Source organism: Novosphingobium sp. (assembly GCF_039595395.1).
Classification (GTDB): Bacteria; Pseudomonadota; Alphaproteobacteria; order Sphingomonadales; family Sphingomonadaceae; genus Novosphingobium.
This window is the reverse complement of sequence record NZ_JBCNLP010000006.1, coordinates 293,357-351,027: the sequence shown is the minus strand read 5'-3', so window position 1 is coordinate 351,027 and position 57,671 is coordinate 293,357. Positions and strand designations below refer to the sequence as shown.

Annotated in this window: 40 protein-coding genes and 1 pseudogene (2 of these 41 running past the window's edge); 21 read left to right on the top strand and 20 right to left on the bottom strand. The window is 65.3% G+C overall.

All coding sequences use genetic code 11. From position 1 onward, the window contains the following. The 4 genes from ABDW49_RS21730 to poxB all read left to right on the top strand — a co-directional run. Positions 1 to 706, top strand: partial view of an XdhC family protein gene (locus ABDW49_RS21730; protein WP_343615175.1) — the 3' portion only. 317 nt of this gene lie to the left of the window's left edge; only the last 706 of its 1,023 coding nucleotides appear in the window; the start codon falls outside the window, past its left edge; the stop codon is at positions 704 to 706. Then, positions 703 to 1,311, top strand: coding sequence for a nucleotidyltransferase family protein (locus ABDW49_RS21725; RefSeq protein ID WP_343615173.1), 609 nt, complete (start codon positions 703 to 705; stop codon positions 1,309 to 1,311). The genes ABDW49_RS21730 and ABDW49_RS21725 overlap by 4 nt, the downstream gene beginning before the upstream one ends. A 119-nt stretch (positions 1,312 to 1,430) precedes the next feature. After that, positions 1,431 to 2,192: a creatininase family protein gene (locus ABDW49_RS21720; protein WP_343615171.1), complete on the top strand. Its 762-nt coding sequence runs from the start codon at positions 1,431 to 1,433 to the stop codon at positions 2,190 to 2,192. Between the two features lie 171 nt (positions 2,193 to 2,363). Further along, positions 2,364 to 4,088, top strand: a complete 1,725-nt coding sequence (gene poxB / locus ABDW49_RS21715; RefSeq protein WP_343617351.1) for a ubiquinone-dependent pyruvate dehydrogenase — start codon at positions 2,364 to 2,366, stop codon at positions 4,086 to 4,088. 6 nt (positions 4,089 to 4,094) lie between these two features. On the opposite strand, the gene ABDW49_RS21710 is transcribed toward poxB, so the two are convergent. Together ABDW49_RS21710 and ABDW49_RS21705 are read right to left on the bottom strand one after the other, a co-directional pair. After that, the gene (locus ABDW49_RS21710; RefSeq protein WP_343615169.1) at positions 4,095 to 5,081 is read right to left on the bottom strand and encodes an esterase-like activity of phytase family protein; all 987 of its coding nucleotides are present in this window, start codon (positions 5,079 to 5,081) and stop codon (positions 4,095 to 4,097) included. 92 nt (positions 5,082 to 5,173) lie between these two features. After that, entirely contained in the window at positions 5,174 to 6,178 is a 1,005-nt protein-coding gene (locus tag ABDW49_RS21705; RefSeq protein WP_343615167.1) for a LacI family DNA-binding transcriptional regulator, read from the bottom strand. Between the two features lie 102 nt (positions 6,179 to 6,280). Here ABDW49_RS21705 and ABDW49_RS21700 point away from each other — a divergent pair, with 102 nt between their 5' ends. After that, complete coding sequence (locus ABDW49_RS21700; protein WP_343615166.1) at positions 6,281 to 7,486, top strand: MFS transporter; 1,206 nt, start codon at positions 6,281 to 6,283, stop codon at positions 7,484 to 7,486. Here the strand turns inward: ABDW49_RS21700 and ABDW49_RS21695 are convergent. After that, a complete protein-coding gene (locus ABDW49_RS21695) occupies positions 7,408 to 8,565 on the bottom strand; it encodes a nucleoside hydrolase (protein WP_343615165.1) in 1,158 nt (385 codons plus the stop codon). The two genes, ABDW49_RS21700 and ABDW49_RS21695, sit on opposite strands and share 79 nt — an antisense overlap. A gap of 399 nt (positions 8,566 to 8,964) precedes the next feature. Here ABDW49_RS21695 and ABDW49_RS21690 point away from each other — a divergent pair, with 399 nt between their 5' ends. From ABDW49_RS21690 to ABDW49_RS21680, 3 genes are all read left to right on the top strand, one after another. Further along, positions 8,965 to 11,904 (top strand): TonB-dependent receptor, encoded by a 2,940-nt coding sequence (locus tag ABDW49_RS21690; RefSeq protein WP_343615164.1) that lies wholly within the window; start codon positions 8,965 to 8,967, stop codon positions 11,902 to 11,904. A gap of 155 nt (positions 11,905 to 12,059) precedes the next feature. After that, positions 12,060 to 13,292 carry an MFS transporter gene (locus ABDW49_RS21685; RefSeq protein WP_343615163.1) on the top strand — a complete coding sequence of 411 codons (1,233 nt, stop codon included), beginning with the start codon at positions 12,060 to 12,062 and terminating at the stop codon, positions 13,290 to 13,292. A 186-nt stretch (positions 13,293 to 13,478) separates the two neighbouring features. Next, entirely contained in the window at positions 13,479 to 16,352 is a 2,874-nt protein-coding gene (locus ABDW49_RS21680) for a winged helix-turn-helix domain-containing protein (protein ID WP_343615162.1), read from the top strand. Between the two features lie 9 nt (positions 16,353 to 16,361). On the opposite strand, the gene ABDW49_RS21675 is transcribed toward ABDW49_RS21680, so the two are convergent. Both ABDW49_RS21675 and ABDW49_RS21670 read right to left on the bottom strand, forming a co-directional pair. Beyond that, positions 16,362 to 16,808 (bottom strand): DUF1348 family protein, encoded by a 447-nt coding sequence (locus ABDW49_RS21675; protein ID WP_343615161.1) that lies wholly within the window; start codon positions 16,806 to 16,808, stop codon positions 16,362 to 16,364. Positions 16,809 to 16,956: 148 nt separating this feature from the next. Then, entirely contained in the window at positions 16,957 to 17,394 is a 438-nt protein-coding gene (locus ABDW49_RS21670) for a nuclear transport factor 2 family protein (RefSeq protein WP_343615159.1), read from the bottom strand. Between the two features lie 226 nt (positions 17,395 to 17,620). Between ABDW49_RS21670 and ABDW49_RS21665 the strand changes: the two genes are divergently transcribed. The 4 genes from ABDW49_RS21665 (at position 17,621) to ABDW49_RS21650 (ending at position 21,346) form a co-directional block, all read left to right on the top strand. Further along, positions 17,621 to 18,421 carry an SDR family NAD(P)-dependent oxidoreductase gene (locus ABDW49_RS21665; protein WP_343615156.1) on the top strand — a complete coding sequence of 267 codons (801 nt, stop codon included), beginning with the start codon at positions 17,621 to 17,623 and terminating at the stop codon, positions 18,419 to 18,421. 23 nt (positions 18,422 to 18,444) lie between these two features. Further along, the gene (locus ABDW49_RS21660; RefSeq protein ID WP_343615154.1) at positions 18,445 to 19,317 is read left to right on the top strand and encodes an alpha/beta hydrolase; all 873 of its coding nucleotides are present in this window, start codon (positions 18,445 to 18,447) and stop codon (positions 19,315 to 19,317) included. 107 nt (positions 19,318 to 19,424) lie between these two features. Further along, positions 19,425 to 20,846, top strand: a complete 1,422-nt coding sequence (locus ABDW49_RS21655; RefSeq protein WP_343615152.1) for an aldehyde dehydrogenase family protein — start codon at positions 19,425 to 19,427, stop codon at positions 20,844 to 20,846. A 32-nt stretch (positions 20,847 to 20,878) separates the two neighbouring features. Further along, positions 20,879 to 21,346: a RidA family protein gene (locus ABDW49_RS21650; RefSeq protein ID WP_343615150.1), complete on the top strand. Its 468-nt coding sequence runs from the start codon at positions 20,879 to 20,881 to the stop codon at positions 21,344 to 21,346. Positions 21,347 to 21,383: 37 nt separating this feature from the next. On the opposite strand, the gene ABDW49_RS21645 is transcribed toward ABDW49_RS21650, so the two are convergent. The 4 genes from ABDW49_RS21645 to ABDW49_RS21630 all read right to left on the bottom strand — a co-directional run bounded on the left by ABDW49_RS21645 (position 21,384) and on the right by ABDW49_RS21630 (position 26,526). Then, complete coding sequence (locus ABDW49_RS21645) at positions 21,384 to 21,911, bottom strand: 2'-5' RNA ligase family protein (RefSeq protein ID WP_343615149.1); 528 nt, start codon at positions 21,909 to 21,911, stop codon at positions 21,384 to 21,386. Between the two features lie 51 nt (positions 21,912 to 21,962). Next, on the bottom strand, positions 21,963 to 23,555 hold the full coding sequence (locus ABDW49_RS21640) for a cisplatin damage response ATP-dependent DNA ligase (protein WP_343615148.1): 1,593 nt from the start codon (positions 23,553 to 23,555) through the stop codon (positions 21,963 to 21,965). 2 nt (positions 23,556 to 23,557) lie between these two features. Further along, positions 23,558 to 24,565 (bottom strand): ligase-associated DNA damage response exonuclease, encoded by a 1,008-nt coding sequence (locus tag ABDW49_RS21635; protein ID WP_343615146.1) that lies wholly within the window; start codon positions 24,563 to 24,565, stop codon positions 23,558 to 23,560. A 101-nt stretch (positions 24,566 to 24,666) separates the two neighbouring features. Continuing rightward, positions 24,667 to 26,526, bottom strand: a complete 1,860-nt coding sequence (locus ABDW49_RS21630; protein WP_343615144.1) for an Svx/AvrXca family virulence/avirulence protein — start codon at positions 26,524 to 26,526, stop codon at positions 24,667 to 24,669. 19 nt (positions 26,527 to 26,545) lie between these two features. Here ABDW49_RS21630 and ABDW49_RS21625 point away from each other — a divergent pair, with 19 nt between their 5' ends. Both ABDW49_RS21625 and ABDW49_RS21620 read left to right on the top strand, forming a co-directional pair. Next, a complete protein-coding gene (locus ABDW49_RS21625) occupies positions 26,546 to 27,829 on the top strand; it encodes an FAD-binding oxidoreductase (RefSeq protein ID WP_343615143.1) in 1,284 nt (427 codons plus the stop codon). Continuing rightward, complete coding sequence (locus ABDW49_RS21620; RefSeq protein WP_343615142.1) at positions 27,826 to 29,028, top strand: Xaa-Pro peptidase family protein; 1,203 nt, start codon at positions 27,826 to 27,828, stop codon at positions 29,026 to 29,028. Before ABDW49_RS21625 ends, ABDW49_RS21620 begins: the two co-directional genes overlap by 4 nt. Positions 29,029 to 29,070: 42 nt before the next feature. Here the strand turns inward: ABDW49_RS21620 and ABDW49_RS21615 are convergent, their stop codons facing one another. Beyond that, positions 29,071 to 30,672 (bottom strand): family 43 glycosylhydrolase, encoded by a 1,602-nt coding sequence (locus tag ABDW49_RS21615; RefSeq protein WP_343615140.1) that lies wholly within the window; start codon positions 30,670 to 30,672, stop codon positions 29,071 to 29,073. 184 nt (positions 30,673 to 30,856) lie between these two features. Between ABDW49_RS21615 and ABDW49_RS21610 the strand changes: the two genes are divergently transcribed. The 4 genes and pseudogenes from ABDW49_RS21610 to ABDW49_RS21595 all read left to right on the top strand — a co-directional run bounded on the left by ABDW49_RS21610 (position 30,857) and on the right by ABDW49_RS21595 (position 34,877). After that, positions 30,857 to 32,254 (top strand): peptide MFS transporter, encoded by a 1,398-nt coding sequence (locus ABDW49_RS21610; protein ID WP_343615139.1) that lies wholly within the window; start codon positions 30,857 to 30,859, stop codon positions 32,252 to 32,254. A gap of 17 nt (positions 32,255 to 32,271) precedes the next feature. Next, positions 32,272 to 33,102, top strand: a pseudogene (locus tag ABDW49_RS21605) (DUF885 family protein); the annotation flags it as partial. After that, entirely contained in the window at positions 33,068 to 34,072 is a 1,005-nt protein-coding gene (locus ABDW49_RS21600; RefSeq protein ID WP_343615137.1) for a DUF885 family protein, read from the top strand. The pseudogene ABDW49_RS21605 and the gene ABDW49_RS21600, both read left to right, overlap by 35 nt. Positions 34,073 to 34,229: 157 nt before the next feature. Beyond that, a complete protein-coding gene (locus tag ABDW49_RS21595; protein ID WP_343615135.1) occupies positions 34,230 to 34,877 on the top strand; it encodes a GntR family transcriptional regulator in 648 nt (215 codons plus the stop codon). 43 nt (positions 34,878 to 34,920) lie between these two features. Here ABDW49_RS21595 and ABDW49_RS21590 read toward each other — a convergent pair whose 3' ends face one another. From ABDW49_RS21590 to ABDW49_RS21565, 6 genes are all read right to left on the bottom strand, one after another. After that, on the bottom strand, positions 34,921 to 36,354 hold the full coding sequence (locus ABDW49_RS21590; protein WP_343615133.1) for an amino acid permease: 1,434 nt from the start codon (positions 36,352 to 36,354) through the stop codon (positions 34,921 to 34,923). 23 nt (positions 36,355 to 36,377) lie between these two features. Continuing rightward, positions 36,378 to 37,376 (bottom strand): 4-hydroxyproline epimerase, encoded by a 999-nt coding sequence (locus ABDW49_RS21585; protein WP_343615131.1) that lies wholly within the window; start codon positions 37,374 to 37,376, stop codon positions 36,378 to 36,380. Positions 37,377 to 37,387: 11 nt separating this feature from the next. Then, on the bottom strand, positions 37,388 to 38,311 hold the full coding sequence (locus ABDW49_RS21580; RefSeq protein ID WP_343615130.1) for a dihydrodipicolinate synthase family protein: 924 nt from the start codon (positions 38,309 to 38,311) through the stop codon (positions 37,388 to 37,390). Between the two features lie 108 nt (positions 38,312 to 38,419). Next, on the bottom strand, positions 38,420 to 41,110 hold the full coding sequence (locus tag ABDW49_RS21575; RefSeq protein ID WP_343615129.1) for a TonB-dependent receptor: 2,691 nt from the start codon (positions 41,108 to 41,110) through the stop codon (positions 38,420 to 38,422). 167 nt (positions 41,111 to 41,277) lie between these two features. Then, positions 41,278 to 42,807, bottom strand: coding sequence for a glycoside hydrolase family 27 protein (locus ABDW49_RS21570; protein WP_343615127.1), 1,530 nt, complete (start codon positions 42,805 to 42,807; stop codon positions 41,278 to 41,280). Positions 42,808 to 42,836: 29 nt separating this feature from the next. Then, complete coding sequence (locus tag ABDW49_RS21565; protein WP_343615126.1) at positions 42,837 to 45,197, bottom strand: glycoside hydrolase family 127 protein; 2,361 nt, start codon at positions 45,195 to 45,197, stop codon at positions 42,837 to 42,839. A 213-nt stretch (positions 45,198 to 45,410) separates the two neighbouring features. Between ABDW49_RS21565 and ABDW49_RS21560 the strand changes: the two genes are divergently transcribed. From ABDW49_RS21560 to ABDW49_RS21550, 3 genes are all read left to right on the top strand, one after another. Next, positions 45,411 to 47,813: a prolyl oligopeptidase family serine peptidase gene (locus tag ABDW49_RS21560; RefSeq protein WP_343615125.1), complete on the top strand. Its 2,403-nt coding sequence runs from the start codon at positions 45,411 to 45,413 to the stop codon at positions 47,811 to 47,813. Then, positions 47,810 to 50,545: a DUF5695 domain-containing protein gene (locus tag ABDW49_RS21555; RefSeq protein WP_343615124.1), complete on the top strand. Its 2,736-nt coding sequence runs from the start codon at positions 47,810 to 47,812 to the stop codon at positions 50,543 to 50,545. Before ABDW49_RS21560 ends, ABDW49_RS21555 begins: the two co-directional genes overlap by 4 nt. Before the next feature lie 87 nt (positions 50,546 to 50,632). Then, entirely contained in the window at positions 50,633 to 52,459 is a 1,827-nt protein-coding gene (locus ABDW49_RS21550; RefSeq protein ID WP_343615122.1) for a DUF885 family protein, read from the top strand. Between the two features lie 188 nt (positions 52,460 to 52,647). On the opposite strand, the gene ABDW49_RS21545 is transcribed toward ABDW49_RS21550, so the two are convergent. The 4 genes from ABDW49_RS21545 to ABDW49_RS21530 form a co-directional block, all read right to left on the bottom strand. Continuing rightward, on the bottom strand, positions 52,648 to 55,629 hold the full coding sequence (locus ABDW49_RS21545) for a TonB-dependent receptor (protein WP_343615120.1): 2,982 nt from the start codon (positions 55,627 to 55,629) through the stop codon (positions 52,648 to 52,650). A gap of 717 nt (positions 55,630 to 56,346) precedes the next feature. Next, positions 56,347 to 56,826 carry a prepilin peptidase gene (locus tag ABDW49_RS21540; RefSeq protein WP_343615118.1) on the bottom strand — a complete coding sequence of 160 codons (480 nt, stop codon included), beginning with the start codon at positions 56,824 to 56,826 and terminating at the stop codon, positions 56,347 to 56,349. 60 nt (positions 56,827 to 56,886) lie between these two features. Continuing rightward, a complete protein-coding gene (locus tag ABDW49_RS21535; RefSeq protein ID WP_343615116.1) occupies positions 56,887 to 57,546 on the bottom strand; it encodes a tetratricopeptide repeat protein in 660 nt (219 codons plus the stop codon). A gap of 1 nt (position 57,547) precedes the next feature. Beyond that, positions 57,548 to 57,671, bottom strand: the 3' portion of a protein-coding gene (locus ABDW49_RS21530; RefSeq protein WP_343615114.1) for a type II secretion system F family protein. Its footprint extends 860 nt past the window's final position; 124 of the gene's 984 nt are visible here — the last part of the coding sequence; the start codon falls outside the window, past its right edge; it ends in the stop codon at positions 57,548 to 57,550.

Genomic DNA, 57,671 nt, shown 5'->3' with positions numbered 1-57,671 from the left:
CCTGCGCCTGCCCTGCGGTTCGTCCATCGATGTCTATTTCGACACGGGGCTGACGCGGGATCTGGTGAGGGAGCTGATCGCGGCGCGCGCGCAACGTCGTCCGCTCACGCTGGCCATCGATACAAGGGCCCACCGCCACTGGCTGATGGAGGGGGAGCAGGCCGCGCCGGATGCGTTTCTGCGCCATTATACGCCATCGTGCCGGATCACCATCGCGGGCGCGGGGCATGTCATGGTGGCCCTGGCCAGCCTGTGCCGCCTTTGCGAGATCGACGTAGAACTGATCAGCACCGACCAACTGACCTGCCACCTGCTGGCGCAGCATGGATTTCAGCCGCAATCGGTCCATGCCTGGGCACAGGCCGGCTGGCACAGGCTCGACCGCTGGTCAGGGGCGGTGCTGCTCTCGCACGATCACGACGATGAGGCAGGCGTGCTGGCCGACATCCTGAGCACACCAGCCTTTTATGTCGGCGCTCTGGGATCGCGCCGTACCCATGCGCGGCGCCTCGACCTGCTGCGCCACATGGGTGTTGCCGAGGATGCGCTGGCCCGCATTCGCGGACCTGTCGGCCTGCCGATCGGAGCGATGACACCGCCCGAGATCGCGATCTCCATTCTGGCCGAAATCATCGCGCATTGGCGCGCTCTCCCCGCTGCGGGCGATGAGCATGCCGCACCGACTCTGGCGCGCATGGAGGCATGAGCCAGCCGGTGATGGTGGCCGTGCTGGGCGCTGGTGCGGGTGCGCGCATGGGCGGCGGCAAGCTGGATCGCGATCTGGGCGGACGACCGCTGGGGGCATGGGCGCTGGCAACGGCACAGAGTCTCGGGGCCATGGTCTGCTTCATCTCGGACGGTCGCCGGCCCGGCTGGGTCGGGCCGGACGTGGAGGTGGTGCATAATCCTCACGCAGCCTCGGGCATGGCCTCATCCTTGCGGCTTGCCGTGGACCGGGCGCAGGGATGTGATGCCGCGCGTTTGCTGATCATGCTGGCCGACATGCCCTTTGTCGAAGCGGCAACCTTGCGCATGCTGCTCGACCGGACGGCGGAGGATAGGGTGAGCGCATGCCGTTATCCCGATGGAAGGCTGGGGCCGCCAGCCTGTTTCGGGGCCGGGCGCATGGCGTCTCTGGCCGCGCTGACCGGCGATGTGGGTGCACGCCATCTGCTCAACCAGCCGGGGTTCGCCCTGGCGCTCTCCATCGATGCGGCAGAGTTGCAGGATATCGATACGCCGGAGGATTTGCGATTGGCACGCCTTCGCGCCGCATCGCGCATGGCCGGTATGCCGCCTTCCGGTCATTAGAGGCGCCCGGCATGCCCCAACAGCGAGGGCTAACGCTCGCTCACAGCGCCTAACGGGCTTTTTCGCAGGGCTTGCGGCACAAGCGGCTCAACGAAAAACACCCATCAGGAGTTGCAGCGATGAAATGGCAGGACCTCACCACCCGCGAGCTGGAAGCGATCGACCGGGCCACGCCGCTCTTCCTCTCCATCGGCGCGGTCGAGCAGCACGGGCCGCATCTGCCGCTGGCCACCGACTCCCTGATCGGCGCCTATTTCCTTGAGGAGCTGGACCGCAAGCTGGGTGACAAGGTGCTGATCCTGCCGCAGGTCAGCGTGGGCTGCTCGCACCACCATATGGATTTTTCGGGCACGCTCAGCGTCAGCCATGCGGCGTTTCAGGCCTATGTCGCCGCGATCCTGCATTCGGCGCTGGCGCATGGCTTCAAGAATGTGGTGCTGTTCAACAGCCATGCGGGCAATCAGGCGGTCGCCAATCTGATCGCCGAGGAGGTGGGCTCCACCCATCCCGGCTGCCGGATCGTGCTGGCGGGCTGGTGGCTGCTGGTAGGGCCCGAACTGCGCAAGTTGCGCGAGGGCGTCGTCGGACTGGACTCCCATGCCGGGGACCTCGAAACCTCGATCGTGCTTCACGCTGCCCCCGATGCGGTGCGCGAGATCGTGCCGGGCGCCCCGCTCTGCACCCACACCTTCGACTGGGCCAGCGGAGACCTGCTGAAGGGCGAGCGTGCCACGCTCTACCGCAGCATGCATGAGCGCACCTGCGGCAGCGGCGTCGCCGGAGACCCCACGCTGGCCACGGCGGCCAAGGGCGAGGCGATCACGGGCTATGTGATCGAGGCGCTGGCCGACATCGTCACCGATCTGACCGGGGCGGAGTAACCCCCAGCTCCCCCCGCGACGGGCGTCGACATGCCCCCCCTCCCGCGACGCCCGTCGATCCCTGCCCCCTGCCCCTGGCCATCGGCGCAAAAGCGAGCCCTGGCGGCAGGGGGCCTTTCTTCATCCCGACGCGTAACCCCAAGCCCCGCCCGCTATGGCAAGGAGACGATGATGCCGACAGTTGCCGATCAGATGGTCGAAGCCCTTGCCGTGGCCGGCGTGCGCCGGATCTATGGAATCGTGGGCGACAGCCTGAATGGCCTCACCGAAGCGCTGCGCCGCAAGGGCGGGATCGACTGGCTGCATGTCCGCCATGAGGAAACCGCAGCCTTCGCCGCCGCCGGAGAGGCGCATGCCACCGAAAGGCTGGCGGTCTGCGCGGGGTCTTGCGGGCCGGGCAATCTGCATCTGATCAACGGGCTGTTCGATGCCCATCGCTCGCGCCTGCCGGTGGTGGCGATCGCGGCGCATATTCCCTCGGCGGAAATCGGATCGGGCTATTTTCAGGAAACCCGCCCCGAAGAGCTGTTCCGCGCCTGCTCCTCCTATTGCGAGCTGATCTCCGACCCGGCGCAGATGCCGCGCGCCATCGAAAGCGCGATCCGCCGCGCCGTGGCCGAACGCTGCGTCGCGGTGCTGGTCGTGCCCGGCGATGTGTTCCTGAAACCGGCAACGGCGGCACCTGTGCCTCAGCCTGTGTCGCTCAGCCTGCCGCGCCCCATCGTGGTGCCGCCCGAGGAAGCGCTCGATCAACTCGCCACGCTGCTCAACGATGCCGAGCGGGTGACCCTGCTGTGCGGCGGCGGCGTGGTGGGCGCGCATCGCGAGGTGGTGGCGCTGGCCGAAAGGCTGCAGGCGCCCATCGTCCACACCTTGCGCGGCAAGGAGCATATCGAATGGGCCAACCCTTACGATGTGGGGATGACCGGGCTGATCGGCTTTGCCTCGGGCTATCACGCCATGGGGAGCTGCGATGTTCTGCTGATGCTGGGCACCGATTTCCCCTATCGCCAGTTCTATCCGCAGGATGCCCGCATCGCCCAGATCGACCTGCGGCCCGAGGCGATCGGTCGGCGCGCGCCGATCGAGCTGGGGTTGGTCGGCGATGTGAAGCATACGGTGAGCGCGCTGCTGCCCAAACTGAGCCGGGACCGCCGCGAGGACCATCTGCGCGCCGCTCTGACCCATTACGAGGCCAGCCGCGCCGCGCTGGACCGGCAGGCGACGGGCAAGGCGGGCGGACGACTGCACCCCCAGCATGTGGTCGACGAACTGAGCCGTCAGGCCGCAGGCGACGCGATCTTCACCGCCGATGTCGGCCTGCCCACGGTGTGGAGCGCGCGCCATCTGGCGATGAACGGCCATCGCCGTCTGATCGGCTCCTTCTGGCATGGCTCGATGGCCAATGCGATGCCTCAGGCGATCGGCGCTCAGGCAGCCTTTCCCGAGCGGCAGGTCATTTCGCTGTCGGGCGACGGCGGCTTTACCATGCTGATGGGCGATCTGCTGACGCTCAAGCAGTTGAATTTGCCGGTCAAGGTGCTGATTTTCAACAATGGCTCGTTGGGCTTTATCGAGCTGGAGCAGAAATCATCGGGCTATCTGGAATTTGGCACCACGCTCGACAATCCGGACTTTGCCGCGCTGGCACAGGCCGTGGGGATCAAGGGCATTCCTATCGCGGATCCCGCCGCGCTGGAACAGGGCATTGCCGAGGCGCTGGCGCATGACGGGCCGGTGGTGATCGATGCGCAGGTCGAGCGGATGGAGCTGGCCATGCCGCCGCGCATCACCGCCGAAATGACCAAGGGCTTCACCGCCTATATGCTCAAGGCCGTGCTGAACGGCAGGGGCGACGAGCTGGTCGAACTGGCCGCCGCCAATCTGCTGCGCTAGGCCCCCTCAATCGAGGCGGAATTTCAGGAGCAAGGTGCGCTGCTTCTTCTCGAAATTATCGTCGGCGATGATGTAGAGTACCACGCGCCCGCCTTCTTTGCGGACGGCCATGCCCTCGAAATTGTCCGTCACGATGGGGGGCTTGAACTCGGCCAGCCGGTGGATGGAGGCACGATCCGCGTTCAGATCGAGGGCATCGAGCTCGACCTGAAAGCCCTCGGCCTCGCTCCAGCTCCGCCGCAGCATCAGGAAGTGATGCGGGTCGATCATCGCAAGCTCGCTGGGGCGCCGGGCGCCGGGCGCGGGAATGCCGATTTCGACCGGATCGGCGGGATGGACGCGCCCGGCGATCCCTGGCCTGAACAGCAGGGCACTGGCCTGCCCGTCCAGCGTCTTCAGACCTTCCGAGATCAGCAGGCTGACCTGCCGATTGCCCGCCATGGCCTCGACGCCCAGATTGTCCGGCTGCCGCGCGAACCATCCGGGGGCTGTCGTCATGGGGACGGGCTTGCCGACTGGCAGGCCCTCGCGCAGGCGATAGGTCCAGATCCGGTCATGGCGTTCGAAACCGAAGCTGATGCTGGCATCCCCCCGGCGCCCATGCAGGAGGTTCACCTCCATGGATTCCGTATCGGTTTCCTGCTTTCCGGTCAGCACCTTGCCGTCAGGCCCGCGCAGGAAGGTCCGGCTCACCGCGCCCATGCCGATCAGCCGCCCATGCCTTTCGCGCGGCTGCATCGCATAGAAGGCGGCGCCCTCGTCGCTCATGGCCAGCAGACGCCCCCGATACCAGCGCAGCGCGGACAGGCCCCCGAAATGCGGATCGGATGAGCGCAGCGCCACCCCGCCCAGAAAGCGCAGACGGCCCAACTGCTGCTGACCGGCATCCGCTGCATTCAAGCTGACCGGCGTTGCGTGAACGTGGATCCTGGGCGATCCGGCCTCGACATGCCCGGCAGGCAGCAGGGCCGCCGCCGCGATCAGCCAGATCATTCCTCGCTTCACAATCAACCTCACCATGGGAGCGTTACCGGTCGCCCTTTAGCGGGTTCAGCGGGAAGGTAAAACGTTTTACCAACGATCCGTCACGCCGGACGCTGGTCGCCCGGAAAACTCGAACCCCGCACGATCAACTCAACATCGATGGCCGTGCTGCGGTTGGCGCGCTGGGGCTCCTCGATGCGCTCGATCATCATACGCACAGCCTCGCTGCCGATGGCATCCAGCGGCTGGCGCACCGTGGTCAGCTTGGGCCGGATCAACGTGGCGATCGGCATATCATCGTGGCCAATCACCGCGACATCGCCCGGCACCGACAGTCCATGATCCAGCGCCAACTGGATGCAGGCGGCCGCCATCACATCGTCGCAGCAGACGATCACATCCACCTCATTGCGCAAGATCGCCTCACGCGCGGCCTCGTTGAGGTCCTGATGGAAAGGCTGGAACACCTCCCACACCACCTCCTCGCCCTGCGCCAGACTGGCGATAAATTCCGCGCGGCGCAGCTTGGCGGCGAAAATCGACAAAGGCCCCGACAGCATGCCGATCCGCTTATAGCCGCAGGCCGCGACATGGCCCGCCACCAGAGCGCTGCTCATGCGGTAATTGGCCGCGATGCTGTCGCGCCCGATATGGTTGTCATCGATGACCACCACCGGCGCGCCCAGCCGGTTGCGCGCCAGCACATCCTCGCCCGTGGCCGGGCACCACAGAATGCCGTCGACATCGTGGCGGGCGATCTGCTCGATGCAGGCCAGTTCGGCCTCGCCATCCTGCGTGTCGACCAGCAGCAGCGCATAGCCGGCCGCCCGCGCTGCATTGGCCACGGCGCGGGCCAGACGAGGATAGAAAGGATTGGTCAGATCGGGGGTGATAAAGGCCATCTGCCGCGTGCGACCGGTGCGCGTGGCCTGCGCGGCGACATTGGGGCGATAGCCCAGTTCCCTGGCGGCGGCCAGCACCCGCTCGCGCACATCGGCGCCCACACCGCGCACATCATTGAGGGCGTTGGAGACCGTCGCGGTGGACACACCCGCCTTTTTTGCCACATCCCTGATCGTCAAACGCCGCGTTTGTTCCACGCTCACCTCAATTCATCCCGGCCTGTCGCCGGGCGGCAGGACTCGCTACACGGATTCGACGCTTGACGATATGCCGGCTTTCGTCTGGAACGACACCGCCAGGACACCATGAGCACATCCAACGAAACCATCTGCCAGACTGCCATTCCCAGTCGGCAGCCCGTCGGCCCGGCTTTCGGGCCAGTTCTTGGAATCGCCTTATCGTCCTTTGCCTATTTCTTTTTCCTCGGCACGGCCACGCCTTATTTTTCACTGTGGCTGGCGCAAAAGGGGCTGCAAAGCAACTGGATCGCCGCCATCGCCACCGCTTTGCTGATCGGGGCGACGATCGGTCAGGCGCTGCTGCCCTATGCGGCGCTGCGGATCGGCAGGACGCCCGCCTTGCTGGTCACGACGCTCGGCGGGCTGGGCTGCACGGCGGCGCTGATGCTGGCGCCCTCGCCCGGCGCTCTGCTGGGCATCGCGCTGACAGGAGCACTGTTCACCGGCGCGGCCATCCCCCTGATCGATGCCATCGCGCTGGAGAAGGCCAGCCCATGGTACGGCAGGATCAGAGCCACAGGCTCGGCGGGCTTTGCCATGGCGACGCTTGGCGTGGGCTGGCTGATCGACAGGATCGGTGTGGCCTGCGTGGTGCCGGTCGAACTGGCCGCCTTGCTGGGCCTGCTGGCGGGGGCGCTGCTGACCGCCCTGCCCTTGTCCCTTGCGCCCACCCAGCCAGCGCCGCGCGTCAGCACCGGCAGCGCCAGCCCCTTGCGCAGCGCCGGCCTGTGGGCGGTGATGCTGTCGGTGGCGCTGATCAATGCGGGGCATGCCTATTACTACACCTTCAGCAATCTGCACTGGTCGCGGGATCTGGGCTATTCCTCGGCCACGCTGGGCCTGCTGTGGGCCACGGGCGTGGCGGCGGAAATCAGTGTTTTTTCAGGCTTCAGCCAATCCGGAGACACCAGCGGCGCCCGCCGCCTGATCCTGCTGGGTGCGGGCGGCGGTCTGATCCGCTGGAGCATCACCGCCTTCGATCCGCCACTGGCGCTGCTCTTTGCCCTGCAACTGCTGCACGGGCTGAGCTTTGCCGCCACCCTGCTGGGGGGCTTGCGCATGGTGAAGGCCATGGTGCCCGATGATGTGGCGCCCCTGGCCATCGGCGTCTTTGCCGCTCTGGTGCATGGCGTGGTGATCGGGCTGGTCACGGCTTTGCTGGGCCTGCCCTTTGCCCGCGATCCGGCGGTCGCCTATCTCCTGATGGCGGGCCTGTGCGGCGCTGGCGGGGGCGGGGCGCTGATGCTGCGGCGGTTCAGGGCGCCCGCATAAATCGGGCGCACCCTGGCCGCCAGAGACGCCAGATAGGTTTTCAGGAAGCGGTCCTGATCGATGCCGGTCACGACCCTTGCCGTGCCCAGCCCCCGCTCCGGCACCTGATCCGAGCCGACCGGCCATGTCCGCGTGCGGCCATAGGTCGGGCCATGGCTCAGATCGACCTGCACCACCGCCTGAACCGAACTGGTGACGATCGCCGGGTCCACCATGATGGCCGCGCCCAGTTCCGACCACAGTGGCATATCCATACCCGCATTGGCGGCGGCATAGCGCGCGGCGGGCGTGTCGATGGCCTTGATCCTCTCGAGCAGGGCGAGCGTCATCAGCGTGCGGTTGGCTGCCTCGCCGATCAGCAGCAGTTGTGCCCATGGCGCGCGCAGCACGATATCCGCCGCCTCGGGATCGTAGAGGATGTTGAACTCCACCGGGCGTGATCCATCGTCATGATCGCTGGCCGCATTGCTGCCCTGAATGACGATACCCTTGGCAAGTCTGGAAAATTCCGGATCGAGCCGGATCGCCAGAGCGATGTTGGTCAGCGGCCCCTCGGCATAGATCGTCACCTGATGGGGCTGCGCATGGACGGCTGCAATCAGCGTCGCCGAGGCGGTCATGGCGGAGGCTGTCAGGCGGGGCATGCCTTCCCTAGGAGGAATAATCGCCCATGGATCGTCAGGGTGAGCATCCGCCTGCACGCTGGGGGCGTTCCAGGAACCGCTCCAGGGGATGGCGCCGAAACGCTGCTGCCACAGGCGATGACGCTCGGCACTGTTGACCAGCGGGAAGGCCGCGCCCCTGGCCACGGGCAGCGCCCCCGCACCAACGATCTCAAGAAAGCGCAGCACCGACACCGTCCCCTCATCGCGCCAGAAATCGCCGCTGACGGTGGTGAGCGCCAACAGGCGATGCGACGGGCTGGTCAGCAGCGGCATCAGCGAGGGCTGGGCGACATAGCCGCCATCGGTGACGCTCCAGTCATTGTCGTAGATGACCGGCTGCTCGGGCGCGGCTTTGGCCAGCGCCGGTCCGGCGGAAAGAGCCAACAGCAGGATTGGCGCAAAAAGCCCGCGCACGGTGTTTCCTCTCTTCCATGCCGCATCTGTTGGCCGAATCTGTTGCGGGCGAGCCTTGAGGGCGGAGGGATGCCCCTCTTGCCCAAGGCCCCGCCCCGGCAGCGATATCTATGACCGCTTTGCCTGATTTATGTAAAACGTTTTTTCAAAAATTTTCGAGTCCGCAAAAAAATTTGGCGCGAAATCATGGATCATCTGCGCAACGGAAGAAGAGATCCCGCAACTGTCATCATCGTGAAACCTTGTTGACTAAAACGTTTTATCAAGTCACCGTGCTGAGCGACCAACCGGGTGGGCCATGCCCGCCCGGCAGACGTCAGGCTGCATCGAGGCCAAGACGTTGAGGTAAAGCCCCCGGGGCGGCGGCAGGTGGTTCGATCAAGTATGTGGGGAAACCGGATGAACTATCGTGTCGTGTTAACGGCCTCGGCTGCGGCCCTGGCCATCGGACTCTGCGGCCATGCCTCGGCCCAAAACGTGCCCGCCGAAACGCAGGCCCAGCCCGAGATTCTGGTGACGGGGTCGCGCATCAAGGCACCCAACCTTACCAGCACCAGCCCGCTGCTCTCGCTCTCCGACAAGGATGTGGCGGTGCGCGGCACCACCAACATCGAGAATCTGCTCAACACGCTGCCTCAGGTCTCGGCCAGCAACAGCAGTGCGCAGTCGACCTTCGGCACGCCGGGCATCGCCACGGTCAATCTGCGCAATCTGGGCCCGGCCCGCACGCAGGTGATGATCGACGGGCGCCGCCTGATGCCGGGCGACCCGGTCGCGCCCTATGCCGACCTCAACTTCATCCCCGCCGCGCTGATTTCCTCTGTCGAGGTGCTGACCGGCGGCGCCTCGACGGCCTATGGCTCCGACGCGGTGGCGGGCGTGGTCAACTTCAAGATGAAGCGCAATCTGAAGGGCTTTCTGGTCGATTACCAGTTTTCCGCCGATCAGCATGACAACAACAACGCCGCCGCCCAGCAGAAATTGCGCGATTTCGGCGTGAAGGTTCCGGGCAACAAGTTCGACGGCTTCACCCATAACGCCACCATCGCCTTTGGCGCCAACACGGCGGATGGGCGCGGCAACATCACCGCCTATGTCGGCTATCGCCACACCGACCCGGTTGGGGATGCCGACCGCGATTTTGCCGCCTGCAACTATGGCACCACCACCGTCTCGCAGCCGTTCGACACCCATGCCTGCTCGGGCTCCAGCACCAGCGCCTATGGCCGGTTCCGCACCGGCGGCACGGGCAGTGGTCTGGCCGCCAATCCCAACGGCACGGCCAGCTTCGTGCCCTACACCGGATCGCTGGCCTACAATTCGGCCGAGACTGTCTATCTCCAGCGCGCCGACGAGCGTTACACCGCAGGCGCTTTCGCCCATTACGCCTTCAGCCCGGCCTTCGAAGCCTATGCCGATGTGATGTTCATGGATGACACCAACCGCGCGCAACTGGCGCCCGGCGGCATCGTCTCCAGCAGCACCTACACCATCAATTGCGACAATCCGCTGCTGACCGCCGCCCAGGCCGGGCAATTGTGCGGCGCCAATGCCGGGCGCGCCGGTTCCTCGTGGAGCGGCACCATCGGCAAGCGCGTCGTGGTGCCGGGGCGCGAGCGTTACTACAGCATCCGCCACACCGACTATCGCCTGCTCGGCGGCGCCAAGGGACAGCTTGGCGGCGGCTGGAGCTACGATGCCTATGTGCAATATGGCATCGTCGATTATCACAACACCGCAACCAACGACATTTCGGTCTCGCGCGTGCAGGATGCGCTGCAGGTCCGCAACGTGAATGGCACGGCGAGCTGCATTTCCGGGAATGCCGGATGCGCGCCGCTCAACATTTTCCAGCTTGGCCAGATCAGCACCGCAGCGGCGGATTACATCTTCGCCAGCGGCAGCCAGAACGGCACGGTGACGCAGACCGTGCTCAGCGGCACGATCAACGGCGATCTGGGCCGCATGGGCCTGCAGAGCCCGCTGGCCCAGCATCCGATCTCACTGGCGATCGGCGGGGAATACCGGCGCGACAGCGTCTCGCTGCAGGTCAGCCCCAATTTCCTGAGCGGCGATCTGGCGGGTTTCGGCATCGTCTCGCCCACTTCGGGCAGCACCCATGTTGCCGAGGCCTTTGTCGAGACGCTGATCCCGCTCGCCAGCGACAGGCCGCTGCTGCATGATCTCTCGCTCGATCTCGCCTATCGCTATTCGCATTACAATTTCGCGGGCGGGGCCAGCACCTATAAGGCGACGCTCTCCTACGCGCCCTCGCGCGATGTGATGTTCCGGGGCGGCTACAACCGCGCGGTGCGCGCGCCCAATGTGCAGGAGCTGTTCGCCGCGACCAGCCGCTCGACGGTCTCGGTCACCGATAGCTGCGCAGGGAACGCCCCCACCGCCTCGCTGGCGCAATGCGCCAACACCGGGGTGACGGCGGCGCAATATGGGCGGATCGCCGATTGCACCTCCAACTTCTGCAGCGCGCTGGTCGGCGGCAATCTGGCACTCAAGCCCGAGACCGCCGACACCTTCACCGCCGGCATGGTGCTGACCCCGCGCAGCATTCCGGGCCTGTCGCTCTCGCTCGACTATTACGACATCAAGGTCAACAATCTGATCGGCACGGTTCCCGCCGCGCTGGCCTTCTCGCAGTGCCTGACGAATGGCTCGCCCTTCTATTGCAGCTTCATCAAGCGCGATGCCACGGGCAGTCTGGCCACGACGGGCGGCTATATCGTCAACACCAATGTCAACACCGGCTTCCTGCATACGGCGGGGCTGGATGTTGCGGCGGCCTATCGCCTCGATCTCGACCGGCTCGGCGCCCGCCATCTGGGCGCGCTGGCCCTGAGCATGAACGGCACCTGGAACCGCAAGCAGCAGGTCTCTCCCCTGCCCGGCCAGCCCTCCTATGATTGCGCGGGCCTCTATGGCCCGACCTGCGGCGTGCCCACCCCGACATGGCGCCACAATGCCCGCCTGAGCTGGGAAACGCCATGGCAGGCCACGCTGTCGCTGAGCTGGCGCTACATCGGCTCCAGCACGGTGGACATCAATGCTGGCAATCCGGCCTTCAGCGGGGTGACGGCGGGCGCGAAGGATCTGGCCGATGCGCGCATCGCGGCCTACAGCTATTTCGATCTGGCGGCCTCCGTGCCGGTGATGCGGCGCTTCACCCTGCGCATGGGCGTGACCAATCTGTTCGACAAGGACTCGCCGCTGCTCGATTCCAACAACCTTGGCGTCGCCTCGCAATATGGCAATGCCAACACCTTCCCCGGCCTGTATGATGTGCTGGGCCGCACGCTGTTCGCGGGGCTGACGGCGAAATTCTGATCGGGAGCAAACTGACCTGCCCGCATGCACCTATCATTGTCCCGGATCCTGCATCTCCCTATGCGGCATCTTTCGGCTTAGCCTGATCGGGGCAGGCCGGTTGCCAAGGGAGAGGATCGCATGCGGGAAGAGCGGCTGGGCATGAGGGCGGCATCATGAGCCTCCTCTCATGGCATCGCGGGCTGGACGGTGAGGGGCGCGCGGCCTTCCGCAGCTCCTACACCGGCTTTGTCATCGATGCGATGAATGTGCAGCTCTATGCCTTTGTGCTGCCCACCTTGCTGGCGCTGTGGCACCTCACCCCGTCGAGCGCCGGGCTGCTGGCCTCGACGGTGCTGCTGGCGGGGTCGGCCGGGGGCTGGCTGGCCGGGGCATTGTCCGACCGGATCGGGCGCATCCGCATCCTGCGCGTCTCGATCCTGTGGCTGGCGATCTCCACGCTGCTGTGCGGTCTGGCGCAAAACTATGACCAGTTGCTGTGGGCAAGGCTGGTGCAGGGCTTCGGCTTCGGGGCGGAATGGGCCGTGGGCGTCGTCTTCATGAGCGAGATCGCCCCCTCCGCCGTGCGGGGCCGCCTGCTGGGCACGCTGCAAAGCGCATGGAGCGTGGGCTGGGCGCTGGCCGCCGGATCGACCGCTCTGGCCCTCACATGGCTGCCGCCCGAGCCGGGCTGGCGCGTCAGCTTCGCCCTGACGCTGATCCCGGCGCTGATGATCTTCCCCTTGCGCCTGCGCCTGTCCGATGCGCCGATCTTCCAGCAGAGCGCCACGCGGCACCGCTGGCACGGCATTTTCGCGCGGGGCCTGCGCCTCGACACGCTCAAGGGCAGCCTGCTGGCGACCGGCGCGCATGGCGGCTATTGGGCGATCGCCACCTGGTGGCCCACGATGCTGCGGCTGGAGCGGGGCCTCTCCCCCGCGCAGACCGGGCTGCATATGGCCGCGCTGGTCGGCGGCTCGCTGGGCGGCTATGGGCTGGGGGCATGGCTCAATGACCGTGCCGGACGGCGGGCCACGCTGGGCACCTTCACATGCGGGGGTCTGGTCACGGTGCTGGCGATCACCCGCCTGCCGCTTTCGGACCTGCAACTGCTGGCGCTCACCCCCATGCTGGGCCTGTTCACGCTAGGGATCTTCAGCACCGTGGGGCCGGTGCTGACCGAGATCTATCCCACACCCTTGCGCGGTTCGGGGCTGGGCTTCTGCTACAATGTGGGGCGCGCTCTGGCCGGGATCACCCCGCTGGCGATCGGCAGCAGCATGGCCACGCTGGGCTTTCGCCATGCCATCGGGCTCTATGTCGCGGGCGCCTATCTGATCGTGCTGCTGGCGGTCGTGCTGCTCCGGGAAACCAGAGGCGTGGATTTCTCCGCCCGCCAGCCTGCCTGAACCGCTTATGCTCACGTTCACGCTCACGTTCATGCTCACAGTGCATCACACAGTCTAACACCCCTGCTTCGACAAAAGGTCTATCAGAACAACCACTCGCACACGCTGAAGGAAGACCGCCATGCCGCGCCCATCATCCGGCTCTGCCTCTGTCCTGGCGATCGCTATCACGGGCCTGACCCCGCCATGACGGATACGGAGACGCCACTCCTTCATGACCGGCCCCGCGACCGGATCTCTTTCGGCCCCTTCGCCCTGTCCCCGCGCGAGCGCCTGCTGACGATGCATGGCGCGCCGGTGGAGATCGGCGGGCGCTCGCTCGACCTGCTGATCGTGCTAACCGAGCAGCCCGGTCGGGTCTGGTCCAAGCGCGAGCTGCTCAACCGCGTGTGGAGCGATGTGGTGGTCGAGGATGGCAGCCTGCGCTTCCATATGGCCGGGCTGCGCAAGCTGCTGGGCGAAGGCAAGGGCGGCGCCCGCTACATCGCGACGCAGGTGGGCGTGGGCTATGCCTTTGTCGCCAAGGTCGAGCGGCAGGCGATGGTGCGCGCCGGCCTGCCCATGCCGCTGCTGACCGAAACGCCGGCAACGAACACACGCCATCTGCCGCCGCGCATGCCCTTGCTGATCGGGCGCGAGCATGACGTGCGGCTTTTGAGCGAGCGGGTGATCGACACGCAGCTTTTCACCATCGTGGGGCCGGGCGGCGTGGGCAAGACCTCGCTGGGCGTCGAGATGGGGCATGTGCTGGCCCCGGCCTTTCAGGGCCATGTCGCCTTTGTCGATTTCAGCCTGCTGGAAAATGCCGCGCTGGTGCCCGGCATGATCGCCAGCGCGATGGGCATCGTCGTGCAGAGCGACGATCCGCTCGCCGTGATCCTGGGCCATATGCGCGAGCATCCGATCCTGCTGCTGCTCGACAATTGTGAGCATCTGATCGAGGAGGTCGCCCATCTGGTCGAACGGCTGATCGAGGCCGCGCCGCATGTCCGCATTCTGGCCACCTCGCGCGAGCCGCTGCGGGTGCGCGGCGAACATATCCATCGCCTCAACGCGCTGGCCTGCCCGGAGGAGACAGACGCGCTCTCCGCTCGGGAGATCCTGGCCTATCCCGCCGTGCAACTGTTCCACGACCGCGCCTGCGCCGCCGACACCGCCCTGACCATCGACGAGGAGGCCGTCCAGCTTATCGCGGGCATCTGCCGCCGTCTGGACGGCATGGCGCTGCCGATCGAGCTGGCGGCGGTGCGCGTCGCCACCCATGGCATTCACGCCACCGCCCGCGAGCTGGGGGAACGTTTCAGCCTTGGCTGGGCCGGCCGCCGCACCGCCTTGCCGCGCCAGCAGACGCTTCAGGCCATGCTCGACTGGAGCTACGGCCTGCTCGGCGCGGTGGAACGCATCGTGCTAGAAAGGCTCTCGGTCTTCGTCGGCCCCTTCTCCATCGATGCCGCGCTGGCCGTGGCCGCCGATGACATGCTGGACAGCGAGGCCGTGGTCTCCGCCTTGTTCTCGCTGACCGCCAAATCGCTGATCGCGCCCAAGCTTTCGCCCGACGGCAGCATTTACCGCCTGCTGGAAATGACCCGCGCCTATGCGCGCGAAAAGCTGCGGCTGCGCGGGGCGGAAGCTTTCAACCAGTCCGCCGCCCGCCATGCCGGTTTCTTCCTGGCCGAGCTGGGGGCGGTCTCCGGCGAGGAGGAGAGCCTGATGCCGGACACGCAGCCGCTGCGCCAGCAGGTGGGCAACATCTGCAGCGCGCTGGAATGGTGCTTCGGGCCCGAGGGGGATCGTGACATGGGCGTGCGTCTGGCCGCCGCCAGCACGCCGGTGTTCCTTAACCTCTCGCATCTGGGCGAGTGCCGCAACTGGTGCGCCCGCGCGCTCGAGGACATGGCCGAGGCCCGCCACGGCACCGCGATCGAGCTGGAGCTGCAGGGCGCTCTGGGCATCACGCTGATGTTCACGCGGGGCAACAGCCGCGTGGCGGGGCAGGCGCTGTCCCGCGCGCTGGAGGTGGCCACCGCGCTCGACGACCGCTGGAACCAGCTTCGCATGCTGGGCCGCCTGCATATCTATCACGAGCGGATCGGCGATTATGCCATCGCCATGGAGCTGGCCGGGCGCGCGGTGAGGGTCGCCGGGCGGATCGGCGATCCCGAGGCGATCGGCATCGCCTATTCGCTGTCGGGCATTTCGCAGCATCTGGCCGGAAACCAGCGCCGCGCGCGTGAGGAGCTGGAGATTTCGCTGGCCCATTGCCCGGTCTCCAGCCGCAACCGCACGATCCATTATGGCTTCGATCATCGCAACCGCTCGGGCATCGCGCTGGCCCGCACGCTGTGGCTCTCCGGCCATGCCGAGCAGGCCGCGAGTCTGGCCCGGCAGACGGTCAGCCTGGCCTCGCGGCTCGATCATCCGGTGACGCATTGCATCGCGCTGATCTGGTCGCTGACGCTGCATATCTGGATGGAGGATTTCGCGACGGCGCAAGAGACGCTGGAGGCCTTCACCACCTGCGCTCAGGTCAATGCGCTTGGCCCCTATATGGTCGCGGCCGCCGGATTTCGCGGCGAGATCGCCATCCGCAGCGGCAGGAGCGGCGAGGCGCTGACCGAAGTCGAGGACAGTCTGGCGCGCCTGCGCGCGGCGCGCTACGAATTGCTGACCACACCCTTCTCGATCACGCTGGCGCGCGGCCTGATGCTGGAGGACCGGCGGCAGGAGGCGCGCGATGTGATCGCCTCGACCATCCTGCGCTGCGAAGCCATCGGCGAGGAGGTCGCCCTGGCCGAGTTGCTGAGCATGCAGGCCGAGATCATGCAGGATGCTCCCGAGACCGCCATCGGCCTGCTGCGGGAGGCGCTCGACATCGCCCTGCGTCAGGGTGCCCGCGCCTTTGCGGTGAAGGCCGCCATCGCTCTGGCCACCCGCCTTGAGGCGCTGGACCGGAGGGACGAGGCCATCCACGCCCTGGCGCGGGCCCTGCGGGATGCCGACAGCGCCGACACCCCCGATCTGCGCCACGCCAGAGAACTCCGGGCGGCATTGCGCCGTTAAACGGCGATCCTAAAAGCCCAGTTCGCTCAGGGTCGGGAAGGAGGAGGGGCGCCGCCCATCCGGCCAGCGCAACACGCGCTCATGGTCCTGAATGGGGTGTTCGTTGGCCGCGGTCAGGCGGCGGATCACCAGCCCCGCGCGGTCGAACTCCATCTCCTCGCTGCCATAGGCGCGGAACCAGGTGCCGCTGTCATTGCGAAATTCCGACGCGAAACGCATGGAGAGGCGCCCCTCGCTTTCCGCCCATGGCTCGAAGATGGTGTGGAAGTCGATCTCGCGCCGCGACTGGCGTTCGACATGGGTGCGGATCTGCTCGCGCCCCCAGAGGAAATGGACGCGGGCCCGCCAGAAGCAGTCGATCGAATTGCTCATGATGATCGCGCCCAGATCGCCGAGGTTCCACGCATTTTCAGCGTCACGAATAAGCATCTGGGCGGCCTGACTGATGCTGGACATTCCCGTTCCCGAACTGGCCGGGAACGAGCGATCCGCATGACCATCACGCCGAACGCCGCGATCCCGATGTTTCCGCTGCCGTTCTAGCCCGCTGCCTGCCACGCGGACCAGTTAGGAGTTGTTAGTTGATCACGGATCGACCGGTTGCTCAGCCCGGTGCCTCGCCATGGCGATAGCGGATCCGCAGGAAGCGGCGGTTGATGCACCAGCCTGTGGCGCCCCGCTCGAAGCCCAGTTCGTAACGCCCGCCGCAGGTGAAGCGGCGGCCCGGCTCCTCGCCCATGGCGCCCATGGCAAGGCAGGCGGTGACCACCACATCGATGGCCGCATCGGCGCTGCGCCCGCGCTCATCCACAGCGATCACCGGATTGGCGAGCAGATGATGGGTCCAGACGGTGCGCGACAGGCGCTCCATCGCATCGCGCGCATAGGTCTCACGCGGAACGCAGGCGCCCTGATGCGCGGGCCCGCTCCATACTTCATCGGCCAGACAGGCGCGATAGGCCGCCTCATCCCGGTCATCGCCCGCCTGGGCAAGACGCGCGGCCAGACGGTAGATCGCCCATTCTTCGGCCCTGTCCATCATCGCCTTCCTCCACGGTGCTGCTGCCAGCCTCGATAGGCCTGGCAGAACCGCTTCACCCGTTAGTTGCTGTGATGACGCGTTAGGACCGGCCCACCTCCCCTTCCCTTGCGGCGATGCCCTCCCCATTGTCCCGGATTGTTGCATGCCGCATCCAGATTAACCGGGCTAATCAAGACAATGCTTCAGCCCCATCTGATGCGGGACACTGGCAGTGAAAGGATGGGACATGAACATGAATCTCGATAACCGGCGTGCTCTGGTCACCGGCGCGTCAGCGGGTCTGGGCGAGGCCATCGCGCGGATGCTGGCGGCGGAAGGCGCGGCGGTGGTGGTGCATGGCCGCAACCGCGCACGCGCCGAGCAGGTCGCGGCAGACATCATCGCCAGCGGCGGCAAGGCCGATGTCGCCATCGGCGATCTGGCCAGCGATGAGGGCGCCGCCGCTGTGGTGGCGCAGGCCCTCTCGGGCGGCGAGGTGGATATTCTGGTCAACAATGCCGGCCATTACCATCATCTCGACTGGCACAGCGCCACCCCGCAGGTCTGGGCAGAGAGCTATCAGGTCAATGTGGTCTCGGCAGTGCGGATGATCCAGGCTCTGGTGCCTGCCATGGTCGCGCGCGGCTGGGGGCGGGTGATCCAGATCGGCGGCGGCCTTGCCGAGCAGCCGACCGCGCAACTGCCCGATTATCAGGCCACGCTGGCTGCCCGGCACAATCTGGCGGTGTCTCTGGCCCGGCGGCTGAAGGACACGGGCGTCACCTCGAACATCGTGGCGCCCGGCGCCATTCTGGTGCCCGCCGTCAAGGAGTTGCTGGAGCAGATCGCCCCGGCACGCGGCTGGGGCGAAAGCTGGGAGAAGATCGAGAGCGGCTGCGTCAGGGATATGGTGCCCAATGATATCGGCCGCCTTGGCCGCGCGGAGGAGATCGCGGGCGCGGTCACCTATCTCTCCAGCGAACTGGCCGCCTATGTCAGCGGCGCGACGCTGCGGGTGGATGGCGGCACGGTGCGCTCGGCGTTCTGACGCCGGTTGCCGAAAGGAAGACCATGAAGACGACAAACATCCTGCAGCCGGGGCACCATATGGTGGATGTCGCGGGCCTCGCCCAATCCTGCCATGTCGCCGGGTCCGGCCCGGTCTGCGTGGTCCATCCCGGCGGGCCGGGGATCGACTGGGCCTATCTGCGCATGCCGCGCCTCGAAGCCTTTATGACGATGGTCTATCTCGAACCGATCGGCACCGGCCTGTCGGGGCGGCTAGGCACCCATCCGCAAGGCTATACAGTCGAGCGTTACAGCGCGCAGCTTGATGGCTTCCTCAAGGCGCTGGATCTGCGGGATGTCTTTCTGCTCGGCCATTCGCATGGCGGCTTTGTGGCGCAGCATCATGCCCTGGCCCATCCGGAGCGGCTGCGGGGGCTGATCCTCTATGACAGCGCTGCCGTCACCGGGCCTGCCTTTATGCAGGCGGCGGATGCGGCGGTGCGTCAGGCGGCGGCGACCTATGAGGATCGCGATCTGGCGGCAGAGGTTCTCGCCGCATGGGCGTCCATCCCGTCCATCCGCGACGATGCCAGCTATACCGCCGCCATGCGCGGGTTGTTGCCAGCCTATTTCGCCGATCCGCTGAGCCCGGCGATTGCCACGCTGCGCGACGGGCTCACCGCCAGTTTCGTGGTGGGTGACAACACGCCTTTCGATGTGAGAGAGACGCTGCGCGATCAGCATCTGCCGACCCTCGCCATCGTGGGCGCGCAGGATTTCATCTGCGGCAAGGCCTGCGGCGATGTGCTGCAGCAGACAATCGTTGGGTTGGAACGGGTCGATATCGCCCATGCCGGGCATTTCGCCCATATCGAGCAAGCCGATGATTTCGCGGCGTCTATCCGTGCTTTCGTCCTGAAGCATCGGCCGGGCTAACAGGCTTTCACAGCAACTAACGGGCATGACGGGCAGCGATCTGTCATGCCTCTGGTCGAGTCCCCCCCCCCCCACAGCCTTGGGGCAGCCTTGGGAAAGACCAGACCATGCGCATCTTCGATCAGGCCTATATCGACGGCGCCTTCCGCCCCGTACTCGGGCGCGAGGAGCTGACTCTTGTCGATCCGACCAGCGAGGTGGAGACCGGCCGCCTGCGCCTCGCCGATGCACAGGACGCCAAGCTGGCCGTCGATGCGGCGAGCCGCGCGCTCCCCCTGTGGGCCGCCTCATCCAAAGCAGAGCGGATCGATCTGCTCAACGCTCTGGCCGAAGCCGTCGAGGCCCGCGCCGATGTGCTGACCCAGGCCACCATCGAGGAATATGGCGGCCCGGTGGAACAGGCCCGCTGGCGCGCGGGGCTGGCCGCCGCCAACTTCCGGATCGCGGCAGGGCTGCTGGCGGATTTCCCCTTCACCCGGTGGATCAACCAGACCGAGGTGGTGGCCCAGCCTGTCGGCGTGGCGCTGCATATCGTGCCGTGGAACAGCGTCTACAATGCGATCAGCGTCAAGCTGGCCGGAGCGCTGGCCGCCGGTTGCCCGGTGGTGGTCAAGCCCAGCGAGTTCAGCCCATGGCAGGTCTCGCTGCTGTCCGAATGCTTCCACGCCGCCGGCGCCCCGTCGGGCCTCATCAATGTGGTGACCGGGCTAGGCCCTGTGGTGGGCGAGGCGCTGACCGCCGATCCCCGCATCCGCAAGATCTCCTTCACCGGCTCGACCCCGGTGGGCAAAAGCATCCTGCGGGCGAGCGCGGAGCGCATCCAGCGCGTCACCCTGGAGCTGGGCGGCAAGGCGCCGACGATCGTGCTCGACGATGCCGATCCGGCGCAGGCGGCAAGGCAGGCGCTGGCCATCGGCTTTACCAACAATGGGCAGGCCTGCATCGCGGGCACACGCATTCTGGTGCAGCGCGGCCGGATCGAGGCCTTCAGCCGCGCCATCGTCGAGGCCGCGCAGGCCATCGTGCCGGGCGATCCGCGCGACCCGCGCACCACGCTGGGGCCGCTGGTCAACCTGCGGCAATATGAGCGCGTCGGCGCCTATATCCGCAGGGGGCTGGAGGAAGGCGCGCGCCCGATCATCGGCGGCGAGGGCCGCCCGGAAGGGCTCGAACGCGGCTATTTCATCCGCCCCACCGTCTTTGCCGATGTCACCCATGATATGGCCATCGCGCGCGAGGAAATCTTCGGCCCGGTGCTCTGCCTGATCGCCTATGAGGATGACGAGGACGCCATCCGCATCGCCAATGACACGCCCTATGGCCTGCACGCCTATGTGCTGGGCCGCGATCTGGCGCGGGCGCGGGGCATCGCGGCGCGGCTCGATGCCGGGCGGGTGGCGATCAACGGGCTGGTGCATGAGCCGCTCGCGCCCTTTGGCGGCTTCAAGGAATCGGGGATCGGTCGCGAATATGGCCTGTCGGGCATCGAGGATCACCTTGAACTCAAGGCGATCAGCGGCGGCGCCTGACCATTCCAGCCACATCGTTGAGGAGAAGAACCATGAGCACGATCGAAAACCGTCTGGCCCGGCTCGGCCTGATCCTGCCGACAGCCGCTGCGCCCGTTGCGGCCTATGTTCCCGTGGTCGAGATGGGCGGCTTTGCCCATGTCTCGGGCCAGTTGCCGTTGATCGAGGGCAGGCTGGTGACGGGCCGCCTCGGGCAGGATCTCGCCCTGGAGCAGGGTGTGGAGGCGGCGCGGGCCTGCGCGCTGATGATCCTGGCGCAGCTTCGTCTGGCGCTGGGCTCGCTCGACCGTGTCGAGAGGATCGTGAAGCTGGGCGGCTTCGTCAATTCGGCGGAAGGTTTTGTCGACCAGCCCAAGGTGATCAATGGCGCCTCGGAGCTGATGCTGGCCGTGTTCGACGACGCCGGTCGCCATGCCCGCAGCGCGGTGGGCGTCCCCACCCTGCCGCTGGGCGCCGCTGTCGAGGTGGATGCGATCGTGGCCGTCCGGCCTCGGGTCTGAGGGGCTGGTGGCCACACTTTGGCGGGGCCGCCTGCTTTCAGCGGAAGGGGTAGCGCGCAAGCAGCTCCCAGGGCCCGCCGCGATACCACCATGCCGCAAGGCCGGTGATGCGGACAGGGCGGGCGCGAAACTCTTGCGCCAGCCGGTTCTGAAGCGCGCGGGCCTCTTCCGGCGTGACCTTGTTCTGGATCGTGACATGGGGCCGCCATGGGGCGGCGTCCTGAGGGATCAGCAGATCGGCAAAGGCCTCGGCCAGTTCCTCGCGCAGCAGGGCCAGGGCGGGCGACCCTATCCGGATGGCGGTGCCGCGTCCCAGATTGATGATCCCCTCTGCCATGGCCGTCGGCGGGCGGCAGCGGGTCAGCAGGCTCAGCCGCTGTTTGAGTTCCGGCTCGATGGAAGGCGGAAGGTGGTGGAACAGCGTCAGATGCGCGTCGAGCTGGTTGCGCTCGGGAGGGAAATGGGCCCGCCTCAGCTCGTTGAGCCAGCCGAAATCATCCGGCCCCAGCAACGCCGAGATGATGATGGGAGCGCGGGCCCTATCCGGGGCTGTGGTGGTGGCCATGGCGCCATCATGCTCGCTGGCGGGCATGGCGACAAGGCATGGCCGCGCGCATCAGGACGCAATCATCGCCTGCAAGCTGGCGACCAGATCGGCCTCGGCGGCGGGCTTGTCGCGGCGGATGCGGGCGATGCGGGGAAAGCGCATCGCCAGTTTCGACTTGTGGCGGTTGCTCTCATGGATGGAATCGAAGGCCACCTCGAAGACCAGAGTCTTTTCCACCTCGCGCACCGGGCCGAAGCGGTTGGTGGTGTGCTGACGCACGAAACTGTCGATCCATTTGAGGTCCTCATCGGTAAAGCCCGAATAGGCCTTGCCGACCGGCACCAGCTCTCCACCCTGATCGGGCGGGGCCGTCCAGCAGCCGAAGGTGTAATCGGAATAGAAGCTGGAGCGCTTGCCCGAACCGCGCTGGGCATACATCAGCACGCAATCGGCGGTGAGGGCATCGCGCTTCCATTTGTACCACAGACCCACCCGGCGCCCGGCGACATAGGGGCTGTCGCGGCGTTTCAGCATCACCCCCTCGATGGCCGCATCGCGCGCCCCGTCGCGCAGCAGGGAGAGGGCATGGAAATCGGCGGCTTCGATCAGCAGGGACAGGTCGAAGCGCGCGGCGGGCAGACCGGGCATGATGCTCTCCAGCCGTTGGCGCCGCTGGCGCCACGGCAGGGCGCGCAGATCTTCGCCGCCATCGAGCAGCACGTCATACAGCCGCACGAAGGCCGGATACTCCTCCAGCATGCGCGCGCTGACCTGCTTGCGGCCCAGCCTTTGCTGCAGGGCGTTGAAGCTGGCCGCGCCGCCTTCCGCGCCGCCCTGATGGCTGCCGCGCACCAGCAGCTCTCCATCGAGCACGCCGTCGCGGGTGAAATCCCGCGCGACCTCGGGAAAGGCAGCGGAGATGTCGTCGCCGCCACGGCTGTAGAGCCTTGTCTCGCCCCCCATGCGCACCAGTTGCACGCGGATGCCGTCCCATTTCCACTCGGCAGCAAAATCAGCGAGATCGACCTGCTCCTCGCCCAGCGGATGGGCCAGCATAAAGGGGCGGAACACCGGGCGATGCGCGGCGTCTGGCCGCGTGCCATGCCCCCGCGCCCAGGCGAAAAGATCGGCATAGGGCGGCTCCACCGCATGCCATGCCTCCTCCACCTCATCGAGAGGCAGGGCAAAGGCCTGCGCGAAAGCCGTCTTGGCCAGCCGCGCCGAGACGCCGATGCGCAGCGCCCCCGTCGCCAGCTTGAGCAGGGCAAAACGCCCCTTGGCATCCAGCCGGTCGAGCAGCGCGGCCAGTCCGGCATGGACAGTGGCGCGCGTCATCGCCGCAAGCGCCGCGACGGCCTCACTCAGCCCCGGAGGGTCGGCAGGCCGGTCGGGCTCGGGCCAGAGCAGGCTGACCGTCTCGGCCGTATCGCCGACATAATCGCGCGACAGGGCGAACAGCACCGGATCGACCCGCTGCCCGATCAGCGCCCGCACCGCCGAGGGCTTCACCGCAGGAAAATCCAGCCCGCCGGTCAGGGCGGCCAGCGCCCAGCCAGCATCAGGATCGGGCGCGCGGCGCAGATAGGCCGCGATCAGCTCCAGCTTGCCGTTGCGGGACCGCGTGTAGATCAGGCGGTCGATGAGGGTGCCAAAATCCTCCACGCTCAATCGTCCTCATCCTCATAGCCAACCAGATCGAGCGGGCGGGCTTTCAACTGATGCGTCTGGCACCAGTGGACCAGCGCATCGTCGCGGCCATGGGTGATCCAGGTCTCGGCGGGCGAGAGTTCGCGGATTGTGGCGGTCAACTCGTTCCAGTCGGCATGGTCGGAGATGATGAGCGGCAGCTCGACATTGCGCTGCACCGCGCGCTGGCGCACCCGCATCCAGCCCGAGGCCATGGCGGTGATGGGATCGGGCAGGCGGCGGCTCCAGCGGTCATTGAGCGCGGAGGGCGGGCACAGGATGATCTGCCCCGCCAGTTCCTCTTTCGAAGCCTCGCTGACCAGCCGCAGATCGCCAAGGTCGATGCCATGCTCGGTATAAAGGCGGCACATCGCCTCCATCGCCCCATGCAGCCAGATCGGCGCGGTGTGGCCCGCCCGCCGCAATTCGGCGATCACCCGCTGCGCCTTGCCCAGCGCATAGGCGCCCACCAGCACGCAGCGGTCGGGATGTGCGGCGCTGGTCTCGATCAGGCGGGCGATCTCGCCGGTGATGGGCGGATGGACGAAAACGGGCAGGGCGAAGGTCGCCTCGGTCACCAGAATGTCGCAGGGCACGGGCTCGAAGGGCAGGCAGGTGGGATCGGGGCGGCGCTTGTAGTCGCCGGTGATGACCACCCGCTCGCCCTGCCTTTCCAGCACGACCTGCGCCGATCCCAGCACATGGCCTGCCGGGGCCAGCCATGCGGTGATGCCATCGCCCAGCGTGAGACGCTCATGCAGGGCGAGCGGATGAGCCCCCTCGGCCACGCCATAGCGCAGCGCCATGATGGCCAGCGTTTCGGCCGTGGCGATGGTCTGGCCATGGCCGCCGCGCGCATGATCGGCATGGCCATGGGTGACCAGCGCCCGGCCCACTGCCACCGAAGGGTCGACCCAGATATCCGCGCCGGGCAGATGGATGCCCTGCGGTGTCGGCGTGATCCATGAGGATGCTGCTATGGCCATGCCCTTCCCTGCCCGGCGTCGATCGTGCTCTTGAGAAAGCACTGCGGGGATATCTCGTTCCGCGAGCGGCGCGAAAGGGGGGAAGGCCCATCGTCAGGGCATCACGGCTGCCACGCATAGGTCACGGGCGCTGTCACCTCCGGCGGGATCGCCGTCAGCCCGGCACCCCGCTTCGCATCATCGCACGCCGCGGCATCGACAAAACCGCTGTAGGCGCCATGCGTCAGTGTCGGCGCATCGCGCAATTCGACATCGCCATACAGGCTGGCCGTGCCGCCGATGACCGCCCCGTGCTCGAACTGGCCGATGCCCAGGAAGGTGGTGCGCACCACCGCATCATCCTTGATGGTCACGCCATCGGTGATCAGGCTCAGCGCGCCCACCACGGCTCGGCCCGACACTTCGCCGCCGCGCACAATGGCATGGTCCTCGATCCGCGCATGATCCAGCACGCGCCCGCCCAGCACCTGAGCATAGGGCCCCACATAGGCCTCGGGGGCGACCTGCGCGCCCGGTCCCACCCAGCCGCCGCCATGGGGATGGCGATGCGCGCCGGGCACAGGAGGCGGCGCATCGCGCTCGAAACCATCGGGCAGGGCGCCCTCGAAACGCGCCATCCATGGGTAGCGATAGATCGCGCCATAGGGCTGCTCCCAGCGGATCGGCTCGAAGCGGGATGGCGTGCCCATCACCACCATATAAAGCCCGACATCATCGGGTTTGAGCGGAACGGTCATTTCCCCCTTCGCCCCGGCCATCACGGCGCTGATGCGGCTTTGCCCCGAAGCGCCCACCGCCACCACGCCCCAGCGCCAGTCCGAGGCCGGCTGCGGCAGGGTCGCGGGCTCATCGTTCAGCGCGGGCAAGCTTGCAATGGCGGGCTTGTCCTGCACCATGCCGCGGAAACGCACGCGCAGCGCCTTCGCGCCCGCATCGGGCACCAGCCGCACCAGATTGTAGCCCCAGCGCTGCGGCGCCTGATAGGAAGGCACGGCAAATTCGCGCCTGCCCGCATCGACCGGGTCCAGCCGCGTCAGCCGGGCAAAACGCTGGCCTTCGCTGGCCTCATTCGCGCCATAGCTGCGGCGATAGGCCTGCCCCTGATCGCGCCCGTCCGGATCGGTGTAGTCCCAATGCACATTGCGCAGCGCCCATTCGCCCATCACGGTGTTCAACTGCGCCAGCGACCAGCCCTGATTCCGCATCAGCACCTTGAAGGGGTCTTCCTCGCCATAGCCGGGCTCGCCACGTTTGTAAGCATGGCGCCAGATGCCGTTCACGCCGTCATAGCCCAGCCGGTCCTTGAGATATTCGAAGATCTGCCAGTTGCAGTAGCGGTCGCGGGTGGAGCCGAGATAGAGATGCGGGGTGTTGATCAGCATCTCCGAACAATGGGGGTTGTCGCGAAAGAGGGGCAGTTGATGCGTCATCCAATTGGCGTGGCTTTCCCACATCCAGCCGGTGAAGGGCGAATCCTGCATGGCGCGCGTCGATCCCTGCAAGGCATGGGTCAGCTCATGCGCCAGGCCCCAGCGGTCCTTCAGGGCGGGCGGGCCGATCCACATGCCCATGTCGCGATCCCCCGTCGGGCCGCCTGTCAGGCCGAAGGAGGGATCGAGATTGACATTGACCTTATGCTTGTCGGCCGTGTCGCAAAAGGGTTCGGGGAAACGGGTGACGCCAAGATCGAAGGCGAAATCATCTTCCAGAATGGTTCCCGCCGACACGGCATCGGCCTGCGCAACCGTGCCCGGCTTCCAGCGGAAGGCGAAATGCGCGGTCTCATACTGCACCGGCTGCTCCTCCGGTGTGCCCGAGACCACGCGCCATGCGCCTGCCATGCAGCGATCGGCGGGCGGCGTGTCCGCATGAGCCGCGCCCACGCCAAGGACCAGCGACAGGGCGGACGCCACACCCCGCAGGATACACCGGGGGCTGGCCGTTCGATCCTTGGCGGGCATCGTGCTTCAAACTCCTTGCATGGATGATCGTATACGGTATATTTTTATCATGCAGAATCGCAATGAAAATATCGCCATCATCGGCGGCGGCATCCTTGGCATGACCACAGCCCTCGCGCTGCTCGATGCGGGCCATCGCGTCACCATCTTCGACCCCGATGAGGCGCTGCAGGCCGCCTCATGGGGCAATGCGGGCCATATCGCGGTGGAGCAGGTCGAACCGATCGCCTCGCCCGCCACGCTGGCCTCCCTGCCGCGCCATCTGCTCGACAGGAACAGCGCGCTCTCGCTGCCATGGCGGGCGGCGGGGGCATGGCTGCCCTTTGGCATGGCGCTGGCTCGCGCGGCGCGGCCTGCCGCCTTTGCTCAAGGTCGCGCGGCGCTCACAAGTCTGGTCTCGGGCGCGATGCAGGCCTGGGTCGATCTGGTCGAGCGCCTCGGCGAACCCGATTTGCTGATCCGCGAGGGCCACTACATCGTCTGGGATACGGCGGAAAGCGCGCGCCTCGGCATGGCGCGCTGGCAGGCGATGCAGGCCCCGACGGCCAGTTTTCGCCCTGTCACCGCGCAGGAAACCGAGGAGCTGACCCGCCTGACCGGTCGCGCGCCCGCAGGCGCGCTGCGCACCATGGACAGCGGCCAGATCGCCAGTCACACCCGGCTGCACGCCGCCCTCAAGCGCGCGATCCTGCAGGCTGGCGGCCTCTGGAAGGCCGAAGCAGCCTCGCTTCAGGTGGACAGCAAGGGCCTCTGCCATATCACCGGGCATGGCGCCTTCAGCCATGTGGTGATGGCTGCGGGCATCGGCTCTCGCCCGCTGATGGAGCATCTGGGCCACCGCGTGCCGATGATCGCCGAGCGTGGCTATCACCTGCACAGCAGCGGCACCCGCTGGCCGCAGACCATGCCGCCGGTGGTGTTCGAGGACCGCTCGATGATCGTCACGCGGTTTGAGGATGGGTTGCGCGCCTCCAGCTTTGTGGAGTTTGCCACGCCCGATTTCCCCGCGGACCCGCGCAAATGGGCCTTGCTACGCCAGCATCTGGCCGCGCTGGATCTGCCCTTCGATCTGCCCGGCAAGGAATGGATGGGCGCGCGCCCCACCCTGCCCGATTACCTGCCCGCCATCGGGCGCAGTCGCCAAATCGGTAATCTTTTCTATGCCTTCGGGCACAATCACCTTGGCCTGACGCTGGGGCCTGTTACAGCCGCGCTGATGGCAGAGCTGATCGCCGGGCAGACGCCCCGGATCGATCTCGCCCCCTTCGATCTGGCCCGTTTCAGCAGGAAAGACGCAGCATGAACAGCAAAGGCATCGGCGGTTCGGACGCCGCCAGCGAACTCGCGCAGATGCGCCCCTGGGCCGATCAGGCCCCAGCCCTATCCGCCGAGGAGTTCGCCCGGCGCATCACCCGCGCCCGCCAGTTGATGGCGCAGACCGGGGCCGAAGCCCTGCTGGTCGATGCCGGGCCCAGCCTGCGCTATTTCACCGGCCTGTCATGGGGGGCCAGCGAGCGGCTGGTGGCCATGCTGCTGTTGCCCGAGGGCGATCCCGTTCTGGTGGCGCCGCGCTTCGAACTGGGCTCGCTGGAGGCCGAGTTGCAGGTGCCCGCGCAGATCCACGGCTGGGAAGAGCATGAGAACCCGCATCTCATCCTCGCCAGCCTGCTGGAGAGCGCCCGCGTCAGGCATCTGGCGATCGATCCCGCCCTGCCCTTCGTCATGATCGAAAGGCTGCGCCGGGCGGCGCCTGCCGTGACTCTGTCAGAAGCCAGCGCGGTCATCGATGGTTGCCGCTCGATCAAATCCCCCGCCGAGCTGGCGATCATGCTGCAGGCCAAAAACATGACGCTGGAGGTGCAACAGCGCGCCGCCCGCATCCTGCGCCCCGGTATCACCGCCGGCGAGGTCACCCGCTTTATCGAGAACGCGCATCGGGCCCTTGGCGCGGCGGGCAACAGCTTCTGCATCGTGGAATTTGGCGAGGGCACCTCCTACCCCCACGGCCTGCCCGGCGAGCGGCGGCTGGGGATGGACGAGATGGTGCTGATCGACACCGGCTGCCGCGTGCAGGGCTACAGCTCGGACATCACACGCAGCTATGTCTTCGGTACGCCCACGGCGCGGCAGCGCTCCATCTGGGACCTTGAGCATGAAGCGCAGGAGGCCGCCTTTATGGCCGTGCGCCCCGGCGTGCCCTGCGAGGAGATCGACGCCGCCGCCCGCCGCGTGCTGGAACGCGCCGGGCTTGGCCCCGATTACGCTTTGCCCGGCCTGCCGCACCGCACGGGCCATGGCATCGGGCTTTCCATCCATGAGGGGCCCTATCTGGTGCGCGGCGACACCACGCCTCTGGCCCCCGGCATGTGCTTTTCCAATGAGCCGATGATCGTGCTGCCCGGCGCTTTCGGCGTAAGGCTGGAGGATCATTTCCACGTTACGGAAACAGGCGCCGCATGGTTTACCCGACCCTCGCCTGCCATCGACGCGCCTTTCGGCTGATGGATTGACCGGCCCGCTGAGCCTGATCAGCGGGCCGTCACATCACGGCCTGGGGCAACCTTGCTGAGCGCCCTCGCCAGCACGATGCACGGGAACGGGGCGCGGGGTCAGTACCTCCCATTCCTGCACCCCCACGCCCGCATGTTCATCCCTGCCGGAAGCATCGAAGACCGCGCGCAGACAGGTGGTGCTGACAGGCGCGAAAGACACATCGCTAAAGCCCTCTTCCGCCACCGGATAGCGTGCGGCAATGCTCTGCCACACGCCCCTGTTCCAATACTCCAGATGCCACGCATGCGGAGGCGCCACCCCCACGCTCGCCCCGGCGGGCTGGTCGTGAAAGAAGGCGATCCGCGCGCCATTGATCCGCACCGGCTCGGCCCAACCATATTGCACCCACGGGCGGGCGGGATTGTGCCCGGTCCATGTGCCCCACATGTCGGGCGGCAGAGGCGCATCGCGCACGATCCCGTCATTGAGCGCCCTGATCCAATATTGCACCGGCACCGGCTCGTTGGAGGCACTGGCCCGCGCCGCCGGGGCAATGTTGCGCTGAGGCGGCAGATCCATCACCGGGCGGGGCGTGGGCTGGACCATGCGCATACGCGCCGGGCTGACGCTGTCATCCCAATGCACTTCGTCAATCGCGACGCTGCGGCGGAAATGGTCGCCGCCTTTCGCATCCGCCGTGTGATAGGTGATGTACCATTTGCCCTTGAACTCGGCAAAACCGGGGTGCGATGTGGTGGAGGATACAGGCGGCAGCACCACGCCTGTGTAGGTCCATGGCCCCAAGGGACTGGACGCCGTGCCATAGGCGATGCAGGCATGGTAGACGGCGGGCGTGCAGCCATCGCCCTGCTTCACATCATTGCCCGCATAGGCCAGATAATAGGTGCCCTTGCGCTTGAAGAGCCATGGAGCCTCGAAGAAGCCTTTCAGCGAGGTGACGGCCACCGGCTCGCCCTTGGGGGTGACCATATCGCGCTCCAGCTCCATGCCGCGCAACTGGCCGAAGGTGCCCCAATAGATGTAGACGCGCCCGTCATCATCCACGAAAGGCGTGGGATCGATGTTCTGCATCGTGTTGCGCACAGGCCCGGCTTGCGAGATGATCGGCCCCTGCGGATGAGCATCCACCCATGGGCCCAGCGGCGTGTCGGACACCGCCACGCCGATGCCGAAGCAATCCTTGTCCTGACAATGATCCCGCATCACCGGGGCATAGAGGTAGAAGCGCTTGTCCCCGCCCTGCACGATCTGCCCGGCATAGGCCCGCGCCGACGCCGCCCAGGCAAAGACCTTTTCGGGGCGCAGCATGGCGGGATAGAAGGCCCAGTCGCCCGAAGCCACATCCCTGGTGGAGAGCATCTGCCATTCGTTCATGATAAAGTCGTTGACGCCGGGCGCCGCCTCATCGCGCCCGGTCAGGATGTAGAGCGTGTCGCCCACCACCAGCGGCGCGGGGTCGGTGGAGTAATAGCGGCCATCCGAGAGAATGGGATTATGCGTGGCATGGATCGCCACCGGGGCAACGGGTGCGGGGGGATAGGGCGGCATGGGAGCCGTCCCCTCCGCATGGGCGAGAGCAGGTGTGGCCAGCGCCAGCGCCGTAGCTCTCATCATATGTTGCGCAAAACCCATTCTTGCCCCCTGCCAGCCCTGTCGATCTCACGTCAGATAGTATACGATAAAAATGCTGGCAATCCCACATTGGCAGAAGCGCAACGATAAATTATCCAACCTTTCGAAGGGATGTGCCGTCACCCAGCCATTTTTCACAGATGACAGGCTGGACACAAGAAAAATATAATATACCAAATAACCCATGAGCACCCTGCGCGACATCACCATCCCGACCAGCGCCCCTTCCGCTCCCGGCCGTGCACAGGATAGACCGCAGACCAACCCCCGCCATCCGCGCGGGCTGACCGTGCTGGCCACGACCGAATTGTGGGAGCGCTTCTCCTTCTACGGCATGCAGGCGCTGCTGATGCTCTATATGACCACGCGGCTGGTGCCTCTGGCAGGCCATGGCGGGGTCTGGGGCTGGTTGGAACTGCGCAAGGCGCTGCAGACGGTGCTGGGGCCGCTCTCCGATCAGGCCTATGCCTCGCAGATTTTCGGGCTTTACACCGGGCTGGTCTATCTCACACCGCTGGCCGGAGGCCTGCTCGGCGACCGCCTGCTGGGCCGCCGCCAGACCGTGCTGCTGGGCGGAGCGCTGATGGCACTGGGCCATTTCCTGCTGGCGGTGGAGGCTGCCTTTCTGCCCGCGCTGCTGCTGCTGATCCTTGGCTCGGGCTGCCTGAAGGGCAACATCGCCACGCAGGTCGGCGCGCTCTATGCGCCTGCCGACCGGCGGCGCGACCGGGCCTATCTGCTGTTCAATCTGGGCATCAATCTGGGCGCCTTTGCCGGGCCGCTGGTCTGCGGCGTGCTGGGCGAGCAGGGCAACTGGCATTGGGGCTTTGCCATGGCGGGGCTGGGCATGCTGGTCGGGCTGGCGATCTATGTCACCGGCTGGCGTCATCTGCCGCGCGATATCGCCATGGCCCCGCCCTCCGCCGAAACGCCGCCCCCCGCCGATACGCGCCGCCGGGTCGGCGTGCTGCTGGCGCTGGTGGCGCTCACTGCCTTTTACAACATCCCGGTCGGTCAGGGTTACAACGTCTTCCCCCTGTGGATCGATGCTGCCGCCAATCGCCAGTTGGGCGGCTTTACCATCCCGGTCTCGTGGTATCTGGCCGCCGACGGGCTGGTCACGGTGCTGGCCTCGCCGCTGGTGGTGATGCTTTGGAAGCGCCAGACCGAGCGCGGGAGGCTGCCTTCGGTCGCTTTGCGCATCGGCATGGGCTGCGCCGCCATGGCGGTGGCGGATGCCCTGCTGGCGATCCTTGTTCACATGTGGCCACTGCCCCACAGCCTTGGCCCGCTGGTCGGTTACGCCTATTTCCTGCTGGCCTCCTCCGCCTATCTCTATGTCATGCCGGTGCTGCTGGCGGCGGTGGCGGGCGCAGCGCCGCCGCGCCTGACGGCCACGATGATGGGCGCGGCCTATGCCGGTCTCTTTGTCGCCAACCTCACCGCAGGCTGGCTGGCGCGCTTTTACGAACCCTGGGGAGCGGCCCGTTTCTGGGCCTTTCACGCCGCCATCGCCACCGCTGGCGCCTGTCTGGCCGTGATCGCCCGCCGCCCCCTTGCCCTGCCCGACGAACGCCCCTGACAGAAAGACACGCCTCCATGACACAAGTCCGGCACTCCAACCTCTGGCAGGCGAGCGTGGCGCTTCTGGCCCTCTGTGCCCTGCCCGGCCCGGCGCTGGCCGCACCAAAGCCGCCCGCCAAAGCCGCCGCTCACCAGAGCGAGGACGCCCGTTTCGAGCAGATCGTGGCGAAGGAATGGGCCTGGCGGCAAAAGCAGATGGCCGCCAATGAGGACAGCGACGGCGCCAACGCCATGCTGCTGCCCGATGTCAGCGTGGCCGCGCAAGAGGCCAAGACGCGCCGCTGGGAAGAGGTCAGCGCCGCGCTCGACCATATCGCGCCTGCCCATCTGTCGGAGGCCAACCGCACCAATTACGCGATCTATCGCTACCAGATCGCCGCGCTGCTCTCACAGCAGCATTATCGCGAGTATGAAAAGCCGCTCAACGCCGACAGCAATTTCTGGGGCGATGTGGCGGAAAGCGCGCGCGGCACGCTGCACAGCGCCAAGGAAATCAGCGACTATATCGCGATGCTGCGCCAGATCCCGCGCTATTACGACCAGCAGATCGCCAATATGCAGGCCGGGCTGGCGCGCGGCTTCACCCCGTCACGCATCACGATGAAGGGGCGCGAGGAGTCGATCCTGCCGATGGTTGAGGCCGCCACGCCTCAGGACAATCCCTTCTACGCCCCCCTGATGACCATGCCCGCCGGCATCCCCGCCGCCGAGCAAGAAAGCCTGCGCGCCCAGGCCGCAGAGGCGATCACGCAGGCGGTGGTTCCGGCTCATCGCAAGCTGCTCACCTTCCTGCGGCAGGACTATCTGCCCCATGCCCGCACGGCGCTGGATGCCTTCTCGCTGCCCAACGGCAAGGCCTATTATCAGGCCCAGATCCGCGAGTTCACCACGCTGGACCTGCCCCCCCGAACAGATCCACCAGATCGGGCTGGAAGAAGTCGCCCATATCCGCGCCGAGATGATGGCGGTGATGCAGGAGGTGCATTTTCAGGGCGATCTGCCCGCCTTCCTCGCCTTTCTGCGCAAGGACCCGCAATTCTATGTGACCACCCCGCAGGCCCTGCTCGACCGCGCGGCGTGGATCGCCAAGGAGTTCGACGGCAAAGCGGGCGACTGGTTCGGCCATCTGCCGCGCCGCCGCTTCGCCGTGGTGCCGGTGCCCGATGCCATCGCGCCCTTCTACACCGGCGGGCGCGGCGGGCCGGGGGTCTATCTGGTCAACACCTGGAACCTGCCTTCGCGTCCGCTCTATTCGCTGCCCGCGCTCACCCTGCATGAAAGCGCGCCGGGCCATGCCTTCCAGATGCCGCTGGCCGCGGAAAACAAGGGCCTGCCCGCCTTCCGTCAACAAAGCTACATCTCGGCCTATGGCGAGGGCTGGGCGCTTTATTGCGAGAAGCTGGGCGAGGAAATGGGCATGTATCACACGCCCTATGAGCGTTTCGGCATGCTCTCCTACCAGATGTGGCGCGCGGCAAGGCTGGTGGTGGACACCGGCCTGCACACCAAGGGCTGGAGCCGCGAGCAAGCGCAAGCCTATCTGCGCGACAACACCGCTTTGTCCGACCATGAGATCGAGACCGAGACCGACCGCTACATCGCCTGGCCTGGGCAGGCGCTCAGCTATTATCTGGGCGAGAAGGCGATTGTCGACGCGCGGGCCAGGGCGCAACAGGCGCTTGGCGCCAAATTCAACATCCGCGCCTTCCACGATATGATCCTGCAACTGGGCTCGGTGCCGCTGCCGGTGCTTCAGGCACGGGTGGAGCGTTTTATCGCGCAGGGCGGCAAGGGGCCCTATCCCAAGGAGGAGTAACAGACCAAAGGCCATCTTGTGGCTGATCGAATACCCGGTAAATCCCCCGCTTGCGGGGCAGGGATGCCCACCTTGTGGATACGCAAAGCTTTTAGTATACCACCTGCTCACCTGCCCCATATGTTTCCAGTCCCAGTGACGGGAGTAGACTGTCAAAATGAGCCTCGTTGTCCGCACTCTGTCGGAACAGATATTTGATATTCTTAGAGAGAAGATCGTGGGAGGCCAGCTCAGCAGCGAACAGCCCATTCGGCAGGACGCTCTGGCCGCCGAACTGGGGGTCAGCAAGATTCCCCTGCGCGAGGCACTGGCCCGGCTGGAGCAGGAAGGGCTTCTCTATTCACAAGCCAATCGCGGCTTTTTCGTCCGCCTGATGAGCTCCGCCGAAGCCGAGGAAATCTATGCCCTGCGGCTGGCCATCGAGCCGGCGGCGGTGGGCATGGCGGCGGTGGCCGCCAATCAGGAGGAGCGCGACATCGCCACCGCCGCGCTCAAGGCGCTGGACGAGGCTGCCCATCACGATCTGGAGCTGGTGACCGCGCGCAATCGCGATTTCCACATGGCGCTGATCCGTCCCTGCCGCCGCGAGCTGACGGTGCAACTGATCGGCCGCCTGCAGATCCAGGCCGAACGCTACACCTACAAGCATCTGGAACCGGCGGGGCGCGGCGACCGCGCTCATCTGGAGCATACGGTGATGCTCAAGGCATGGCTGTCGCGCAATGCGCAGCGCGCGGAGGAGCTGGCCGCCGCGCATATCACCGGCACGCTGGAAGATCTGCGCCGCCAGTTCGAGGTGAACTGAGGCCAAAGCGGCGGGGAAAGGCAGTGCCTTCCCCGCCCGGCTCCTATTCGGCAGGCAGTTCCTCGGCGACGCGCCCCGCCATCAGGCCGCGCGTCCGCCCGTAGAGTGCATAGATCGCCAACCCGATCGCATTCCACTCGCCAAACCGCACCAGCGTCTTGCCCGGCAGCGAGGCCATCAGATAGAGGCACCCCACCACCGCCAGCGTGCCCACCAGATAGGGCTGCGGGCAGTTGAAGATGCGCTTCAGCTCTGGCGCCCGGCGGCGCAGCACCATCAGCGACAAGCCGACCGCGATAAAGGCCAGCAGCGTGCCCGCATTGGCCAGTTCGGCGATCTCGTCGAGGCGGAAGAAGCCCGCGACACCGGCCACCAGCAGGCCGGTCACGCCGGTGATCAGTTGAGGCGTGCCGGTACGCTGCGACACGCGGGCAAGGCCCGAGGGCAGCAGCCCATCGCGCGCCATGACGAAGAAAATGCGGCTCTGCCCATACATCATCACCAGAATGACCGAGGGCAAGGCCAGCAGCGCCGCCCCGGCAATCGCCCAGCTCGCAACGGGATGACCCAGCGTGCGCAGCACCAGCGCCAGCGGCTCGGCCGATTTGCCCAGCACCTGATAGGGCAGCGCGCCAATGGCCGACACCGCCACAAGGATATAGATCAGCGTGCACAGCGCCATCGAACCGACGATCCCGATGGTCAGATCGCGCGACGGGTTGCGCGCTTCCTCCGCCGAGGTCGCCACCGCATCGAAACCATAGAAGGCGAAGAAGACGATCGCCGCCGCCGCCATCACGCCGCGGGTTTCATCGCCCTCCATATGGCTGGTGAAACCATAGGGCATAAAAGGGTGGAGATGCGACGGATCGAACACCGGCAGGGCCAGCGCCACGAACACCACCAGCGCCACCATCTTGATCAGCACCAGCACGATGTTGAGCGTGGCGCTTTCCCGCGTGCCCAGCATCAGCATGCCCGCGATCCCCAGCGACACCACCACGGCAGGCAGGTTGATGATCCCGCCACCATGCGGGCCCGAGAGCAACAGCGCGGGCAGATGCACCCCCGCCGATTGCAGCCAGCCCACCAGATAGCCCGACCAGCCCACCGCCACGGTGGAGCAGGCCAGCGAATATTCCAGGATCAGGCTCCACCCCACGACCCAGGCGATGGTCTCGCCCAGCACCGCATAGGAATAGGTGTAGGCGCCGCCCGCACGCGGCATCAGCGTGGCCATCTCGGCATAGGCCAGCGCCGCGCAGGCACAGACCAGCCCCGCCACCAGAAAGGCCAGCACCACGCCGGGGCCTGCCCGGTCAGCGCCCACGCCGATCAGCGTGTAGATGCCCGTGCCGACAATCGCCCCCACGCCCAGCGCCACCAGATGCGGCCATGACAATGTGGGCTTGAGCCGATGCCTGGCATCGGGGGCCGCCTCGCTGATCACCGGCTTGCGCAGCCCCAGAATGCTCATTCTTCTTATCCCCCAAACCCTAGTCAAACCACCGAGAAGCCGGCCCAGAACGGGTCTTCCCGGTCGATCCATATGGTGTTGAAACCCGTCGCCACCGCGCTGCCCTCGATCGAGGGGATGATGGCTGGTGCCCCCATCAGCGTGGTTGCTGCCTCGACCCGTCCGATGAACCGGCTGCCGATATAGCTCTCGTGGACGAAGCGATCCCCTACGTTAAGTTGCCCCTTGTGGACCAGATGGGCGAGGCGCGCCGAGGTGCCCGTGCCGCAGGGGCTGCGATCGATGGCGCGTTCGCCATAGAAGACGGCGTTGCGGCCATCGGCGCCCTCGCCACGCGGCTTATCGGCCCAGAGCACATGGCTGACACCGCAAATGCGCTCGTCCAGCGGATGGGTGGGCGTGTAGACCGCGCGCACCAGCTCGCGGATGGAGCGGCTCAGTTCGACAATGCGCGAGGCGCCCAGATCGTCGAGGCCGGTGTAAGCGCCCTGCGGCTCGACGATGGCATAGAAATTACCGCCATAGGCCACGTCCAGCGTGAGTGGGCCGAAACCGGGTACATCGATGTTGATGCCCGTGGTGGCGACGAAAGCCGGGACGTTGCGGATGCGCACCCAGGTCACCTTCTGGCCCTGTGTGCCGTATTCGATATCGATCACCCCGGCGGGCACCTCGATGCGCAATTGGCCGGGCGTGCGGGGCGTGATCAGCCCGTGCTCCAGCCCGAAGGTGACCAGACCGATGGTGCCATGGCCGCACATCGGCAGGCAGCCTGACGTCTCGATGAAAAGGATGCCGCAATCGGCCTCCTCCTGCGTGGGCGGGAACAGAAAGCCGCCCGACATCATGTCATGCCCGCGCGGTTCGAAGCACAGGCCGGTGCGGATCCAGTCGAAGCGCTCAAGGAAATCGGCGCGGCGCTCGATCATGCTGGAGCCGCGCAGCAACGGCGCCCCGCCCGCCACGAGGCGGACGGGGTTACCGGCTGTGTGGCCATCGATGCAGAAGAAATGATGGCGCATGCAGGTGACTTTCAGGCCGCGACGGCCGGTTTGAGCGTAGGACGCGTGGCGGCGCATTGCTCGACCCAGGCGATGACGTCGGCGCGGCGCTGGCCGGTCAGCGGCAGGCGGGGCATACGCACACGCTCGCTGCCGCGGCCCATGATCTGCTCGGCCAGCTTGATCGACTGGACCAGATCATGCTCGGCATCGAGATGGAGCAGCGGCATGAACCAGCGATAGATGGCGCGGGCTTCATCGAGCCGCCCCTCGTTCACCGCCGCCACCAGACGCACGGATTCCTCCGGGAAAGCGCTGGTCAGGCCCGAAACCCAGCCCGAAGCGCCCAGCAACAGGCCCTCAAGCGCCACATCGTCGAGGCCCGCCATCACCGTATAGCGATCGCCGAAGCGGTTGATCACATCGGTGATGCGGCGCGTGTCGGGCGCGCTTTCCTTGACGGCCACCAGATTGGGCACATCGCGCAAAGCCTCCAGCGTGGCGAAATCGACGTTCACGCGATAGGCGGGCGGGTTGTTGTAAAGCATGATCGGCAGGCTGGTCGCCTCGGCCACGGCGCGGAAATGGGCCTGAAGCTCTTCCGTCGTGGGCACATAGACCATGGCGGGCAGCAGCATCAGTGCATCGACGCCGATCTTTTCCGCGTCGCGGGCGTAGTCGATGGCGCGCGCCGTGGTCATTTCCGACACGCCCGCCACCAGCGGGACCTTGCCGCCCACCGCCTCGACGCCGGCGGCGAGGACCTTGCGCTTTTCATCGGCTTCGAGCGAGTTGTTTTCCCCGCAGGTGCCCAGCAGGATCAGGCCATCGACGCCGTCCTTGACGAGTGCGGACTGAACGCCCTGCGTGGCATCGTAATCGATCGAGAGATCTTGCGCGAATTGTGTGGTGGCGGCGGGATAGACACCCTTCCACAGCACCTTGGATGCAGTCATGAACGCTTCCTCCTGGATTGCGCATTTAGTATACGATATTCGAAATTCGAGGCAAGCGCTTTCGTGAAGGACGGGGCGGAAACAGCATGCTCCCACCCCGCCTGAGCATCACATGCGCACGCGGGCGCTCACCTGGAAGGTGCGGGCCTGGAAACGCACGCCCTGTGGCAGGAAATTGCCATTGCCCCAGGTTTCGCGCATGTTGTTCTTGAGAAGATTGCTCGCTTCCAGACTGATCGTCATGAATTTGAGCGGTGTATAGTTGATCGCCATATCGAGACGCGAGGTCGGTTCGATGTAAGGCGAATATTCGGCATTGGCGAGGACATAGGTGCGATAGCGCGACCTGTAGTTCCACGAGATACGCGTGCTGAACTTGGGCGTATCGTAATAGAGCGCCGCATTCAGCGTGAGATGCGACATGTTCAGTGCATTGTTATCGCTGTTGTCGGGAAATTCGATCTTGCCGACGGCCAGATAGGTGGTGTTGAAGGAGGCACCGAAATTGCGGAAATCCTTGGGCAGGAAATCAAAGAAACTCTGCGCGGTGAACTCGATGCCGCCAAAGGTGCCGTCACCGGCATTGCGATTTTTCCACACACTGCCGACGGTGTTCAGTTCCGGAATATATTCGCTCTTCACATCATAATAGATGTAACCTTTGGGAAGCTTGTAATACCCCCCCAGAGAAACCTGTCCGCCACGGCCAAAATAATGCTCCAGAGAGATGTCGAAGCTCTTTTCCGTATAGGCCTTCAGATCGGGATTGCCGGCATAGACGGTGTTGTTCTGGGCCTGCACGATGCGGAAGGGGCTGAGCGCGTTAAAATCGGCACGCTGCACATTCTGAGTATAGGCCAGACGCAGTTGCGTCTTGGGCGAGAAATGCACGATGGCATTGATGCTGGGCAGCACATCGATAAAATTACCGCGCCCCGTCGCCTGGGTGATCGTCTGGTTCCAATTGACGTCATAGGCGTATTGCGCGCTGCTGCTGGTGCCCCAGGTGTTGACGATACGCGCGCCCGCCACACCATCGACCGGAATATTGCCGATCTTGAAGCCGTAATTCATCTGGGCATAGACCGCGAAGGTGTTCTCGATGGAGGCATAGCCGCTGCCCAGATCCAGGCCTGGATAGGCCGTGCTCCAATCCGTCGCCGGATTGGTGCCGCTGCTGACCAGCGAGGATTTGATCGCCGCCAGATTATCCCACAGCGAATTGGCATCCAGGTGGTACCAGCTCGGTGCGCCAGCATAATCAGGTGTGGTGGAACTATAGCTCACCCCATTGAAATTGCTGAGGTTATAATAGCCACCGCTCGCTGTGCGCGGAAAACTGTCGCGATAACCGTAGCGATAGGCGATCTTGCGATTGGCAAAACGTGTGCCCATCTGCAGTGACTTGAAGAAACCTTCGCTAAGATCCTGAGTCAGATCGAGCGCGAAAGCATATTGGTTATTGGTCGAAACGCCGCGCTGATCGTGGAAATTATACAGCACATACTGGCTGGGATCGGTCAGATTGACCCCGTTGAAGGTGACGAAAGGCCCACCACCGGGCACCTGCGACGAGTCAAGATCCACCGTCGCGCTGGTCGCGTTGGGCAGACGATAGGTGCTGAGCAGAAAATAGCTCTCGCGACGACTGTGCGCATATTGCGCGGAGAATTTGATATGGGTGTGAGACGTGTTGAAATGCGTCTCGAAATTCAGATTGTAATTCCGCTCGGTTGCCTTCTCGCCATAGGCCTCCGGACCGCCATCGATCAGCGTTCCCGCCGCCGGAGTCAGAGTCAGGCTCTGCAGCGTGTTGTAGCCCGACGGTGTGGTGGCGCCATATCCCAGGTTGGTCAGCGTGTTGCCATCATCGCGCAACACCAGATGCAGACGGTCGCGGGTGTTTTTCTCACTGCTGGAAAAGAACTGCCCTTCCAGCACGAAATCCAGCTTGGGCGAGGGCTTCCACTGCAGCACCGCATTGACCGAGGGCCGCGAGATCACCCCCTGCTCCACGCCATAGTTCACCGCATAGGGCAGAACCGTGGTGGCCGCCTTGCTGGCGGGCAGGCTGCCATAGGCTTTCGTGCCGGGAACAAAAATGTCGGGAGATTCGCTCTCCACAAAGGTCTCGTTGTAATGGTTGCGCGTGTAGGAGGCATTGATCAGAAAGCCAAATTCGCCGCCACTGGCCGTATCCATACGCTTGGCAATCAGGGCACTGGCATAAGGGCTTTTGGTGTTGCCGATGTCGGAGAACACCTCGCGGAAACTTGCCGCGCCCGTCCAGCCTTTCTTCAGATCGAGCGGGCGGCGCAGCTCGACATTGACCGTGCCGCCAATACCGCCCTCGATCTGGTCGGCAGTGCGCGTCTTGTAGACTTCGACTGACTTGAGCAGTTCAGCGGGAATATTCGACAGGCTCATCGAGCGGCTGTCGCCAGAATTCGCTTCCTGCCCGTTCACCGTGGTGCTGATGTCACCCATGCCACGAATGGTCAGCGATGAACCTTCACCATGCTGGCGCTCGATCTGTACCCCGGTTACGCGGGCCAGAGCTTCAACCACATTGTTGTCGGGCAGCTTTCCGGCGTCCTCGGCCACCACCGAGTCCACGATCTGCTTGGCGTCCTTCTTCTTGGCCGCCGCGGTTTTCAGGCTTCCGCGCACACCAAGCACCAGAATGGCTGCCTTGTTCTCGGCATCGGCCTTTGGCGCTTGCGTGGCGCTGGCGGTTGACTGCGCAGCGGCGACCATCGGCTGTATCGCGACGCAAAGCGCCACCAAGGCCGAAGACACATGCAAAGATGCTCTAACCCTCATGAATACCCCCATGCATTCCGCAGGCCACCCCGACACCGCGATTCGTTTTAGTATGACTATTATCGTATACTGTATTTTTTAGATGCCAAGAGGGGTTGTGACAGGATCATGGCATGTGCGACATTTTTCGGACGACAGGGCAATCAGCCCGCAGTCGCACTCCGCGCCGCAGCCAGACGTAGCAACACGCTGCCGTGCGCGGGCAAAACAAAGGCATCACCCGTGCTCACCTGCCGCTGCGTCCATACATCCAGCGCCGTGGTCTGTTGCCCCGTTTCCGCTTGCGTCAGAAGCAGCCTCACGGGCTGCTCACCCCGGTTGAACAGCGCCACGGCACGCCCGCCATCCGCCAGCGCCCTGGACCAGACTTCCGCATGCCCCTCACTTCGCAGGCGATGTCCCGGCGCGCCAAGGCGATCCTGATCGATGGCAATAACATCCTTGTTTTTCAGGATTTCGTTCGTCTCGCTCGACATGCTGCGCACATCATGCCCCATCAGCAACGGCGCCGCCGACATCGCCCATAACGCCATATGCGCGCGATATTCCACCGCGCTCATGCCGCCATTGCCGACCTCCAGCATATCGGGATCGTTCCACCCGCCGGGCCCTCCGGCAGGGAAGCGCGGATTGCGATCCAGACCGATCGCTGTCATCGAAGCAAAGTCGTCCGTGATGTCGCCCGTGGTGCGCCACAAATGGCCCCCGGCCTTGCGCCCCCATGCGGCCACATCGACCCGGCCATACTCGCACAGGCTGTATACGATGCCTCGTCCGGAGGCCTTCAACGCCGCCCCCATCTCCTGATAGCTGCGCCGCACCTCATCCTGAGAGCGGTAGAACCACTCGCCCGAACACAGGTCGTACTTCAGATAATCCACGCCCCAGCCGGCAAACGTCCGGGCATCCTGCGCCACATGGCCATAGCTGCCCGTGAAACCGGCGCAAGTCTTGGGACCTGGCGAGGAATAGATGCCCAGCTTCAGCCCCCGCGCATGCACATAATCGGCCAGCCCCTTCATATCGGGAAACTTGGCATTGGGCCGCAGAACGCCATCCGCCCCGCGCTCGCCCTGCCAACCATCGTCAATGTTCACATAGACATAGCCCACATCGCGCAGCCCCGAAGACACCATGGCATCGGCGATTTCACGCACCGTCTTGTCATCGATACCCTCGGCAAAACGGTTCCAGCTGCTCCACCCCATGGGCGGAGTGGCCGCCTGCCCATCCGGCGCCAGATCGGCCAAGGGCGGCAGGCTGGTGGGGGTGAAGCGATAGCGCTTCTGCTCCTGCGCCGTGGCGGGCCGCGCCGCCTGCACCACATGCGAGGTCCAGATGTCCCCCGTCAGCGTCAGTTGATCGCCCTGAACGGCGGCGACCCAATGCCGCGTGGGCCGGGCATTGTCGTTGAGATTGCCCAGGTCAAACTCGAAACCCTGCGCATTGCGGCGCAGATTCTGCGCCGGCATCGTGCCGTACCAATCGCTGGTGACACGCGCACCATCCTCCCCGACCTCCAGCAGGCGGATGCCAGGATAAGTCGGACTATCGGCAAAATACCAGACCTGCGCTGCCGCAGCATGAGCCGCCACCCCCGCCAGCACAGCGGAAAGCGCAGCCAGAGAAGCCAGGGCACGGCGAACCGGCCTGCGCATGACAATGCCCAGCATAATCATCCCCTGATTGGAATTATGGAACCTCAGCTCGGCGCCTGGGTGAAGATCCTCACACCGAAGACCGGGCCCGCCGTCTCACGATCATGGGCTTCGAAGCGTATCTTCACGCTGGTCTTGCCCTTGGTCAGCGCCTCGGGGATGGGATATTCGGCGTCGAAGAACTTGCCGGGCCGATCATTGTCGATCGTGGCCGTCACGACCTTCACCCCATCAACCAGAATATCGAAGCTGCGCTTGCGCTCGCTGCCCCAATAGGTGGCCTGCAGGACCAGCGGCCCGGGCTTCACCTTCATGGCAAAGTCGAAATAACCACCGCCGCGCGCATCGCGCCCGTTCTTGCCACGATAGGTCAGCGGATAGGACAGGTCCGAGGTCAGGCTGTGGTCACGCTCGGGCTGCATTTCGCCCAGATGCATCACATCGACCGAACGCGCGGCAATGTCGCGCATGCGCGCCTGATCAGCGAGGAAACCAGCCTCCTCGGTCTTCCACGCGGCCTCGCTGAAGCGCTTGAAATAGACCGCGCTGCGCCGTTCATACTGGCTGTAAAAGGGCACGAAGGCATAGTTGGCCGGGCGCAGCACGCCCTGCGTGGCAAAACGCGGACGGTCCGAAACCATGGCGCGGAAGGCGGCCAGCGGCGCCTCGCCCACCATCGCCGGATCGACGCCGGTCCACTCCACCTCGGTCGGGCCCAGATCGGCGGCCATCACCATCGGCCCGCGCAGCACCGCCACCGTATCGGGGGCGCCGGGCACCGCCTCCAGCCGCAGATCCAGCGGGAGCACCAGCGAGACGCGATCCCCGGCCTTCCACATCCGCTCGATTACGGCATAGCCGTTGCGCAGCACCGGTGCGACGGTCGCGCCATTCACCGCCACCAGCGCCTTGCCCTGCGCCCAGCCCGGCACGCGCAATGCCAGAGCGAAATGCGCGAGCTTGCCCACCTTCTCCAGCGTCAGGCTGGTGTCGGGCTCATAGGGGTAACGCGTTTCCAGACGCAGCCGCACACCCCGCGCCACCCATTGCGCCTGCGCCGGGATGTAGAGATTGACGAAAAGCGTGTGCCCATCTTCCCAGAAAATGGAATCGCCATGCTTGGCGTGGCTCTCCATGCCTGAACCGACACAGCACCAGAAGGCTTCCTCATCGGGCTGCGAATAGCCCCGCGCTGCCCCGCTCATCAACGGGGTCATATAGGTGAAGCCGCCATTGGCGGGATCTTGCGCCGCCATCACATGGTTGAGATGGGTGCGCTCATAATAATCAAACAATGCGCCATCGGGCTGCCAGCCGTAAAGATGCCGCGTCAGCTTGAGCATGTTGTAACTATTGCAATGTTCGCAGGTCTGTTCGGTGATATGATCGGCCAGCGTGTCCGGCTCGGAGAAATATTCGCGGTCGGCATTGCCGCCAATGACATAGGAATGATGCCGCGTCACCGCATCCCAGAAGAACTGCCCAGCGCGCGCCGGCTCGGGTTTGCCATTCAGCTCGTGGATGCGCGCGAGGCCAATCAGCTTGGGCACCTGGGTGTTGGCATGGAAGTTGGCGAGCTTGTCCTCCTGCGCCACCAGCGGGTCCAGCACACGCCGGTCATAGATACGCATCGCCACCGCCAGCCACTGCGCATCGCCCGTGCGGGCATAAAGCTCGGCGTAGCTTTCGTTGAGGCCGCCATATTCGCAGCCCAGCACCGCCTGCATCTGCGCATCATTCAGCGCATCGAACATGCGCTTGAAATAGGCGCCCAGCCCCAGCGCCACCTGCAGCGCGCGCGCATTGCCCCAGGCCTCATGCACATCGAGAAGCCCGGCAAACACCTTGTGCACCGTGTAGAGCGGCGACCACGAGCCATTGAGATCAAACCCGCCCGAGCGGATGTCTCCGGCCATCACCTCATGGAAGATCACCTCGCCATCGACGATCTTGCCATCCTTGGTCTTGCGCCCCAGCCCGCCGACATAGCCGCCAGCCCGATGCGCCTGCACCAGCGCCAGCTCCTCAACGATGTAATCGGCGCGGCGGCGGCATTCGGCGTCACTTGTCTGCTGCCACATCAGCACCAGCGCCGAGAGATAGTGCCCCAGCGAATGGCCCGCGATCGTGTCGCTTTCCCAGCCACCATAGATCGGCGCCTTGGGCTCCAGCCCGGCATATTTGCGGAAATTGTGCAGAAAGCGGTCGGCGCTGAGCGACAGCAGATAGAGCCGGTTGACCTCCACCGCGCGGGCATAGTCGGAAGGCAGCAGCCGAACATCGCGCAAGGGCAGAGGCTTCACCTTACCAAGACCCCGCACCGGCGCGACGGCCATCGCGCGACCTCCCACCAAAGCAGTGGCAGCCGTGCCAACCATCCATTCGCGGCGGGTCGTTTTCATCATCAAGCCCCTCAATCTCGAAATAATCGTATACTATAATTGCGATGAAGGATTTTCAAATCCTCGAAACCCGCCATTTTCTGGCATTAAGTAGGAGTAGATGGCAAATTAACCCACTGTCAACAGGAAAATATCGTATAACATTGTTGACAGCATCCGCTGCCAACGCCCATCATCCACGCCATTCCACATCGCCATCGACCGGGACCAAAACCCTTGCGAAAGCCCACTTCCCTCGCCTTTGTCGCAACGCTCGCCCTGGTTCTGGCCGGGGGGGCGAGTGCCACCACCGCCAAGGCGGCCGCACCCGGCCATGGCCGCAAGCACACAATGCCGCGCGCCTTATCGCCAACCGCCGCGCCCACAGCCCTTCCCGTGCCAATCTCGCCTCCGCTCATGCAGCGTTATGGCACGGCCTTGCGCCTGTTGAACGAAGGCGCGGGCTCGCTGCTGATCGATGCCAATCTGTCCCCGTCCTTCACGCATGATGGCGCGGGGCTGCTCTATCGCAGGGGCCCGCTGGCCAGCCGTCGCTACCTCTATCTCGACCTGACCACGCAGCAGGAGCGCGAGATCGCCAATCAGGCCGATCTTGCAAACGCCTTTGCGCAAGCCGGACATCCCGCCGTGCCGCCCGAAAAGCTGCGCATCGAGGATGCCGATTTCGACCCCCACACCGGATTGCTGACCTTCAAGGCGCAGGACAAGGACTGGCAGTATGACGGCAAGACCGTCACCGCCGCCGACCATGCCGAGCCCGATCCGGCCAGAGGCCTGCTCTCCCCCGACGGGCGCTGGCGCGTGGTGTACCGAGCCTACAACCTTTACGCCGTGGATGTGAAATCCGGCCATGAAGTGCCGCTGACCTCTGACGGCACCCGCGAGGAACCCTATGGGCGCGAGATCGCCCCGCTGATGGACATCATCAAGCAGAACACCGAGGAGCCCGTGCTCCCGGTCTCGGCGCAATGGTCGCCCGACAGCCGCTATCTGCTGAGCTGGCGTCTGGATACACGCGGTGTCGAGCCGCTGTCCATCACCCAGCAGAGCCCCTCGGGCAGCTTTACGCCGCATACGTTCCACTACATCTATCCGCTGGCCGGGGCGAAGATGCTGCCTCTAGCCCGGCGCATGGTGGTGGATGTGGAGGCCGCGATGAAGGCGGGCAAGGCGCGCATCGTGCCCATCGACATGCCCGCCGAAGCGCTGCTCTATCCCGCCGCGCCCGATCTGGGCTGGGAGCATGGCCGCCCGCGCATGACCTGGACCGAGCGCGGTTATGCGCGGCAGGTGGTGTATTCCGCCGATCCCGAAACCGGCGCCACCATGGTTCTGGCCGAGGATGCCGTTGCGCCGGTGGTGACGGTGACCTCCTCGGCGCTGATCCCGGCACCTCAGCTGCATGGCGAACTGGCGATTTCCGAAAGGTCGGGCTGGGCGCAACTCTATCTGGTGCGCCCCGATGCGCCCAAGGCCGGCACACCGCTGACCAAAGGCAATTGGGAGGTGCTGTCGGTCGATCACATCGCCGAGGATGGCCATGATCTGATCGTGACCGGCGTGGGGCGCGAGTCCAGCCGCAATCCCTATTGGCGCTCGCTTTACCGCGTAACGCTGGACGGCAGCGCGCCTTTGGAACTGACCCCCGAACCGCTCGACCATGATGCCAGCGTCTCGGAGGACGGGCGTTGGATCGTGGACGCCATGTCCAGCCCCGCCACGCCCACGCGCACCGTGCTGCGCGACGGCAAGACCGGCGCGATCCTGCGCGAACTGGGCACCGCCGATGACAGCGCATGGAAGGCCGCAGGCTATGCCGATCCGGAGCTGTTTCAGGGCATGGCGGCGGATGGCAAAACACCCATTCAGGGCATGATCCTGCGCCCGGCGCATCTGGACCCGGCGCTGCATTATCCGGTGATCGACAATGTCTACACCGGCCCCACCACCACCGATGTGCCCGCCAGCTTTGCCGATGCGCATCGCGTTTCGGGCAATGCTCTGGCTCAGTTGGGCGCGATCGTGGTGATGATCGATGGGCGCGGCACATCGCGGCGGGGTCAGGCTTTCCGCCTGCCCGCCTTCCAGAATCTGGGCGAGGTCGGGCTGGACGATCATATCGCCCTGATCCGCCAGATGGCCGCGCGCTATCCCTATATCGATACCAGCCGCGTGGGCGTCTATGGCGGCTCGGCGGGGGGCTATGATGCGGCGCGTTTCATGCTGCGACGGCCTGATTTCTTCAAGGTGGGCATCGCCTCCTCGGGCAATCACGAGTTGCGACTGGACAAGGCCTGGTGGCCGGAGGTCTCGATGGGGCTGGCCGACGATGCCACGTGGGAGCGCAATTCGAACCTCTCGGTGGCGAAGAACCTGAAGGGCAAGCTGCTGCTGGTTCATGGCGATATCGACGACAATGTGCCGATTACCGCCAGCTTCCGGCTGGAAAAGGCGCTGATCGATGCCGGCAAGGATGTGGACATGGTGGTGCTGCCCAACACGCGCCATGCCGTCTACCAGCCCTATTACTGGAAGAAATTCCTCGATTATTTCACGCTGAACCTGCTGGGCGAAACGCCGCCCGCCATCCCCTACGCGCCAACAGCGAGCCATTCATGATGCCCTTATTGCGCCACCTGCCGCTGCTGGCCCTGCTGGCCACGCTTGCCCCGATGGCTCACGCCGAGGAGGAAGCGCCCAAGCCTGCCGCCAAGGTCTATCCGCCCATCGCGACGCGGGTGCTGCGCGCCGGCGGTTTTACGCTGGCGCTGCGCAGCGATACGCAGACTTTGGCGCGGCTGTCGCCCGATGGCGAGCCCGGTTTCGACTTCGTCCCCGGCGGGCGCGAGCCTGAACGCGCGGGCGATGGCTACAACCATATCGGCGATCTGCATCTGCGCCTTCGCAGCGGCGATGGCCCTTGGCAGGATTTCGCCAGCCAGCATCAGCGCAAGGCGATCCAGCCCCTGTCCCTCCACAAGGGCGATCTGGCCGCCGCCGATATCACCGCCACGTTGGGCACAGGCCTGCTGCTGAAGGTCGAACGGCGCTGGGTGGTGGAAAAGGGCACGCTCGCCCTGCGTTTCGCCCTGACCAACACCGGCAAGGCTCCGGTGGAGATCGGCGCGCTGGGCATGCCCATGGTCTTCGACAACATCATTCTCGACCGCGATCTGGATCAGGCGCACAGTCAGGCCAGTTTCGTCGATCCCTATATCGGGCGCGATGCGGGCTATCTGCAGGTCACGCGGCTGAACGGTGCGGGGCCCGCTTTGGTGGTGATGCCTGAAAAAGGCACCCCGCTGGAGGCCTACAAGCCGCTGATGCAGGAAGGGCGCCACTCCGGCGAGGACATCTTCACCGAAAAAAGCCCCCGCACCCAGGTCAGCGAGGGTTTCTATGACTGGACTGTCGCCAGCAAGGGCTTTGCCGAAAAGGAATGGGCCAAGGCGGGCGAGCAATGGAACACCCCCACCAGCATCACGCTCAGCCCCGGCCAGAGCCGCAGCTTCGGCCTGCGCTTTGCCCTTTCGCCCTCGATCCGCGGAATCGAGGACACGCTGGCCGCGCATGGCCGCCCGGTGGCCGTGGGCATCCCCGGCTATGTCCTGCCCACCGACCAGACCGCCAGCCTGTTCCTGAAATCGCCCACCCCGGTCAAGAGCTTCACCACCAGCCCGGCGGGCGCGCTGACCGTTACCCCCGATGGCACAGGCAAAGGCTGGGCCCGCTATGTCGTGCGTGCACAGGGCTGGGGCCCGGCACGCCTGTCGGTCACCTATGCCGATGGGCAGGTGCAGACGATCAGCTATGACATCACCAAGCCGCTGGATCAGGTGGCCGCCGACCTTGGCCATTTCGCCACCACCAGCCAGTGGTTCGAGGGCAAGGGCGATCCCTTCCACCGCTCCCCCGCGATCCTGACCTATGACCGCGAGGAGAACCGCCTGCTCACGCAGGATGGCCGCGTCTGGGTGGCGGGGATGAGCGACGAGGGCGGTGCGGGAAGCTGGGTTGCCGCCATGGTCAAGCAGCTCGACAATCCAAACGCCGAGGAAGTGGCCAAGCTGGAGCGGCTGGTCAATGAAACCGTGCTGGGCCATCTGCAAGTGGCCGAGGGGGAACATGCGGGCGCCGTCCGCAAGAGCCTGTTCTATTACGACCCCAAGGAGTTCCCCGACTATTACGACCCGAAGATCGACTGGCATAGCTGGACGTCATGGTCGAAGAAGGATTCCGAGGACATCGGGCGCTCCTACAACTATCCCCATGTGGCGATCGGCCATTGGGTGCTGTACCGTCTGGCCCGCAACAACAGCGGGCTGGTCACGCTGCATGACTGGCGTTTCTATCTCGACTGGGCCTACCGCACCGCCACCGCCATGATGCGCGACGCGCCCTATTACGCGCAATTCGGCCAGATGGAGGGCGATGTCTTCCTCGACATCCTCAAGGATCTGAAGCGCGAGGGGATGACCACGCAGGCGGCCGAGATGGAGCGCCTGATGAAGGAACGCGCCGACCATTGGCGCAGCCTGAAATACCCCTTCGGCAGCGAGATGGCCTGGGATTCCACCGGCCAACCGGAAGTCTACGCCTGGATGCGCTACTTCGGCTATGACAAGCAGGCGCAGGAGACCAGCGAGGTCATCCTGGGCTATGATCCCACCATCCCAAGCTGGGGCTACAACGGCAATGCGCGGCGCTATTGGGATTTTCTCTATGGCGGCAAGGTCTCGCGCATCGAGCGGCAGATCCATCATTACGGCTCGGCGCTCAATGCGGTGCCGCTGTTCGACGCCTATCGGCGCAACCCGGGCGATCTGCATCTGCTGCGCGTGGCCTATGGCGGCATGATGGGCGGCATCACCAACATCGACCAGCAGGGCTTCGGCTCGGCGGCCTTCCATAGCTGGCCTGACATGATGCGCTGGGATGCGCTGACGGGCGACTATGGCATGGGCTTCTATGGCCATGCCATCGCGGCGGGTTCCTATCTGGTGAATGACCCCACCTTTGGCTGGCTGTCCTTCGGCGGCGACCTGAAGCGTGAAGACAGCGCCGTCGCCATCACCCCCAGGGATGGCGCACGCAGGCGCCTGTTCATCGCGCCCGCCGGTCTGTGGATCACGCTGGAGGCCGGGCGCATCGCCAGCGCCCGCTATACGCTTGCCGATGGTGCGATCACCCTCACCCTCGATCCGGCAACGCCGGGGGAGCAGGCTGCCCGCATGTTTGTCGAAAGCACCGTGCCGGGCGCCGCGCATTACACCGCTCCCGGCGCGATGGAGCGGGGCGGCTACACCGTGGCGCTGGGCGCCGGGCCGACCACGCTGCGGCTCACCAGATAAGTTCGCCAGATACGTTGACGGGGGCTCTGAAACAGGAAAGATACCAGCCTATTAAGGGGCCCCGCCCCAACCGGGAGTGGATATGCGATGAACCGTCGAGACATGATGCAATCGGGCGCCGCCGCTTCGGCGCTGGTCATGCTGGCGCGTCTGGGCACAGCCCGCGCGCAGACCGTCACCACCAGCGCCGAAGACCAGCGGCTGGCCACTCTGTTCGATGCCATGATGAAGCAGGCGCTCGACCGCTCGCCCGAGACGGTCACCTCGCTGGGGCTGGACAAGGGCGCCAGGCTGGCGGCCAAGAGCAGGCTGGATGACCGCTCGCTGGCCGCATGGGAAAGCGACAAGAAGCAGACCGCCTTGTGGCTGGCCCGGCTGCGCGCCATCGATGTCGCCAAGCTGACCGGGCTCAACCGCTGGAACCATGCCAGCGTGCTGTTTTCCACGCAGGTGCAGGATGAGACCTATCGCACCTTCCCAACCATCGGCACGCCCTATGCCGTGTCTCAATTGACCGGCTGCTACCAGCAGGTGCCCGACTTCCTCGACAGCCAGCACACCATCGAGAGCGCCGACGACGCCAAGGCCTATCTGGCGCGCCTTGACGCTTTCGCCACCGCGCTCGATCAGGAAAGCGCGCAGGTCCGCCATGACGTGGCGCTGGGGGTGATCCCGCCCGATTTCATCCTGACCAAGGCGCTGATCCAGCTCAAGGCGCTCCGCGATGTTCCGGCGGATCAGGCCAATCTGGTGCAGTCGCTGGTGCGGCGCACGGCGGCCAAGGGTATTGCCGGGGATTGGCAGGCCCGCGCCACCGCCATCTACACCAAGAGCATCCAGCCGGCACTGAGCCGCCAGATCGCCCTGCTGGAAAGCCTGCAGCCCAAGGCGGTGCATACGGCGGGTGTGGCGCGCCTGCCCAAGGGCGCGGACCTCTATCGCGTGATGCTGCGCTCCTACACCACCAGCACCATGGGGCCCGAGGAGATCCACCGCACCGGGCTGGAGCTGATCACGCAGCAAAGCGCCCAGATCGATACCATCCTGTCGGCCCAGGGCCTCTCGGAAGGCAGCGTCGGCCAACGATTGCGCAAGCTGTATGACGATCCGCAGTACCGCTATCCCAACACCGATCCGGGCAAGGAAACGCTGATCGCCGACCTTAACAAGCTGGTCGTCAAGATGCAGGCCCGCCTGCCCGAATGGTTCGGCACCCTGCCCAAGACGCCGCTGACCATCCGCCGCGTGCCCAAGGCCACCGAGGCGGGCGCGCCGGGCGGCTATTACCAGAGCGGGTCGCTCGACGGCACGCGCCCCGGCGCCTATTACATCAACCTGCGCGATACCGCCGAGGTGCCGCGCTGGACCCTGCCGACGCTGACCTATCACGAGGGCATTCCCGGCCACCATCTGCAAGGCACGCTGGCGCTGGAGGCGGGCCTGCCCGAGATCCGCAAGGTGCAGTTCTTCTCCGGCTATGGCGAAGGCTGGGCGCTTTATGCCGAGGAGCTGGCGGTCGAAATGGGGGCCTATGCCGACGACCCGCTGGGCCATGTCGGCCAGTTGCATGACGCCATGTTCCGCGCGGTGCGTCTGGTGGTCGACAGCGGCATGCACGCCATGGGCTGGAGCCGCGAGAAAGCCATCACCTTCTTCACCGACACCATCGGCGACCCCGAAACCATGGCCACCACCGAGGTCGAGCGTTACTGCACCTGGCCGGGTCAGGCCTGCAGCTATATGCTGGGCAAGCTGGACTGGCTGCGCCTGCGCGCGAAGGCCAAGGCCGCGCTGGGTCCGCGCTTCGACATCCGCAAGTTCCATGATGCGGGGCTGCTGCCCGGCGCCATGCCGCTGACCGTGCTGGATCAGTGCATCGACGCCTATATCGCGGAGGAAAGCGCGAAGCGCTGAGCGGGCATGCTTCCGCACAGGCTGCGGCCTGTGCGGAAGCGATCCTTTGTGTGAACGCAGAAGAGCCGGGCCAAAAGCCCGGCTCTTCTGCGTGAGCGGTTGCAGATCTGCGTGTTCGGGCCGAAGGTTGTTCGCACAGAGCCAGGGCCCCTTCCCCGAGACATGCGCTCGGGGAAGGGAAAGGCCGATCAGAAGGTCAACGTCGCGCCAAGGAACAGCGAGCGGCCCAGCGGATCGTAAACCCCCGGATAGGTGTTGCCATTGCCAAAGGCGCTCAGGATGCCCGCGGCGATGGCGGGCGGATCGCGGTCGAACAGATTGTTCACCCCGGCCCGCAGATTGACCGCCTTGGTGACCTTCAGCGTCGCCGACAGGTCGATATAGTCATAGGCCGGGATCTTCGCATTGATGATGCTGGTGCCATTGGCGCTCAGCGCTTCGTTCGAGGACAGGCTCGACAGGGTGGTGCCCGCATAATGGCGCCACGACAGCGACACCGAGCCGCGATCCTGAGGCGCCGTCCAGGTGAAGCGCGCCACATGACGCCAGCTCGGATTGGGCTGGCCGCAGGAATAGCCGTAATAGCCCTTGCAGTCATAGCTGCCCAGACCCGGCAGGGGCTGCGATTCCTGGCTGAGCAGCAAGGTGCCCATCACATTGACATTCAACCGGCCAAAGCGCCCCAGAGCGCGGGTGTAATCGGCGTTGAAGTCGATGCCGTCGGTCTTGAGATATCCGGTGTTGAGCGTGGTGGCGATCAGATAGCCACCCGCCGCATTGCTGCCAAAGATCGCCCCCGATCGCGGATCGCGATGGAACAGGCCGCAATAGAACGGATCGCCCGTGCTGATGCATTGCGAGGCGATCAGCGAGGGATCGAAGGAGGAAATATAGTCCTTCACCTTGATATGGTAATAATCGACCGAGAAGGAGAAATTGCGGATGTGGCGCGGGGTCAGCACCATGCCCAGCGTCACCGTATCGGCGGTTTCCGGCTTGAGCGCGGGATTGCCGCCGCCCAGCGACGAGCAGGTGTCCGACGGGCACTGGATGATCGAGCCATACTGGGCCTGAGTGACGCCGGTGCGGGCGCATTGCGCGGCGCTGGCAGCAGGCGAGGCCCCCGCGCAAGGATCGTCCAGCGCGACATTGCCCACCTGACGCGCGGCGAACAATTCGCCGATGTTGGGTGCGCGGATGGCACGGTTGTAGCTGGCGCGCAGGCGCAGATCGTCCACCGGTGCCCAGGCCAGTTCGCCCTTGTAGGTCCAGGCCTGATAGGCCGTCCGCGTGCTGGTGGACGGCTGGTTGTTGGCATAGGAGGAGTAGCGCAGGCCGCCGTTGAGGGTCAGCGTCTTGGCAAAGGGCTTGTCCTGCAGGATCGGCACCTCGATTTCGCCAAAGCCTTCCCATACGGCGATCTGGCCGTCGGAGTTGTTGGTGCCGTTCTGGATGGCCACCGCGTCACCCTGGAACAGCAGCGTTTCCTTGCGATGCTCCATGCCCAGCACCAGCGCCACGCTGCGGTTGGCCCAGGGGCTGGTGATGCCGAAGGTGCCCAGATCGCCGTTGAGGGTGGCGTTGACCACGCTCAGGCTGTTGCGGCTCCAGGTGTTGCTGGGACTGAAGAGATATTGCGCCTGCTGCGAGGTGATGCCGTTGGCCTTGAAGATATCGATCGGCACACAGGCCGGATCGCTGCCGTCGATCACCGACTGGCAGGTGGCCGTGCCGTTCACGCTGACCGCGTTGAGGGCACGCTGGGCCTTCACATTGTCGACATTGTTGAGATAGGTTTCGTTGTAACGCACCAGCGAATACATGTAATTGACGTCATAGCTGAATCCATGGCCAATATCGCCGCGAAAACCGATGTTGTAGCGATAGTCCTGATGGTTGAGATCGTCGCGCCGCGAGAAATCATTGTTCAAGCGATAGCCGATCAGCGTATCCTTGCTCGCTGACGTTCCCGCATCCGAACCGCACAGCATCTGCGCCTGGCTGCTGCTCATCAACGGATTGTTGCAGGGAATCGAGAAGGTCGATCCAAGGAACAGCGCGGAAGGCGCCGCCTGCGAGAAGGTGTGATCCTTCATGAACATGAAGCTGCCATAGGCGGTCAGGGCATTGGACGCCTTGAACTCAAGGAAAGCGCCGGCCGTATAGCGCGAATCCTGTCGCTGAATATAATTGGTGGGCGTGTAATTGTAGGAATAGGAGCTGTTGTAGGGCACCCAGCTCTTCGATCCGTCCTTGGCGTTGACCAGATAACCCACATTGGCATTGGGCCCTTCAAGCGGCGCGAAGGTGCCATAGGTGGTGTTCGACGAGCCGTCGCAGATCAGGCCGGTGCCCGCACTGTCGGCCTGACTGAGCGCGCAGGCCGAATAGTCGCGTGAGGATTGCAGCACCGGCGCGGCATGGCGATAGCCGCCATAGATCGTGACATGACCGCGCCCTTCGGCAAAGCTGCGGCCATAGGCTCCGTTCACATCCTCCTTGGCGCCATCGGCGACCGAGAGCGGCGCGGTGGCAAAACCACGCTGTTCCTGCAGTCCGCGCAGAGAGGCGTTGCCATTGTTATGCTGGGCAAATCCTCCCTGTGCGTCGAAGCGGAAGCCTTCAAGCTTGTCGCGCAGGATGAAATTGACCACGCCCGAAATGGCATCCGAACCATAGACTGCCGAAGCGCCGCCCGTCACCACATCGACGCGCTCGATCAGCGATGAGGGCACGAAATTGAGATCCATGGCCTGAGTGGGCAGCATGCGCTGGCCATTCATCAGCACCAGCACGCGGCCCGACCCCAGATTGCGCAAATTGACGTTCGAGGTGCCATCCGAGCCGTTCGAGACATTCTCATTGGCGTCGGCGGTGAATTGCGGCATGCGGTTCAGCACCGCTTCGGCGCTGGTCGCACCCTGATACTGGATTTCCTGCGCGCTCACGGTGCTCAGCGGGCTGTTGCTGGTCAGATCGTGCCGCTTGATGCGCGTCCCGGTGACGACGATATCGGTCGCTTCGTCATGGTGGGCCGACACCGCGCCACCCGGCAACGGCGGCGGCCCCGCATCGCCATGGGCGTCAGCGGCATAAGCATTGGCGGAAAACAGGCCGATGGCCAGAGCGCCGATCGCCGCCCTACCCAGCAAGTTGCACATGATGGTCATATCGCCCCTCATTATTGTCCTGAGCGCAGTTCAGCACGAATGAGACGCAAGGTCAAATATCGTATACCGTATTTTATTATTCTTTCGTGTCAGCGGAATTGCCCGGCAAGCGGCCTTGCGACATCCGAGGAGAACGCGTTCGCATGCAAATCAAGGGCGAAACGGGCAAGATATTCCTCATGAAACTTCCCATTACGCAACTCGCGGCCACATCCACCCTGGAAAGCCCGCTACAGACCGGCGGATTTCCGTATATTTCTCGGACCAGCGCCATGATGGAAAGCACGATCTTCCGACACCCTCCCCTCAATGGAAGAAATAGTATATGAAACCGATGCCCGAATTTTCCCGCGATGGGAAACACCCATCCGGTGCCCACGGTTTTGCGCAGCGATCGGGGAAACGGCCCGCGTCCATGCTGTCCGTCAAGGACAGCACTCCGGCAACAGGCTCCTCGCTGGACGATTGCGGGCTTTCGCCGCATCGGCACGGTGTGCGCTATCGATGCACACCAACCGCTCGACAAACGGTCACGGCATGACGTCGCCAGCGTGAACCATCCGCCAGCGGGCAGCAAGGCAGCGCACCGCTTTCCCGGAACAGGGCAAACTTATGCGCCAGACGATCCGGGAGCTTCATCTGGCGCAGGCCGCACCAAAACAGCCCGCTCCCGCGTCTTATCCGTATCGGCGACACAGGAAGCGGGAAAAGGCCCGATCAAACGCCATACAGTGAGCCAAGCAGACTGCCCTGAAGCCACAGCACGGTCAGGCCGCCCAGCGCAATCGGCACGCCATAGGGCAGGCTCCTGCGCATCATCTCCTCCTTGCGATACAAGCGAGGGCCAGCCACCCACAGGCGGAAGACGATCCAGCCAAAGGCCATCACCCCTCCGCTGGCCGCGATGCACAGGGCCAGCAGCCAAGCCTGGCCCATGCCGAACCATGCCGCCACGCCTGCATAGAATTTGGCATCACCTCCACCCACGATCCCCAGATAGAACAGCAAAGCCCCGGCCATCAGCGCCAGCCCGCAATGCAGGGCATGGCTGGCCAGCTCGGGGATCCCGCCGCGTCCGGCCATCGCCAGCCCCACGACTGTTATCGCCGCGTTCAGGACATTGGGCAGGCGCCGGTAGCGCAGATCAAACCATGCCGCGATCAGGCAGAACAGGATAAACAGAATCGGTGCCCCCATCGAAACCTCCTGGAACCGGGACGACGGGGCTTGCCCGTCCTCACCCACATCGGTTGTGCGTTACTGCGGAATGGCGACACTCTTGGGGCCTTGCCCCGTCAGGACGCTCAGCCTTGTCAGCAAGGCCGCGGCAGAATTGGTCGGCGCCGCCGCAGAGGGCGGATCGGCACGCGGCGCGCCATGCAGCACGACAACCCGCGCCCCTGCCGTTCCGGGCGAGGCGGTTGCCAGATGCACCTCATGCGGCGAGATCCGGACGAGCCCCGCCGCGCCCGCAGCCGGCACGGGTTGCGGTGCGGCCACCGCGAGAGCCTGCCCCGCCTGCGTCGGGCCAGCCTTGCCCAGCGCCTCGGCCGCCCGCGCCATATTGGCGTGATAACTGGCCTGATCGGGCGCCATGGCGCTAGCCTCCTCGAACAGGCGAGCGGCCGTCTCCAGATCGCCGAGCCGCGCATAGGCCACTCCCAGCCCGTTGAGGGCCGGCGCGGGCGATCCTCCGGCATCCAGCGCTTGGCGAAAAGCCTCGATGGCCAGACCCGTCTGCCCCTGATCGAGAGCACGGCGGCCTGCCTCCAGCGCGGTTTGCGCATGCTGCTCAGCCTCCTGCGCGGTGCCTCCGGCGACGCGAAACGAGGGCGGGCTGGCCTGATGACGCGGCGCCTGAAACAGGGTGCATCCGCCCAAAGCCAAAGCCATCATGCCCGAAGCGATGTAACGCATCTCAGGATCCTCCCCCGGCCAGGGCCGGTATCAGTTTGCGCAGGGTGATGATCACCGCAGGCAGCATCAGCACCCCGATCATCACCGGCAGCATGCAGGTGACCAGCGGAACGGAAATCAGCACC

Bases quoted from the DNA above. Each gene is read 5' to 3' on its own strand.
- ABDW49_RS21725 (WP_343615173.1), top strand. From the start codon at position 703: ATGAGCCAGCCGGTGATGGTGGCCGTGCTGGGCGCTGGTGCGGGTGCG.
- ABDW49_RS21720 (WP_343615171.1), top strand. From the start codon at position 1,431: ATGAAATGGCAGGACCTCACCACCCGCGAGCTGGAAGCGATCGACCGG.
- poxB (WP_343617351.1), top strand. From the start codon at position 2,364: ATGCCGACAGTTGCCGATCAGATGGTCGAAGCCCTTGCCGTGGCCGGC.
- ABDW49_RS21710 (WP_343615169.1), bottom strand. From the start codon at position 5,081: ATGATCTGGCTGATCGCGGCGGCGGCCCTGCTGCCTGCCGGGCATGTC.
- ABDW49_RS21700 (WP_343615166.1), top strand. From the start codon at position 6,281: ATGAGCACATCCAACGAAACCATCTGCCAGACTGCCATTCCCAGTCGG.
- ABDW49_RS21690 (WP_343615164.1), top strand. From the start codon at position 8,965: ATGAACTATCGTGTCGTGTTAACGGCCTCGGCTGCGGCCCTGGCCATC.
- ABDW49_RS21685 (WP_343615163.1), top strand. From the start codon at position 12,060: ATGAGCCTCCTCTCATGGCATCGCGGGCTGGACGGTGAGGGGCGCGCG.
- ABDW49_RS21680 (WP_343615162.1), top strand. From the start codon at position 13,479: ATGACGGATACGGAGACGCCACTCCTTCATGACCGGCCCCGCGACCGG.
- ABDW49_RS21675 (WP_343615161.1), bottom strand. From the start codon at position 16,808: ATGTCCAGCATCAGTCAGGCCGCCCAGATGCTTATTCGTGACGCTGAA.
- ABDW49_RS21670 (WP_343615159.1), bottom strand. From the start codon at position 17,394: ATGATGGACAGGGCCGAAGAATGGGCGATCTACCGTCTGGCCGCGCGT.
- ABDW49_RS21665 (WP_343615156.1), top strand. From the start codon at position 17,621: ATGAACATGAATCTCGATAACCGGCGTGCTCTGGTCACCGGCGCGTCA.
- ABDW49_RS21660 (WP_343615154.1), top strand. From the start codon at position 18,445: ATGAAGACGACAAACATCCTGCAGCCGGGGCACCATATGGTGGATGTC.
- ABDW49_RS21655 (WP_343615152.1), top strand. From the start codon at position 19,425: ATGCGCATCTTCGATCAGGCCTATATCGACGGCGCCTTCCGCCCCGTA.
- ABDW49_RS21650 (WP_343615150.1), top strand. From the start codon at position 20,879: ATGAGCACGATCGAAAACCGTCTGGCCCGGCTCGGCCTGATCCTGCCG.
- ABDW49_RS21645 (WP_343615149.1), bottom strand. From the start codon at position 21,911: ATGGCCACCACCACAGCCCCGGATAGGGCCCGCGCTCCCATCATCATC.
- ABDW49_RS21635 (WP_343615146.1), bottom strand. From the start codon at position 24,565: ATGGCCATAGCAGCATCCTCATGGATCACGCCGACACCGCAGGGCATC.
- ABDW49_RS21630 (WP_343615144.1), bottom strand. From the start codon at position 26,526: ATGCCCGCCAAGGATCGAACGGCCAGCCCCCGGTGTATCCTGCGGGGT.
- ABDW49_RS21625 (WP_343615143.1), top strand. From the start codon at position 26,546: ATGGATGATCGTATACGGTATATTTTTATCATGCAGAATCGCAATGAA.
- ABDW49_RS21620 (WP_343615142.1), top strand. From the start codon at position 27,826: ATGAACAGCAAAGGCATCGGCGGTTCGGACGCCGCCAGCGAACTCGCG.
- ABDW49_RS21615 (WP_343615140.1), bottom strand. From the start codon at position 30,672: ATGGGTTTTGCGCAACATATGATGAGAGCTACGGCGCTGGCGCTGGCC.
- ABDW49_RS21610 (WP_343615139.1), top strand. From the start codon at position 30,857: ATGAGCACCCTGCGCGACATCACCATCCCGACCAGCGCCCCTTCCGCT.
- ABDW49_RS21600 (WP_343615137.1), top strand. From the start codon at position 33,068: ATGCCCGCACGGCGCTGGATGCCTTCTCGCTGCCCAACGGCAAGGCCT.
- ABDW49_RS21595 (WP_343615135.1), top strand. From the start codon at position 34,230: ATGAGCCTCGTTGTCCGCACTCTGTCGGAACAGATATTTGATATTCTT.
- ABDW49_RS21590 (WP_343615133.1), bottom strand. From the start codon at position 36,354: ATGAGCATTCTGGGGCTGCGCAAGCCGGTGATCAGCGAGGCGGCCCCC.
- ABDW49_RS21585 (WP_343615131.1), bottom strand. From the start codon at position 37,376: ATGCGCCATCATTTCTTCTGCATCGATGGCCACACAGCCGGTAACCCC.
- ABDW49_RS21580 (WP_343615130.1), bottom strand. From the start codon at position 38,311: ATGACTGCATCCAAGGTGCTGTGGAAGGGTGTCTATCCCGCCGCCACC.
- ABDW49_RS21570 (WP_343615127.1), bottom strand. From the start codon at position 42,807: ATGCTGGGCATTGTCATGCGCAGGCCGGTTCGCCGTGCCCTGGCTTCT.
- ABDW49_RS21565 (WP_343615126.1), bottom strand. From the start codon at position 45,197: ATGATGAAAACGACCCGCCGCGAATGGATGGTTGGCACGGCTGCCACT.
- ABDW49_RS21555 (WP_343615124.1), top strand. From the start codon at position 47,810: ATGATGCCCTTATTGCGCCACCTGCCGCTGCTGGCCCTGCTGGCCACG.
- ABDW49_RS21550 (WP_343615122.1), top strand. From the start codon at position 50,633: ATGAACCGTCGAGACATGATGCAATCGGGCGCCGCCGCTTCGGCGCTG.
- ABDW49_RS21545 (WP_343615120.1), bottom strand. From the start codon at position 55,629: ATGACCATCATGTGCAACTTGCTGGGTAGGGCGGCGATCGGCGCTCTG.
- ABDW49_RS21540 (WP_343615118.1), bottom strand. From the start codon at position 56,826: ATGGGGGCACCGATTCTGTTTATCCTGTTCTGCCTGATCGCGGCATGG.
- ABDW49_RS21535 (WP_343615116.1), bottom strand. From the start codon at position 57,546: ATGCGTTACATCGCTTCGGGCATGATGGCTTTGGCTTTGGGCGGATGC.